This window comes from Variovorax sp. P1_G12 (assembly GCF_056405555.1).
On sequence record NZ_JBFUBW010000010.1, the window covers coordinates 1 to 55,223 of the forward strand.

Below are 55,223 nucleotides of genomic sequence, written 5' to 3' on the forward strand. Positions count from 1 at the left end.
CCGCGCGGACGGTTGTTGTTGTTGCCCGAGGGCGGCGGTGCCGGCGGCTCGCCGTCGGGCCGCTGGGCGGCGGGACGCTCCCCGTTGGACGACGAATCGTCGCCCCGGCCCCAGCGGCCGTCGTTCAGGTTGAACATGGCCGGAAACCGTCTCCACACTGGCTTTGAATTCATTCGATTTAGTTCTTTGGTCAGTGAAGGGGGATTGTGCGCAATCAGTCGGCCGCCCCGTGCAATTCGGCCCGTCCGCCAAGGGGTGGCCGCACTCTTCGATGCATTGACACGCTTACGCGAAATATCCCATCAGGGGTGATCGTACCTTTCCAACGAAATGACCCTCTCGCATACCCGAATTTTCTCATTAGGAATCAATGGCTTACGTCACTCGCCTCGACACAGGGACGCCTCGACACGGGGACATCACCAACCAAGGCCGCGGCAAGCCCGGTCGCATCGGCCCAGGTGGTGGTCTCGTTCGTGGTCGCTGTCGTGCCCAGGATGACGACACTGCCTTGTGCCGGATTGACGGAGGAAAGCGGCCCGCAAATATCCGCGGCCGAATCGACCTGCCGGGCAATGCCGCTCGTGAAGTCCGCGTGGACCAGCCTGTAGCGCAGCCCGCTGACGATGATGCTGCCCGCGCCGACGAGCCTGACCCACGGATCCTCGGAAGGGAAGAGGCGGGTCGCAACGCTCCGTTACCAACTGGACAGCAACATTGGTCGCTGTCTTACAAAGCAAGTGCACATCAATATAAGACAAGAGTACTATGGATGTGACGTTTTCACATCTGCCTTGCTTTGAAGGGGAAAAAGGATGTCAAAGCCTGTCACTCGCAGAAGGAAGTCAGCGTCGCGGAGGAACAAGCGCCCGGCAAGTGCCTTGCGGCGATGCAAGGGCGCGCCGACGCGAGCCCTGCTCGGTCTTCGAAAAACGAGCGCGCAAAGGGCCTGGGCCGCCGCAGGGCGCGTCAGGAAAGCGGTGCAAGACCGCATCGTATGCGCCTTCCGCAAACAGCTTGACGGTTCGGGCCCTGGGCCCGCGGACGCAGAACTGCTGATGTTCGCAAGGCTCGCTGTGGCAGAGCAGCGATTGGGACGCAGCCTCGCACAGGCCAAGGTGGAGTGGTACTTCCGACGTGCGCGCTTCGATGGCCAAGCATCCAACCTTCGCCGAGGAGAGCATTCATGAGCACCGTTTCAGTGACCTTCGTCGAGCCTGCGGATTCCCCTTCGGGGGTCGCTTTTGGGAGCCTCATCGATCTTGCAAGAATGCAAACGGGCACGACCGCAGTCGAGATCTGTGAGGCCTGCAGCACCATCAACCTGGGCTCCGCACGTCTGTGCAAAGGCTGTTCGCACAAGCTGCCGGCGTTCTATGCAAACGAGAGTCCCAGCGAACCCATGCCATCCGCCAAGCAGCCGCGCGTCGGGTCCGAGTGGGCGTGGTCATTGGATTTCGCGTTCTTTGGGCTCGTGATCATTTCGCTGGTGGTCGTCACGAGGTTCATTCCCATCGGGTAGCACACTCCCGGCGGACAGGGCGGAGATGGCGAAATCACGCGTATCCAGCTTGACGGGCTTGGACGGTTCGACGCGATGGCGCAGCAAAGCCTTGGCCTCGATCACATCGAAATGAAGCTGGCAAGCGTGCACCAGGCTGTCGCCGCGCCCGCGTCCGCCGAACAGGTCGCGCAACGCGTCCTCGGATATTTCGGCAAGGATGCGCGGGCCGTCGAGCCCGTCGGGATAGATGGCGAACCGAACGCTCGCCTTGTCGAAGCAATGAATCGCTTCGCATTTCATGATCGGTCTCCTTCCTGCAGCGCCATGGAACTCGAGCCGGCGTGACCGGCGTTCACGCAGTTTCTGTCGGACCCGTCGTCGAATGCTCCCGCCTGGCGGCGAGGCTGGAGCGTCGGCCCTGGATCCGCTGATCACCGTTGAGGGTATGCAGCGGATGAAGCAATCGTGCCATCAGGCTACGGGCTGAGCGCCTGTAGGCGGCGGCGTCGTTCCCGATCATCACTTTCCCCCACGGGTCCCGCGCCGCAGGCGAATGCGTCGGCGTCGTCCTGCATGAAAACGGAGGCCTTTCCGCCATCGCAGGCGCCCGCCGGCTGCCACGCTGCTGCGCATCCGATGGAGAGCTGCAATGCCCGACGATCTTCCTGCCCACGATGCACACAGTTCGATGGTCGATGCCCACAAGGCCGGCGAGGCGCCGTGCAGGTTCGAGCGCCACGGCGCGCAGTGAGCGGCCTCGTGGCTTCCGGCAGCCGCACGCTCTGGAAGGGTGCAATCACCTTCGGCCTGGTCCACATCCCGGTGGGCTTGCACACCGCGAGCATCGAACAGGGCGTCGACTTCGATTGGCTCGACCGGCGCAGCATGGATCCGGTCGGCTACCGGCGCATCAACAAGAAGACCGGCAAGGAAATCGCCCGCGACGACATCGTCAGGGGCGTCGAGTACGAAGACGGCAAGTATGTGGTCCTGTCGAACGAGGACATCGAGGCCGCGTATCCGCGCACCACCCAGACGATCGAGATCCTGCGCTTCGTCGAGGCCGGCGAGATTCCATTCGTCTACCTCGAACGCCCCTATTACCTGGCGCCCGCCCGAGGAAAAGGCGCCCGAAGGCGCCAGGATCATCGACCTGACCGAACTCCTGGCACGCAGCCTCAAGCCGGCCAGGCGACCGGCGAGAAAGGCGGCGCGCAAGAATCCTGCGAAGAAGACCCGCAAGGTCGCCTGAGGCCGGCGGGCCGGTTCTGTTCGGATCATCGACAAGTCGAAGATCGGAGGCATGGGCATTGTGACGTTGCCCCAACTCGCGATTTCGTGACCAGGCAGATGGTGGCTTTGCAGGAGTTGGTCAACAACTCTCGCTCATTCCAAACGCGCTGAGGTCTTGAAATCCGGCCCGGTATCAGGGCAGTAACGTGAACAGCCGACCTGACAGCGGCGCATTGGCCAGCGTGTCGAGCGGCACACTGTGACGCGCCGTGGTGATCACCAGCCTTTCGCCGCCCGTCGCCTCCGGCTTGGGCGAGAAGGCCAAATCGGTGGCACAGGGCACGGGCAGGCCCACGACCCGGACGAGTTGGCCGTCGGGCGAGAACCGCACGACGGACCAGCCATCGCAAAGAGCGGTCCATATGCCCCCCTGCGCATCGAACGCCAATCCGCTGACACGGCCAGAGCCCTTGGGCACCGTGGCGAGCCTGCGCACCGCACCCTGCCCTGGCTTCAGCAGCAAGATCGCGCCCGACACCGGCGCCGTGTGGGCAGCCTTGCCCGGCGTGGCCGACTCGCTGGTCCTGGCCCAGACTCTTCTGCCTCAGAAAATCATGATGGCGCCTGGCCGGGTGTTCAGCGTGGACTCCTCAGCCGTTTCGCCTTGGTCGAGGTTCAACGCGGGCGCGGTGGTCGACCCAAGATTCGCCAAGGCGCTGCGAAACTCACTGCGGCAACTGGGCGCATGAAGCATCCCACCTGCAACGCCCGCTTCCGGTCACGCCGCTGTTCTTCGCTTTGAAATTTCGACCAGCGGGAATGGATCCATCCGTGCCCTTCGCGCCTTGCGGGTCACTTGAGCAATCGGTCTGCATGAGACCTTCACCGCTTTTGGACGACGCCCGCAGTCGCACGCAGGCCAATCGGGGAGTCAGTGCCCGAACAGGCGCGCGATGCCCCCGCGCAGGTGCGCCTCCATGGCCTGCCGCGCGACTGCGGTGTCCTGCTGCTCGATGGCCATCTCCACAGCCGCGTGCTCCTGACACACGCCGGTCCGTCGCTGCCCTTGCGGCCGCCCCGCGAGGCTTCGTGAGAGTCCGATGCTGAAGCGGGTCTGCGGCGCCAGGGCGTTCATCGTCATGCTGAAAAAGCGGTTGCCGCAGGCTTGGGCCACCGCGTCGTGGAAGGCGACGTCTTCTTCCACGGCATCGCTTCCGTCCGCAAGGGCCTGCTCGAAACGCTCGCGACACAGGCGGATGTGGTGCATCTGATCGGTGGTGCGCGTCAGCGCCGCGCGGGCGGCGGCTTCGCCTTCCATGAAGCACCGGAATTCCAGAAAGGCGCGGATGTCTGCGATGTTCTCCAGCGTGCTGAGCGAGATAGGCTTGGCCTGAGGCAGCGCATCTGTGACGAAAGTGCCCGAGCCCTTGCGCGCGTAGATGCGGCCCTCGTCGCGAAGGCGCGCCAGCGCCTGGCGCAGCACCGGGCGCGACACGCCGAGCCGCTGTGACAGCGCCGTTTCACCGGGCAGCCGTGCGCGCGGCTCGAAGCCCGGCGTGCCGAGCAGTTGCATCAGGTCCTCGTAGACCTTGTCGCCCAGCAACCGGTCCGCCCTGTGTGCGTGCGCGGCCAGGTCCGTGGCGTCTGAAACGGGTGCTTGCATATAACAGCTCTTTACAGGGTAATCGGCCAAAAGTGCGAGTGCCTGGGCGCAGACAATTTACTTCAGACCCAATCGCTCGGCAAATCTCCAAATTTCCCCCCTGAAGATATAAAAAGCTGTCAATCATGTCAACCATCCGCTGTCTTCGTACCTACCGGCTGCCGGACCGGCCCAGCCTGATCTGGCTCGAGCTGGAAACGAGCGATGGCCTCGTCGGGCTGGGGGAGACCTTTCGCGGGGCCGCTTCGGTCGAAACCTGCCTGCATGACGAACTCGCTCCCTGGTTGCTGGGGCGCGACGCGCGGCACATCGAAGGCATCTCACGCCACCTGCTCACGCCTTACGTCGGCTACAACAGCTCCGGCGTGGAGGTGCGCTCTGCCAGCGCCGTCGACATCGCGTTGTGGGACCTGGCGGGCCAGCGCCAGGGCGTGCCCATCCACGAGGCGCTGGGCGGCGCGGCACGCCCGAGCGTGCCGGTCTACAACACCTGCGCGGGCTACAGCTTCAACACCACCGGCAAGCGTCGCGACATCGGCGCGCACGACCAGTCTCAGGGGCCTTACGACGACCAGGTGGCCTTCATGCGTGACGCCGGCGCGCTCGCCCGCAGCCTGCTGGACGAAGGGTACAAGGCCATGAAGATCTGGCCCTTCGACATCTACGCGCCCGGAAGCGGCGGCCATCTCATCAGCCTGCCCGACCTGGAAAAGGGCCTGGAGCCGTTCCGGCGCATTCGCGATGCCGTCGGCAACCGCATCGAGGTCATGTGCGAGTTGCACAGCCTCTTCGGTGGCCACTCGGCCTTGCGCATCTGCCAGGCGCTGGAGGACTACAACGTGTTCTGGGTCGAAGACCCGCTGTGCAAGATGGACGACGCCGCCGGCCTCGCCGACCTGCGGCGCCGCACACGCGTGCCGGTGTGCGGAAGTGAAACGCTGGGCGGCCTGCGCCCTTTCCGAGATTTGCTCGCCAACGATGCGCTCGACGTGGTGATGCTGGACCTCGCCTGGTGCGGCGGCTTCACCGAGGGGCGCAAGATCGCAGCGCTCGCCCAAGCCTACAACCGGCCGCTGGCACCGCACGACTGCACCGGCCCGGTCACGTTGATGGCAGGCCTGCAGATGGCATTGCACGCGCCGACGGCCATCTATCAGGAGGTGGTGCGCGCCACGCTGGCCACCTGGTACCGCGACATCGTGACCGACCTGCCGGTGATCCGTGAGGGGATGGCCCAGCCGCCCGTGGCGCCTGGGTTGGGTACGCGCTTGCAGGACAGCCTCAAGCAGCGACCGGACCTCATCGTCCGCGAAAGCCGCTAGCGGGCATTGCCTCGCCGTCTCGACCGCTCCTTCGCAAGACTTCCCATGCATATCCAGATCGTCGGGCTCCATGCACCCAACGCGCCCCGGTTGCGCGCGCTCCTCGGCCCCGGGCACGAGGTCGAGGCGCTTCACGCCTTTCCCGAGGCTGGCGTTATCCCCTCGGACGTCGTCATCAGCAACAGCATCAGCGCCGACGAAGCCGCCCGCCTGCGCTGCCGGCTGGTGCATGTGCCCGGGGCGGGATCGGAACAGATCGCCTGCCCATCGTTGCCCCCGGGAACCACGGTGTGCAATGTGCACGGTCACGAGGTGCCCATCGCCGAGTTCACCCTGCACGCCATCCTGGAGCACTTCCTGCAACTCTGGCAGTACCCGTCGCAGCTGGACGCGAGCGCCTGGGCGCAGGCCTACGCCAACCGCGCCCCACACGACGAGGCCAATGGCAAGACCGTCGCCATCCTGGGATTTGGTCACATCGGGCAGGAGATTGCCCGGCGCGCGCGGGCCTGCGGCATGCACGTGATGGCCGTGACGCGCAGCGGCAAACAGGGCCCGGAGGAACTGGCGCATGAATACGTCGCGGTGTCGGCGCTGGACGAAGTGCTGGCACGGGTTCAAGTCCTGGTGGTCTGTTGCCCGCTGGACGACAGCACCCGCGGCCTGATCGGCGCGCGCCAGCTTGCATCGCTGCCCGCGCACTCTTTGCTGGTCAACGTGGCCCGCGCAGAAGTCGTCGACGAGCAGGCACTTTATGAAGCCCTGCGTGACAAGCAACTGGGACGGGCCGTCCTCGACGTCTGGTACCAGTACCCGAAAAAGGGCGGGGCGCCAGTGAACCCCTCACGCTGGCCGCTGCATGAACTGCCCAACGTCCGCGCCACGCCCCATATCTCGGCCATGACGCCGGCGCTGCTCGAGCGGCGCTACCGCTTCATGGCCCAGAACATCGTGCGACTGCAACAGGGGCAGCCGCTCTTCAACGTGATCTACCAGGCGCCCTGACCACCTTCAACGGAGATACCCATGAAAGCCGAGACTTCAACGACCCCGTCCGCCCTCCCCCTGGCCAGGCGCGCACTGCTCGGCATGGCCGCCGTGGCGATGCTGGCAGGCGCGTCCCTGCCGGTCCATGCGGAGGACGCGGCGAGCTACCCCAGCAGGATGATCCGCATCACCGTGCCCAACCCGGCGGGCGGCACCTCGGACGTGCTGGGGCGCCTGCTGGCCAAGGAGTTGGGCGAGATGTTCAAGCAGCCGGTCATTGTGGAGAACAAGGCTGGAGGCAATGGCAACATCGGTGCGGCGTTCGTGGCCAAGTCCGCGCCGGACGGCTACAACCTGCTGCTGCTGGACATGAGCGTGTTGACCATCGGCCCCAGCGTGGTGGCGCAACTGCCCTACAACCCGCAGAAGGACCTGACGCCGATCGCGATTCCGGCGTATTCACCGCACCTCCTGGTGGTCCGGAACGATCTGCCGGTGAAGAACATCGACGAGCTCGCCGCCTACGCCAAGAAGAGCGGCAAGCCCGTGAGCTTCGGCACGCCGCTGGCCTCCATCAGCCAACTGGCGGGCATCCTGCTCGCGCAGGACCGCGGCTTCGAATTCAACGTCATCGGCTACAAGGGCGGCGCCCAGGCCCTGGCGGACCTCGCGGGGGGTCAGATCGACAGCGCGATGGCGAGCGTGGTCGCCACCAACCAACTGGTGCAGGGCGGCAAGGTCAAGGCCATTGCGGTCACGAGCGCCAAGCCGTTTGCAGCGACCCCGGGTGTGCCGACCGTCGCCTCGCAGATCCCCAACTTCGTGACGGGTTCCTGGCAGGGCTTGCTGGCGCCCGCCAACACACCGCCAGCGGTGCTGGACAAGTTGCAGGAGGCCGTGCAGCGCATCGTGACGCGCCCCGACTTCGCCACCCGTCTGCAGGAACTCGGCTCCGAGCCATCGACCATGAACCGGCAGCAGATCGCGCAATGGATGCAAACCGAGACCCAGCGCTGGGGCAAGGTGGTCAAAGACAACAACATCAAGGCGGAGTAGAGCGCGCGCCATGCGATGGCCGGAATTCGCTCGAGGCTCCCCCTGTCACTCACGCGTGGAATCGGTGCGCCGAGGGCTTCAGGCTTTGCGCTCCAGCACCTGCAAGGTCGGCCGCTCGCCGTTCGCCTTGCCGGTGATCGGCGGCTTCGGCAGCCTGGCCTCGCCCGGCTCGATCACGAAGTGATGGTCGAGCGAATACCACGGCCCGCTGACATCGCCGGCCGGCGCCGGCTCGTCGGCATGCAGCACGTACTGGCCAATCAGAGCTTGCGTCACCCCGAACTGCACATCGGTTTCAAGGCGTGGGTCATCGCTCGAATAGACCTGCGAGAACTGCGTCTTGAAGCCCGGCTTGTGGATCATGAAATGGATGTGGGCCGGGCGCATGTTGTGACGGCCCTGTGCGCGCAACAGCGCGCCGACCGGGCCGCTCAACGGGATCGGGTAGCCAGCCGGCTTGACGCTCCTGAACGCGATACGGCCGCGCACGTCGGTGGCGAACTTGCCGCGCAGGTTCATGTCGGTCTGCCCCGGGTCCTGGTTCTCGTAGAAGCCCTCCGCTGAGGTATGCCACACGTCGACTTCGGCGCCTTCCACCGGCCGGCCCTGGCTGTCGCGCACCCAGGCGTTGACGAAGATCGGCGCGCCGGGCGTGGGCGAGCGAACGATCGAATCACCGTTCGCCGTCGCCGGCGAATCCATGCGCCAGAACGGGCCCATGAGATTGGCGGTCGTGTCCGTCTGTCCGTGATCGCCGTTGTTGAGCAGGCAGACCAGCGACGAGATGCCCAGCGAACCGGCGATGAGCACCACTTCGTTGTGCGATGCAGTGGTCAACTGGCCGAGATTGGCGATCAAGCCGCAAGCCTGGTGGAACTCGGCCTCGGTCAGCCTGGCATCTCGCACGAAGCCGTGCAGGTGTTGCACTGCTGCGGTCATGAGTTCCTTGAAGCGCGGGTTTTCGCTTCGGGCCACCTCGGCCAACACTGCGGCCGTCACGTCTTGTTGGGTCTTGATGATCACAGGGAAGTCTCCTTGCTTCGATGGGGAACGATACTGCGGTCCATCAAGTCAATGCCAGGACTTGCCCTGTTGTCAGCCAGCGACCCGCGCCGCCGATACGGCAGCACGCAAGCCGAGCAGGTAGCTGTCCACCCCGAAGCCGCAGATCTGGCCCTTCACGATCTCCGCAAACACCGAGTGATGGCGGAACCCCTCGCGCGCATGGATGTTGGACATGTGCAGTTCGACCACCGGCACCGTGAGGATCGCCAGCGCATCCCGGATGCCGTAGCTGTAGTGGGTCCAGGCGCCGGCGTTGATCAGCACCGCGTCGACGCCATCGGTGAAGCCCTGGTGGATGCGCTCGCACATGGCGCTTTCGCCGTTGGTCTGGAAGCTCTCGATCTCGGCGCCGAGTTCCTTGCCCAGCGCCTGCAACTGTGCATCGATCTCGGCCAGCGTCGTGGTGCCGTATTGCTTCGGGTCGCGCTTGCCGAACATGTTGTGGTTGATGCCGTGGAGCATGAGGATCTTCATGGGGTGTCTCCTTCTTGTCGCGGGTTCAAACCAACGGGATGGTCATGCGCTCGATGACCGGCCGGGTGTCGGGTCGCACGCCGCGCCACCAGACGAAGGCTTGCGCAGCCTGCTCGACCAGCATACCCACGCCGTCGGCGAGCTTGGGCACGCCGGCGTTCCGTGCCAGACGCAGGAAGGGTGTCAGGCCCTTGCCGTAGGCCAGTTCGTAGGCCAGCTTCGCGTTGCGGAGCGCCTCGGCCGGCACCGGCGGCAACTCGGCCTTCAGGCTGGCCGAGGTGCCGTTGATGACGATGTCGAATCTCTCCCCGGTCAGATCACCATAGCCGCAAGCCCGCACGGGACCCTGCGCGGCGAATTGCGCGGCAAGATCGGCTGCCTTCGACACGCTGCGGTTCGCCAGCACCAATTCGGCCGGCTGCTGCGCAAGGAACGGCAACAAAGCTCCGCGCACCGCGCCGCCGGAACCGAGCACCAGCATGCGCGCGCCCTTGAGCGGGAAGCCCAGGTTGCGCTGGATGTCGTTGGTCAGGCCGACGCCGTCGAAGTTGTCGGCAATGATGCGGTCGCCCTCGAACTTCAATGCGTTGGTGGCACCAGCCAGTTCGGCACGTTCGAGCCGATCCGTTGCCAGCGCAAAGGCTTGCAGCTTGAACGGCGCGGTCACGTTCATGCCCAGGCCGCCTGACTTGCGAAACGCATGCACGTCATCCGCAAAGTGCTCGAGCGAGCCTTCAATCGCGATGTAGTCGATGTCCTGATCGGTCACCTTCGCAAAGCTGCCGTGGATCATCGGCGACTTGGTGTGGCCGATGGGGTTGCCGATGACGGCGTACTTGTCGGTCATGGTGCGTGCCTCCTCATGCGCTGAACAGCACGCCGTCGGCCTGCATGTCGGCGATCTGCGCGGCGTCGAAGCCGAGGCTGGCGGCGATCTCGGCGTTGTGTTCACCAAGGTCCGGCGCCACTTGCGTGATCGAGGTGTCGCAGCCCGACATGCGGAAAGGCAGGTTGGGCAGGCGGATCTTGCCGAGCACGGGATGGTCCTGCTCCACCACCATGCCGCGCGCCCGGATCTGCGGGTCGGCCAGCACTTCGTCGATGCGCTGCACCTTGGCGCAGGGCACGTCGATGCCATCGAGCATTTTCAATACGTCGACGACGGGGCGCGCTGCAACCCAGGGGCGAACGACTTCGAGGATCTCGAGGCGATTCGCATTGCGCCCGGCCGCGGCATGCAGCCGCGTGTCGCTGCCGAAGCCCGCCGGCCCGCCAGTGTGCTCGACCAGGGCGGCGAATCGCTTCCACGCATCGTCCACCTGCGCGGCGATGACCAGATCGCCGTCCTGCGCGCGGAACACGCCGTAGAGCGTCGAGTTGGGCATGTCGTGGCCGGTCTGCACAGGAACTTCCTTGCCGTCCGAGAGCGTATAGCACTGCACCGCGTATTCGTGCATCGACACCAGCGTGTCGTACAGCGCCATGTCGATGTGCTGACCGCGGCCCGACTTCACGCGACCCAGCAGCGCGGCGTTGATCGCAGCGACGGCGTGGATGCCGGTATACATGTCGCCCAGCGAGATGCGCAGCAGCGGCGGCGCCTCGCCGGGGTTGCCGACCATCTGCATGATGCCGCTCTTGGCCTCGGCGATGAGGCCGAATCCGGCGCGATGCGAGTCCGGTCCGGTGTGGCCATAGGCGGAGATCGAGCAGTACACGAGGCCCGGATTCGTCTCGGCCAGTTCCGCATAGCCCAAGCCCAGCTTGTCCAGCGCACCGGGACGGTAGTTCTCGACGAACACGTCGGCGCTGTCGACCAGCTTCTTCATCAAGGCGCGGCCGCGCGGGTCCTTGGTGTTGACCGACAGTCCCTTCTTGCCCATGTTCTGCTGGAGGAAGTAGCCGCTGTGGTCGCCCACGAACCAGGCATGCTGGCGACCCGCGTCACCGGTGCCGGGGCGCTCGACCTTGATGACTTCGGCGCCCAGTGCCGCGAGGCATCGACCGACGTAAGGGCCGGCCAGGAAGTGGCTGTAGTCGATGACGCGGATGCCGGCCAGCGGCAGCGCTTGTTGTCGTGCCGCGTTCATGCCGTCTTCCTCGGCACCATCACGCGGTGCTCGCCCTTTTGCACGACTTCATCGCGCTGGTTGACGAGCTCCGACGGCAGCACCAGGATGCCCCAGCCCGGCTTGCTCTTCGACTCGCGCTTGGTGCCGACATGGAACCTCACCCGCACCGTGTCACCGAGCTTGATGGGGGCGACAAAGCTCCATTCCCAGCCCAGCGACATGCCGGGCATGAAGCGCATGTCGCTCTGGGTCTTGAGGCCATCAGCGACCGACAGGCCGAACAGTCCGTGGGCCACACGGGTGCCGAACGGCGTGGTGCGGGCATAGGCCTCGTCGGTGTGCACTGGCGTGTGGTCGCCGGTGAGGTCGGCATACGCCATCACGCGGGCTTCGGTCACTTCATAGGGCGGGCTGGTGCATTCTTCGCCGACGACGGCATCGTCCCAATACTTGTCTTCGATGGTGAGGGTGGTCATGGTGGGTGTCTCTGGGCAATTGAAAAAATTCAGGCGCGGGGATCGATGGCCAGGGCCTTGGCGACTGCGCCGGGGCTGGCCTGGATGAACTCGACGGCCAGGCCATCGGGCAGGCGCAGCCAGTTGCGGCCTTGCGACATCTCGGTGACGCCGAAGGCCTGCGCGGCGGCGAGTGCGGCTTCCAGGTCTTCGCACATCACGCCCAGATGGCCGAGGCGGCCTTCGGGGCCGGCGTAGTCCGGCTTGGCCATGAACTGCATGCCGCCGAGCGTCCAGTACTGGATGGGCTCCTCGACGGTGCCCTGTACTTCTCGCATGACCATGCCGCAGACGTCGCGGAAAAACTTGATGTGCCAGTGAATGTCGCGGACCCAGATGGCGACGTGTTCGACATAGGCTCTGGGGGGTGTGGCCCCCACGCTCCGCACTTGCGTGTCGTCGCTGCCCCCCGAGGGGGTGCTCGCTTGCTTGGGGCGGCCCGGCGCGGCGCGGCTCATTTCGCCTCCATCCGGCGTTCGATGCCCTTGATCGCGGCCACCAATGTCTGGTTGACCGGCGTCGGCACGTTGTACTTCTGGCCCGCGCGCACGACCGAGCCATTGATGAAGTCGATCTCGGTGATCGAGCCCTTTTCGAGGCTCTGCAGCATCGAGGTCTTGAACTCGTAGGGCAGCCCTTCTGCCGCCATGACCCACGCGTCGCGTGGCGCCTTGATCGACAGCTTGACGCCGCTGGCCTGCGCAACGGCCATCGCCTCTGCGACCGCGGCAATGGCCGTCGCCTCGATCTCCGGCACCGCATGAAGGCTGCCGTAGACCTGCCCTGTGATGCCGCTCAGTGCGCCCGTGGAAACGTTGATGAGGAGCTTGTCCCACATCACGCCCATGATGTTGTCGCTGACCTCGCAGGGCAGCTCGGCTCGTTCGAATTCGGCGGCGATGGCCTTGGCGCGCTCGGTGACGCTGCCGTCGAGTTCGCCAATGACCGTGCGCTTGCCCTGCGTGCCGGCAATGATGTGGCCGGGGCCGAGCATTACGCCGCCGACGTAGGTCTTTCCGGCCAGTACGTGCTCGCGGCCCGCGACATCGGCCAGGATTTCCTCGTGGCCCATGCCGTTCTGCAACGACATCAGCGCAGTGTGCGGCCCGATGATCGACAGGGCGCCTTCGATGGCCGACCGCGTGTGGAAGGACTTGACCAGGACGATCACGAGGTCCGGCGCCTCCAGCCCCTTGCTGTCGATCGCGGCGCGCACCTTGACGACGCGTTCCATGTCACCGACCTTCATGCGCAGGCCGTCGCGGTTGATCGCGTCGACGTGGGCCTGGAAGGAGTCGATCAATGTGACGTCGGACCCCGCCGCCGCGAGGGTCCCGCCAATTGCGCAACCGAGTGAGCCGGCGCCGAGAAAGTAGATCTTCATGTGCGTCTCCGTTTGGAATGACTCAACGATAGATTTCAGCCTTCATGTTGCCTATGGCATGGCCAAAATGGTCTACATTCCGTTTTGAAATGGGGACGGCATATGGACATGGACGAGGACACCGAAGTCGGCACGGCGCTTCTTAGCATCAAGCTCCTGCGTCTCTTCGACCTGCTCTACAGCACGAACAGCGTGACGCGCGCGGGCGAGGCCATGGGCCAGAGCCAGCCGACGGTGAGCAACTGGCTGAGCCGATTGCGCAAGCAACTGAACGATGAGCTTTTTGTGCGGACCGCCGCCGGCATGCAGGCCACGCCGCGCGCGGAGGAGTTGATCGTGCCTGTACGAGAGGCGTTGGCCGCACTGCGTCGCATCGCCGTGCCGGCCGGAGCTTTCGACCCTTCGACCGCGACACGGCGCTTTCGGATCTGCATGACCGATGCGAGCCACATCACGCTGTTGCCGCGCTTGCTGGCGCACGTGCGCGCCTTGGCGCCGGACGTTCGCCTCGAAGCCGCGCGCATCGACGAGCAGACCGCGCAGGCACTGCAATCCGGCCAAGCGGACCTCGCGATCGGCCTGGTACCGTGGCTGGAGTCGGGCTTCTACCAACAGGTCCTGTATCCACAGGACTGGGTATGCCTCGTCAATGCGCGTCATCCACGCATCGGCGCCAAGGGTGTGGGTCTGCGCGACTACAGGGCCGAGGCGCATATCGGCATCATCGGAGGCACCGGAGTGCAGTTGCTGGAGGCGGTATTGGAGCGCCACCGGATCGAGCGGCGCATCCTGTTGGAACTGCCCGGGTTCCTTGGCCTTGCGGCCATCGTGTCAACGACCGACCTGGTCGCGACCGTGCCGCGGCATATCGGCGAGACGCTTGCCAGCTCGAGTGCCGGCGCCTTGACTGTCTACAACTGCCCGGTTCCGGTACCCCCCTTCACCGTCAAGCAGCACTGGCACGCACGCTATCACCAGGACCCGGCCAATCGGTGGCTGCGTGCCTTGTGCGAGGAGCTGTTTGCGGCCAAGCGCCCGATGGCCAAGCCGCGAAAGTAGTTGCGAGTGCGAGCCGCGCTCGAGCCACACGTGGCGGCCTGGGTCCTTGACAAGGAGCGCTTCGGCCGGCGGCGCTTCGCCAACCAGCGCGAACTCGCTGGCTGCCTGGGTCTGGTGCCCACGGCCTATGACAGCGGCGGCCGTTCAGTTTGAACATGCAAGTCAAAATTGGATGGGTGGCGACCTTCGGGGGTCAGAGAAGATTGATCGTTCGTGCCTGCGCTCTGAGTTCTTCGCGGAACGAAGGATGCGCGATGGCGATGAGTTCCAGGGCCCCGCTGTTTGGCCGATTTGCCACGCAGTTGCGCCACGCCGAACTCGGTGACGACATAGTTGACGTCATTCTTGCTGGTGCTGGCGTGGGTGCCTGGACTGAGCGTTGGAACGATGCGCGAGATGGAATCGTTCTTCGCGGTTGCAGGCAATGCAATGAACGACTTGCCCCCCTGCGAACGGTTGGCAAGGCTCAAGGCGATCTTCGGATTCGAGAAGGCGGTGCGAATCAAGGCCCATTTCGCAGTCTATCCGGCGCGTCATGCAAGGCGTCCGCCGGTGGAGGCTTTCCTGACCTGGCTCCACAACGAGGCGTCCAAGACCTGAGCTCAGCACAAGAATCAGACGCTTGAGCGTTTGTTGCGCGACGCCGGTCAGTCTGGAGATGCCATCGTCCGTGAAGTGACTTGAATCCCGCGAAGAAGGCCCGCAAGGTCGCCTGAGGCCAGTGGGCGAGTTCCGTTTGGATCATCGACAAGTCGAAGATCGGAGTAATGTCGGACGCCCTGACGACACCTCTTGCCGTCATTCAAGCCACAGGAGCCCCACATGACCTCCACGAATCCGCAGTCCGGCACCAACATTCAGGAAATCGCCACGGGCATCTTCCGCATCAATACGCCGGTGCCGCTGCCCGACGGCAACCTGTTCAGCTTCAACCAGTACCTCGTGGTCGACGACCAGCCGCTGCTGTTCCACTCCGGGCCGCGCCAGCTCTTTCCGCTGGTGAGCGAAGCCATCGCCCGCGTGATGCCGGTCGATCGCCTGCGCTACATCGGCCTGTCTCATGTCGAGGCCGACGAGTGCGGTGCGTTGAACCTGTTCCTGGCTGCAGCGCCGCAGGCCGTGCCCCTGTGCGGCGGGATCGCGGCCATGGTCTCGATGGCCGACCTGGCCGACCGCCCGCCGCGCGCTCTGGCCGATGGCGAGGAACTCGCGCTCGGCAGCCACACGATGCGCTGGTTCGACACGCCCCATCTGCCGCACGGCTGGGAATGCGGGCTGATGATGGACACGCACACGCGCACGTTCTTCTGCGGCGACCTCTTCACGCAACCCGGCAACAGCGAGAAGGCGCTGACCGACACCGACATCCTGGCCCCCAGCGAAGCGTTCCGGCACCAGATGGACTACTACGCGCATGCACCGCAGACGGCTGCATTGCTGGACCGGCTCGCGCAACAGGCTCCCCGCACGCTCGCCTGCATGCACGGCAGCGCATGGCAGGGCGACGGCGCATCGCTGCTGCGCCAGCTTTCGCAGGCGCTGTCGGCAACCCATTGAATGGCGCGCGTGCCAGGAAGCGGGAGCACCGCCTGCCGTCACATCTTCGGCGGCCAGCTGTGCGTCTCTGCCTGGCAGCTCTTGCACCAGGCATAGAGCGCGTCATACATCACCATGCCGTGCGCGAGCATCTCGTGGTCGTCGGCGAACACCTGGGACAACCCCAGCGACAGCGCGTACAGCCCGGCAGACTGAGGCGTGAGGTCCAGACGGGAAGTGTCTGCGCCTCGGATGATGACGGCCAGCTGCCGCAGGGCCGGGTCGCCAAGCTCGTGCTTCGACAGGAAGGCATCGAAGCTGCACAGCTCTGCGACGTGCGTCATCTCGACGCCGGGGATGTCGTACGGCACCGCGCCGGTCCTTGCCGCAGTATCGAGAACCTGATCGGCGGGAACGTACAGGAACTCCGGCGCATCGTCGATGAAGCGCGCGATGAGCCATGGACATGCGATGCGGTCGATCTTCGGCCGCTCACGGGTCACCCATTTCATGATGGACCTCCTTTGGGTTCCAGGGGCTTGGCGGCGGCCTGCCAGCCATCGATGCCGCCGCGCAGAAAGCGGGCCCGCAGACCGGCCGCCCGAAGGCGCAATGCAGTGGCACGTCCGACCTCGTGTCCGTAGACACAGTAGACGACCAGGTCGCGGTCGGCTGGCAAGTCGCTGGCCCAACGGTCCACGGTGGCAGGGTCCCGCCAGGCGGCACCTGGCAGCCGAGTCTCCGCATCCTTGAAGACCCCGGAGCGACGCACATCGACGACCAGGGCGCCAGCGACCTCGTCCTGCGTGGCCCCGAACGGTTCGGTGGCGCCGTGCACGGCGAGCTGGTAGCGCCCGTACACGCTGGCCCACTCGATGTTCTCCATGAACGCATGAACGTAGTTGCCCGCGGCCGCACCGAAATCCATGTGGTACGCGTGCTCGTACATGTCCAGCGCGAGGATGGGCACGCCGCCCGCCAGGGCGTGCGTATGGTCGGCGGCCCATTGGTTCACGAGCGTCCCGTCCCGCGGCTGGAACACGAGCAGCACCCAGCCAGACCCGCCGCCCAGCGCCGTGCCCATGGCGACGAACTCCTCCCGCCAGCGAGCGAGGCTCCCGAAGCTGGCTTGCAGCGCCAGTTCCATGGCCGGCGTCATCGTCTGCCCGTCTCCACCCAGGCTGCCGAAGTACAGCTCGTGCAAGAGCATGGAATTGTTCGCGACGAGCTCTTCGCGCTTCAAGCCGTTGAGCTCGAAGCCCGGCAGGGTCGCGGGCGACCGCGCGGCCAGCTTCGAGCGGATGGCGTTCAGGCGCTTGACCGCGCCGCCGTAGTTGTTCTGGTGATGACTGCGAATCGACCTCTCGGACAGACCGTGCAGTGCCGCAGCCTCGAAGGGCAAGTCCTGGATTCGGTTTTCCATGGGGAACCTCTCATGCAAGCAGGGGCCGCAGAAACGTCAGCGCCAGTCCCGCCAGCCCGGAGCCCAGGACCACGGGAATGACGCCGACCTTGAATCGGAACAGGGCCACGGCCGCCGCCACGCCGATGAGCGCGGATGTCCATTCGAATCGACCGGCGAGTCCCTCCGGCCAGAGCACGTGGTACGCGAAGAAGACGGCCAGGTTCACGATCACGCCCACCACCGCGGCCGTGATGCCGGTCAGCGGCGCCGTGAACTTGAGATTGCCGTGGGTCGATTCGATGAAGGGTGCGCCCAGCAGGATGAAGAGGAACGAAGGCAGGAAGGTGAAGAAGGTCACCACCGTGGCAGCCACCGCACCCGCCAGGAAGAGCGCGTCCGGGCCGAAGATGGCCTGGGTCCAGCCGCCGACGAATCCGACGAAGGACACCACCATGATGAGCGGGCCCGGTGTCGTTTCGCCGAGCGCCAAGCCATCGATCATCTGCGGCGCCGTGAGCCACTGGTGGTGCTCGACCGCCCCCTGGAACACATAGGGCAGCACGGCATAGGCCCCGCCGAACGTCATCAGGGCCGCCTTGGTGAAGAACCAGCCCATCTGCGTCAGGACCGCGTCCCATCCATAGAGCGCCGTCAGGGTCCCGATGCCGGCGAGCCAGAGCGCCAGGCACACGGCCAGCACGCGGCCGAAGCGCCGCCAGCTGAACAACGCATGCGCTGGCGTCGGCGTGAGGTCGTCGATGAGCGCCGGGCCGAACGACTTGGCGGCCGTGCCATGGCCGCCTCCGGCGGTGAACTTGGCCGGTGCCCAGCGTCCACCGAAGTAACCGATGACGCCGGCGGCCAGCACGATGAGAGGAAAAGGCAATTGCAGCGCGAAGATGGCCAGGAAGGCCGCCACCGCGATGCCCCACAGCCACCCGTTCTTCAGGGCCCGGGAACCCACCCGATAGGCCGCATGCACCACCAGCGCGGTGACGGCGGGCTTGATGCCATGGAAAAGGCCGGCGATGACGGGCACATTGCCGTACGCCATGTAGACCCACGACAGGCCGATCAGGATGAACAGCGACGGCAGCACGAACAGGACGCCCGCGACGATGCCGCCCCAGGTGCGGTGCATCAGCCATCCGATGTACGTCGCGAGTTGCTGCGCCTCGGGCCCGGGCAGCAGCATGCAGTAGTTCAGCGCATGCAGGAACCGGCCCTCGGAGATCCAGCGACGTCGCTCGACAAGGTCCTCATGCATGATGGCGATCTGCCCGGCCGGCCCTCCGAAGCTGATGAAGCCGAGCTTGAGCCAGTAGACGAAGGCCTCGCCGAAGCTGAGGCGCTCAGGCGCCGCGGTGGTTGTGGTCGTGATCACTGGCGTACCTTCATGGCGGCGTAGAGGGTGTCGAACAGGGGCAGGGACGCCGCGAGCAGCGCATCGTCCTTGTCGTGCTGCGCCTGCAGGCCTCTCACGATGGTTTCAATGCCGGCCGCCTCGTCGACAGGGATGCCGCCGACATCGATGTAGTGCACGAGTTGGCCGAGCCGCCGGATGCCCGGGTCCTCTTCCAGGCCGAACGCATGCGCCACGACCTCGAAGCTGACCTTGTCTCCCACGTGAGTGAACGTGGCGCCGTCGAAGTCGAACCCAAGAACCCCCTTGGGGCACTTGCACGGGTCTGCCAGCCAGACGAAGCGCGCGGAGGCATCGACGAAGCGCTGGATCAACCAGCCCGTTGCGAGCCGGTCCACCCAGGGGCGCTTGCGCGTGGCCCATGTCTTGCCCTGGTAGGCCTGCGGCGAGCGTCGTTCGATCGCTCCCGATGCGGCCGTCGGCTCACCCGGCGAAAGCTTGCGTTCGATCTCCGCTCGCAAGGTTTCGAGGCCCGCTGCTGCCGCGGCGGCTGCCTTGCCCGGAAAGAAGTCCATGGCGCGAAGGGTCTGGAACTGCTGGTCCAGGCTGCGTGCCACCTTGCGCAGGTCGGCTTCCGTCGCAGCCTTGAGCGACTCCCGAGTCTCCTTGAGTGACTGCGCAAAGTCGGCGTACTGCTCAGTCCGGTCGAACAGCGCGAGGAAGGTGCTCTCCTGTCCCGCGTCGCGGGCCTGGAGCGTCAGCATGTGAGCCTCGGCGCCACCTTCCTGGATGGCCTTCGCGATCGCCCACAGGTCTTCGGCGGACGCGGCATTCGAGGGCAGGATGTAGACGCCGTCCCGAAGGGTTCCGCAGCCGGTGGCCTTGAGCGAACGCCAGATGCGGACGCGCAAGCCGCTCGGAGAGGTCGGCAGCGAGGCGGTCAAGACAAGCCAGTCAATCATGAAGCAAGTATCACGCAATGTGATGCTTGCTACAAGAACTGGTCGATTGGCGGGATGGCGAAGTGGCTATCCGGGATCGATGCCGCGTGGGCCGAGTGGCGACGCCCTAACCCAGGGCATCGTTCACCTGCTCGTTGAATTCGGCCTGGCTCAGCGCCGTGCCGATCTCCCGCGGCAGCGCATCGCGCACCGAGAAAACCCCCAGGATCTTCGTCCCCGCCACCAACGGGAGATGGCGGAAGCCGCGCTCGAGCATCAGCACGACGGCGTCGGACACCGGGGTTTCGGGCGGCACGCAGATCGGATTGGGCGTCATCACCTCGCGCGCCGTGGTGTGATCGGGGTCGAGCCCCCGGGCCAGCACGCGCGTCATCAGGTCGCGCTCGGTCAGGATGCCCAGCAGGGTGTCCGGCGGTTCCATGATGAGCACGCTGCCGCAACCGGCGCGTGTCATGACGCAGGCGGCATCGCGCGCACTGGCTTGCGGACCCAGGCAGGTCACATGCTTGCGCGAGATGGACTGAAAAACAGTGCGTTCGGCCATGGTCCGCCCTCCGAAAGAAGCGCAATGGTGCCCCGGGCCCTCGTTCAGCGCAAGGAGTCGTTGAGCCGTTCCAGCGCCCGGGCGCCGGGGCAGAGCTGCGCGGCCTCGAGCGTGTTGAGGGGCCGGTCGCAGGTGTTGAGCGCCGTGTGCAGGTCGGTGGCCAGCGGGTCGACGTAGAGCAGGCCCGTCACCACCTCGCCCATTTCCTGGTGCCGCTGCATGTGGGCCATGGCGGCGAAGCGGTCGCCCGGGTTGTAGTCGGCATGCAGGCTGCGCAGCCGCAGCAGGGTGCCGTCGTGCTGGCGCACGTCCAGCACTTCGCCCGGCGCCATGTCGACCACGATTTCGTCGCGGGCGCTGATGAAGTCGATGCGGCTCACCGCCTCGTTGTGCTCGCGCACGTAGTCGTAGCTCTTGGTGCTGCCGGGGTGGTTGTTGAAGGCCACGCAGGGACTGAGCACGTCGATGAAGGCCGCGCCGCCATGGCTGATCGCCCCCTTGATCAGCGGGACCAGCTGCGCCTTGTTGCCCGAGAAGCCGCGCCCCACGTAGCTGGCGCCCAGCTGCAGCGCCATGGCGACCAGGTCGACCGGGCTGTCGGTGTTGACCACGCCCTTCTTGCTCTTGGAGCCCTGGTCGGCCGTGGCCGAGAACTGGCCCTTGGTCAGGCCGTAGACGCCGTTGTTCTCCACGATGTAGGCCATCCGCACGCCGCGCCGCATGGCGTGGGCGAACTGGCCCAGGCCGATCGAGGCCGAATCGCCGTCGCCCGAGACGCCCAGGTACAGCAGGTCGCGGTTGGCCAGGTTGGCGCCGGTCAGCACGCTGGGCATGCGGCCGTGCACCGTGTTGAAGCCGTGCGAGGCGCCCAGGAAGTAATCGGGCGTCTTGGAGCTGCAGCCGATGCCCGAGAGCTTGGCCACCCGGTGCGGCTCGATGTCCAGCTCCCAGCAGGCCTCGATGATGGCGGCGGAGATCGAGTCGTGGCCGCAGCCCGCGCACAGCGTGGAGATCTTGCCCTCGTAGTCGCGCCGCGTGTAGCCGACCTTGTTGATGGCCAGCGTCGGATGCCGCAGCCGGGGCTTGGCAAGGTAGGTCATGCAGGCTCCTTCGTATCGGTGGCGCCGGGCGCGCGGGCAGGCGCCTGCAGATGCGCGCCGATCGCCTGGACGATGAAACGCGCCGTGATGGGTGTGCCGTCGAAATGCAGCACCGGGATCAGCCGGGCCGGATCGATGCCCAGCTCGTTGACCAGCAGGCTGCGCATCTGGGCGTCGCGGTTCTGCTCGACCACGAACACCCGCGGGTGCTGCGCCAGGAACTGCACCACGCTGTCCGGGAAGGGAAAGGCGCGCAGCCGCAGCGCATCCAGGTGGATGCCGCGCTCGTCGAGCGCTTCCAGTGCTTCCTGCATGGCCGGGCTGGTCGAGCCGAAATGGATCACGCCGAGATCGGTTTTCTCGGCGGCCGGCCGCAGCACCGGCTGCGGCACCAGAGTGGCCGCGGTCGCGAACTTCTTCAGCAGCCGCTCCATGTTGTAGATGTAGTCGGGCCCGCGCTCCGAGTACCGGGCGTAGGCGTCGCGCGTCGTGCCGCGGGTGAAGAAGCTGCCCCTGGTCGGGTGCGTGCCGGGCAGCGTGCGCCAGGGGATGCCGTCGCCGTCCACGTCCTTGTAGCGTCCGAAGTCCCGGCCCGCCTCCAGTTCCTCGGCGGTCATGACCTTGCCGCGGTCGTAGGCGCGGCTGTCGTCCCAGGCAAAGGGCGCGCTCAGGCGCTGGTTCATGCCGATGTCGAGATCGGTCATCAGGAACACCGGCGTCTGCAGCCGGTCGGCCAGGTCGAGTGCCGCCGCCGCGTGTTCGAAGCACTCGTGCGGGTCCTCGGGAAACAGCAGCACGTGCTTGGTGTCGCCATGCGAGGCGTAGGCGCACGAGAGGATGTCGGCCTGCTGGGTCCGCGTGGGCATGCCGGTGGAAGGGCCGCCGCGCTGCACGTTGATGAGCGTGACCGGGATCTCGGCGAAGTAGGCCAGCCCGATGAACTCGGTCATCAGCGAAATCCCGGGCCCCGAGGTCGGCGTGAAGGCCCGCGCACCGTTCCAGCCGGCACCGACCACCATGCCGATCGAGGCGAGTTCGTCTTCCGCCTGCACGATGGCGAAGCGGTTCTGGCCGGTGACCGGATCCACCCGGAATTTCGCGCAGTACTTCTGGAAGGCCTCCGCCACCGAGGACGACGGCGTGATCGGATACCAGGCCGCGACCGTGGCGCCGCCATACACGCAGCCCAGCGCCGCGGCGCTGTTGCCGTCGACGAAGATCCGGTCGCCCACCCGGTCGGCGCGGCGGACCTGCAGCCCGACGGGCTCGCGCAGGTTCTCGCGGGCGAAGTCGCATCCCAGGTGTAGGGCCTGCACATTCGAGGCCAGCAGCTTCTCCTTGCCCTTGTACTGCTCGCCGAACAGCTTCTCGACCACTTCGGGCTCGATGCCCAGCAGGATGGCCAGGGCGCCCACGTAAACGATGTTCTTGAACAGCTGGCGCTGGCGCGGGTCGTGGTAGACCGCGTTGCAGATCTCGGTCAGCGGCATGCCGATCACCCGGATGTCGCTGCGGAACTTCGACGGCGGCAGCGGCCGCGTGCTGTCGTAGAACAGGTAGCCGCCGGGCTCGAGCTCGGCCACGTCGGCGTCCCAGGTCTGCGGGTTCATCGCCACCATCATGTCGGTGCCACCGCGCCGCCCCAGGTGGCCTTTCTCGGTCACGCGCACCTCGTACCAGGTCGGCAGCCCCTGGATGTTGCTGGGAAAGATGTTGCGCGGACTCACCGGCACGCCCATGCGCAGGATGGCCTTGGCGAACAGCTCGTTGGCCGAGGCCGAGCCCGAGCCGTTGACGTTGGCGAACTTGATGACGAAATCGTTGACGGCCGCAATCTGGGGAATCACTCCCCCCACGCTCGCCATTTCGTGTGCTTCCGCGCCTTCGGGCGGCCGTACGGCGCTCATGCCGGCACCCCCCTGGCCGGCACCGGATGCACATCGCGGCACGCCGGCCCCGCCGGTGTCATCTCGAGCAGGAACTTCTGCATGTCCCAGGCCCCCGTGGGGCAGCGCTCGGCGCACAGGCCGCAGTGCAGGCAGACGTCCTCGTCCTTGACCATCACCCTGCCCGTCTTGAGCCCGCCGGACACGTACAGGTCCTGCGCCAGGTTCAGCGCCGGTGCCTTCAGCCGGGGCCGCAGTTCCGCCTCCTCGCCGTTGACGGTGAAGCTGATGCAGTCCATCGGGCAGATGTCCACGCAGGCATCGCATTCGATGCACGCGGTCTCGGTGAACACTGTCTGCACATCGCAGTTCAGGCAGCGCTCGGCCTCCTTGAAGGCGGTGGCGGCGTCGAAGCCCAGTTCCACCTCCACGCGGATGCTGGCCAGCGCCGCCTCGGCCTTGGCCCAGGGCACCTTGTAGCGCAGGTCGTTGGAGGTGTCGTTGTCGTAGCTCCATTCGTGGATGCCCATCTTCTGCGACACCAGGTTGGTCATGGGCGCCGGTCGGACATGGATCGGCTCGGCATGCAGGAGCTTGTCGATCGACACGGCAGCCTCGTGCCCATGCGCCACGGCCGTGATGATGTTCTTGGGTCCGAAGGCCGCATCGCCGCCAAAGAAGATCCGCGGCACCGTCGACTGGAAGGTGTCCGCGTCCAGCGTCGGCAGACCCCATTTGTCGAAGGCGATGCCGCAGTCGCGCTCGATCCAGGGGAAGGCGTTTTCCTGCCCCACGGCCACCAGCACCTCGTCGCATTCGAAGAAGGCCTCCGGCTCGCCGGTGGGCACCAGCGAGCGGTTGCCCTCGCCGTCGTACTCGGCCCGGACGATCTCGAAACGCATGCCCAGCAGCTTGCCGCCCTCGTGTACGAAGGCCTTGGGCACATGGAAGTTGATGATCGGAATGCCTTCGTGCTGGGCGTCTTCCTTTTCCCAGGGCGAGGCCTTCATTTCCTCGAAGCCACTGCGCACGATGACCTTCACGTCGATGCCGCCCAGGCGGCGGGCCGACCGGCAGCAGTCCATCGCCGTGTTGCCGCCGCCGAGCACGATCACGCGCTGGCCAATGGCGGTGACGTGGCCGAACGAAACGGAGTTGAGCCAGTCGATGCCGATGTGGATGCTGGCCGCCGCTTCGTGCCGGCCGGGAATCACCAGGTCGCGCCCGCGCGGCGCGCCGCAGCCGACGAAGATCGCGTCCCACCCCTGCGCCATCAGGGCCTTCATCGAGTCGACGCGCTCGCCGCTGCGGAAATCCACGCCGAGGTCGAGGATATAGCCCGTTTCCTCGTCGATCACCGATTCGGGCAGCCGAAAGCGCGGGATCTGCGTGCGGATGAAGCCGCCGGCCTTGGCCTCGGAGTCGAACACCGTGACCTCGTAGCCCAGCGGCGCCAGGTCGCGTGCGACGGTGAGCGAGGCGGGCCCCGCGCCCACGCAGGCGACGCGCTTGCCGTTCTTCGGCTCGAGCTTCGGCATGCGCGACCGCACGTCGTCCTTCATGTCGGCCGCGACGCGCTTGAGCCGGCAGATCGCCACCGGCTCGGGATCCTTGGCGTTGCTTTCCTCGACCCGCCCGCGCCGGCAGGCCGGCTCGCAAGGCCGGTCGCAGGTGCGCCCCAGGATGCCGGGAAAGACGTTGGAGACCCAGTTGACCATGTAGGCGTCGCTGTAGCGGCGCTGCGCGATCAGGCGGATGTATTCAGGGACGGGGGTGTGCGCCGGACAGGCGTACTGGCAATCGACGACCTTGTGGAAATAGGCCGGGTTGGCAATGTTGGTTCGCTGCAAGGCGTGTCTCCTGGCTGCCGCCCGCGGCCTGGTGGGGTCGGCGCGGGTCTGACGCAAGTATGCGCCGCGCCGGGCGGCGTGCTGCCTTGGTGGAATCCCGCAGCATGTCAGGCCAGGCTCAGTGGCGGCGCTCCGTCGGCGACGCACGGCGCGCGGTCAGGATGCGGGCCGCTCCAGCAACCGCTTCAATGCCATCAGGTCCCGCCGGACATGCGCCACATCGGCATCGAAGTCCTGCTGGCTGACGCCCGGCAGCCGAAGCACGACGAAGGTCAGAAGACTTCCTTCGCCGCACGGCGACACGCGCAACGCATTGTGGACGCTGGTGCCGTCCGGGAGCACGACCTTGTGGTCGAGCACGCCGAAGGGGTTGTCCGGGGCCATGGACACCTTGACCTGGCCCATGGGCGACTCGGCGAGCCATTCGCCCCGGTGCCGGGCAATGCCCTGGGCCAGGCCGGACGCCCACAGCGGCAGGTTCTCCATCTGCCGGGCGAAGCGGTAGACGGTGTCGGCGGGGGCATCGACAGCTTGGCTGACGACCTGTGCTTCGTGCGACTTCGGCATCTGACGATCTCCTTGCTTCAACACCATGCAACGGCCTCAGCGACGTCGGGTGGCTCCCGGCCGGACAAGCTCGCGCCGCTCGATGGGGGTCGAAAACACAATCGATGTGCGGGTTTCACCATACACGTTGATGGTGCCGACAAAGCGCTCGAGATCGGCGAGGCTTCAAGAAACCACGGTCATCACGTAGGAGTCCGCTCCGGCGACGTGATGGCACTCCAGCACTTCGGGTGCCTTCTTCAGCTTGTCGAGCAATGCCTTCTGGCCGGGCTGAGGGACGGTGATGCCCACGATCGCCTTGACGCGATAGCCCGCCTTCGAGGTATCGACATCTGCCGTGATGGTGCGGACAAGGCCCGCATCCTGAAGCCGCCATGATGCTGCACGTCACGGCGATCAGTCTGGCCAACGGGGGGGCCGCAGAAGACCGTTGCAGCCATGGGCCATTTGTCGCATATCGACATGCGCAAATGTGAGTTCACGCATCGGACCGCCACGGATAAGGTTGGACCTCTCCCGGCGTGCTCAACCCGCACGCTCCCGTGGCGCTGCTTCGGCTGCCGCCCGCCTTGCATCGCGATCCATGAGTGCCGTCCTCCCCCGCCTGCCTGCAGAGCCATCGCCAACCGCCGCATCGCCCAGTCACACCGCGAGCCGCATCACCGTCATCGCGGATGCCGCGATCGATCCGACGCAGCGGGCTTCGGCGCGCAGCGAGCCGAGTCGCTGGCGACTCTTCGTACCCTGGCTTCTTCCGGTTGCGCTTGTCGCCCTGTGGCAGTACTTCTCGGCCATCGGCCGGCTGCCCGCGGGGATCCTCCCGGCACCGTCCGACGTGCTGCGTGCGGCCTGGGGGCTCGCCGAGCGGGGTGAACTGCAGCGCGACGTGCTGGTGAGCCTGCGCCGCGTCGCGATCGGCTTCGTGACCGGCGCGGCGACCGGCCTGGTGCTGGGCTTCCTGGTCGGCCTGTCGAGCCTGGCGCACGGCTTGCTCGACCGCTCGCTGCAGATGGTTCGCACGATTCCGCATCTGGCGCTCGTGCCGCTGATGATCCTGTGGTTCGGCATCGGCGAAGAGCCGCGCGTGCTGCTGGTGGCAATGGGCTCGCTGTTCCCGGTCTACCTCAACACGATGAGCGGCATCCGCGGCGTGGACCCGAAGCTGATCGAGCTGGGCCGGTCGTATGGCCTGGGGCCCCTCGGCCTGATCGCCGGCGTGGTGCTGCCGGGCGCGCTGCCGCCGATCCTGACCGGCATTCGATACGCCCTCGGCGTGGCCTGGCTCACGCTGGTGGTCGGCGAGACCATCGCCTCGCGCGACGGTATCGGCTACATGGTGCAGAACGCGCGCGAATTGCTGCGCACGGACGTCATCCTGCTGGCGATCGTGCTGTACGCGATCGCCGGGTGGCTGGCCGACTCGATCACCCGGGCCGTCGAACGACGCCTGCTGCGCTGGCACCCCAACTACGCCAAAGGAGCGGCGCGATGACCCATGCATCCTCCAATGGCGACAGGCTGAGCCTGCGCGGCGTCGGCAAGGCCTTCGGCGAACGGATCGTGCTGCACGAGGTCGACCTGGAGATTCCGGCCGGCCAGTTCGTCGCGCTGATCGGCGCCAGCGGTGTCGGCAAGTCGACGCTGCTGCGCATCGTCGCGGGACTGGAGGCACCGACCTCGGGCCGTGTCGAACTGCGCTCGCGCAACCCGTCGCCGGACATCCGCATGATGTTCCAGGAAGACCGCCTGATGCCCTGGCGGACGGTGTTGCGCAACGTGACATTGGGTCTGCGCGCACGCGACGACGATGCCCGCACGCTGCTCGCCGCGGTGGGGCTGGCCGGCCGCGAGAAGGACTATCCGGTCGTGCTGTCGGGCGGACAGCGCCAGCGCGTGGCGCTGGCGCGCGCCCTGATCCACGAACCCGAGCTGCTGCTGCTCGACGAGCCCTTCGGCGCGCTCGATGCGATCACGCGGGCGTCGATGCAACTGCTTCTCGAAGGCCTGCTCGCACGCCGGCCGCGCACCGTGCTGCTCGTGACGCACGACGTCGAAGAGGCGCTGGTCCTGGCCGACCGCGTGCTCCTCATGCGCGAGGGCCGCGTCGCCCGCGATCTGTTCATCGACCGCGAGCGGCCGCGCCATCGCGGCGACCCCGAGCTGGCCGCGCTCAAGGAAGAGCTGCTCGAAGGGCTTGTGTCGGCGCAAGCCGGGCAGGCCGTCCGCTGAACGCAGGCACACAAGCCCTCAATCCCGATTTTTCCAGACCCATCACAGGACTCTCTCCCATGCCGATCGACACCTTCTCTCATTCAGACACCTTGGCCCTGGCCGCACGGCGACGCTTCCTCAGCCTGAGCGGCCTGGCACTGGCGCTGGCCGGGGGCGCGGGCGCGCTGGCACTGGCGGGCTGCGGCAAAGGCGACGCACCGCCAGCAGCGGCCGCTGCCGGTGCAGGCGCCGCCGCATCCGCGGCAACGGCGGCCGAGCCGCCGCAACTCACGATCGCGATCATCGGTGACGGCCGCACAGGCGTTTTCGCGTCGCTGCGCGCGGGCGACGACGGCCGCAAGCTCGAAGACGAGATTGCGGCCAAGGTGGTGTGGCAGCCGGGCTTCACCGCATCGCTGCCGGTCATGGAAGGCATCAAGGCCGGCGGCGTCGACTTCAGCTTCGCGACCGCCACGGCGATCGTCAACGCGGTGGCGGCCGGCGTGCCGATCGTGCCGTTGGCGGCCTATCCATTGCCGGCGACCGAAGTCGACGTGCTGGTGGCGAAGGATTCGCCGATCCGGTCGGCGGCCGATCTCAAGGGCAGGAAGATCGCTCACCAGAACGGCACCACCGGCACCTACAGCCTGGTCAAGTACCTGGAAGCGGCGGGGCTTCGGCTGAACGATGTGCAGGCGGTCAGCCTGAGCGGCGCCGACGCCTACACGGCCTTCGCCCAAGGCAGCGTGGACGCATGGATCCACTGGCAGCCCGCCAGCGCCCTGGCGCTTGCCAAGCTCGGCGACAAGGCGCGCACGCTGCCGGACGTGAAGACCTACGACTACGCCTTCTACGTCGCACGCGCCGAGTTTGCCGACAAGCATCCGCAAGTGGTGGCCAGGCTGGTGCGGCTGATCCGCGAGTCGCAGCAATACGCCCTCGCGCATCCGGACGAAACCGTCGCATCGTGGGCCAGGCTGGGCGGCTTCGAACCCGGCAGCGTGGAAGAGAAGGTGTATCGCCAGCTCATCGTCGACGCCCGGTTGTCCGACTCGGGTGCGGTCGCTCTCAAGCCGATCGACGGCGCCGCCGCCGACTCGACCCAGGATCTGGCCAGCAACTTCCAGTCGCTGGGCGTGCTGCCGAACAAGGTCGACGTGCGCAGCTTCCTGCTGGACACCCGCTTCGACCCCGTCAAGAAACTCGTCGCTGCCGAGCTCGGAGCCTGAACCATGCCGAAGCCCCAAGACAAGAAGATCCACCTCGCCGCCTTCGTCACCGCGGGTCCCGGCCGCCCGGGCGGCTGGCGCTACCCGGCCTCGGAGAGCGGCTGGCTCGATGCCGACTACTACCAGGGCATCGCGCGCACGCTCGAAAAGGGCCTGTTCGACCTCGCCTTCTTCGCCGACATCCTCGCGGTCCCCGACCGCTACCAGGGCAGCAACGACACGCAGCTGCGCCACGGCGCACTCGGTTCGCTGCGGCTCGATCCGGTGGTGGTGCTGTCGATCATGGCGGCCGCGACCCGACACCTCGGGCTGGCGTCGACGCGCTCGACCAGCCACTACGAGCCCTTCGAGGTCGCACGCTCCTTCGCGACGCTGGACCATCTGAGCGCCGGCCGCGCCGCCTGGAACGTGGTCACTTCGTTCCAGGATGCCGAAGCCCGCAACTTCTCGAAGAAGGAACAGGTGCCGCGCAGCAAGCGCTACGACCGCGCCGACGAATTTCTCGAGGTCGTCTTCAAGCTCTGGGACAGCTGGCAGGACGACGCGCTGGTGCAGGACCGCAAGACGCCGCTCTTTGCCGATCCGGCCAAGGTCCACTATGTCGATCACGAGGGCGAGTGGTTCAGCGTCAAGGGGCCGTTGAACGTCGCCCGGCCGCCGCAGGGCTACCCGGTGATCCTGCAGGCCGGCGCTTCGGATCGCGGCCGTGACTTTGCGGCGCAATGGGCGGACGCCATCTTCGTCAGCCACGATTCGCTGGACAGCGCCAAGGCCTTCTACAAGGAGATCAAGGACCGCGTGCGTTCGCACGGCCGCGACCCCGATTCGCTCAAGGTGCTGCCCGCCGCGACGCCGCTGGTCGGCGAGACGCAGGCGATCGCCGAAGAGAAGGACCGCGCGCTGCGTGCGCTGGTCGATCCGCATGCCGGGCTCTCCACGCTGTCCTATCACCTCGACGTCGACCTCTCGAAATACCCGCTCGACTCGGCGCTGCCCGACATCGACGTGCCCGGCGTGCAGGGCCACTACCAGGAAGTGCGCGAAGCCACCGAGCGCGACCAGCTGACGCTGCGCGATCTGGGCAAGCGCTACGGCAGCCGCTACGAAGGGGACCTGATCGGCACGGCCGACAAGGTGGCCGACGGCATGGAGCGCTGGTTCCGCGAAGGCGCCTGCGACGGCTTCATGATCAGCGCGCCCTACCAGCCCGGCGGCTTCGAGGACTTCGTGCGGCTGGTGGTGCCCGAACTGCAGCGGCGCGGACTCTACCGCACGGCGTACGAGGGCGCGACCCTGCGCGAGAACCTGGGACTCGAAAGGCCGGCTGCCGGTGCGTGGAAGGAACGGGCCGCGTCCGGCATCGCCGAAAGAAGGAGGGCAGCATGAGCACCACGGTCGACGAACGACAGGAAGCTCCCGCCGCGGTGGGCGAGATCGTGAGCGTGCGTGCGCGGGCTGTCGAACCCTTCGGGCGCTTCCTTGTGAGTGCACGGCAGCATCACTTCGTGTCGGATACGAAGGCGACGGCTGGCGGCCCTGGAGATGCGGTGCAGGCCGGCGAGCTGCTGCTGGCTTCGCTGGCGTCTTGCGGGCTGGGGCTGGTGCAGAAGACCGCTCGGGAACGAGAGGTGGCGCTGAAGGAGGCCGAGGTGGAGGTCTCGTTCGAGCGCGACCCGGAGGATGGCACGCGCTACGCGGCCATCCGGCTGGGCTTCGTGCTCGAAGGGGTCGACCTGGCGACCGCACGGATGCTGGTCGACGCGTTCACCGGGGCCTGTCCGATCTACAACACGTTGAGGCGGGGCGGGCCGATCGAGGCCGCAGTCGCGGTGCGCCCCTGAGCGTCGGGTGTCAGCGCTGGGGTCACGGGGTCGCAGCGCTGCAGATGCGGGCCCGGCGCACTACAGTGCGAGCATGGCGTTCATCCAGAAGCACCTCCTCGTCCACGGCTACGTTCAAGGCGTGGGCTACCGCGGGTCCATGGCTCAGGCCGCCGAAGCGCTAGGCGTGCACGGTTGGGTGCGCAACCGCCGCAACGGCACGGTGGAGGCCCTTGCCATCGGCGACGCATCGGCCGTCGACGCGCTGGTGGATTGGGCGCGTCGCGGCCCGCCGGAGGCACGCGTCGAGCGGGTGGAGGTCGCGGAGCTGCCTGGGCCCGCTCAGGCAGCTGCAGGGTTTGCGCAACGTGAGACGCTTTAGCGTTTGACCGATGCTTGGATCCGGGGCGCCGTCGGCGCCGGTGCGCAGCCTCTCGACGACGTGGCTAAGACGGCGCGCAGTTGCTGACCGCTTGCCGCCCCAGGAAGCGGTCCTCCGCCCAGGCGGGGAATCGCTTGGCAGCCTCCGGGACGACCGGCTCGTGGTCCAGTCCGGGGAATTCGATGTACTCCACGCTGGACCCTGCCTTGCACATTGCCGTACGCTCCGACGCCGTCAGGCGAACGGGTGTCGTGGTGTCCGCCGAGCCCTGGTAGATCACGACGGGCATGCTTCCCTTCGGTGAGAAGTTGTCCACGGCGGTCATCGCGTTCCACCAACTGCTGCCCGGAATCAGTGCATCGGGCTTGTAGGGAGCGGCCACTGTGGCTGCAGCCGACCAGATGTCGAAGCAGCCGTCCGCCATCGCAGGGAACTGTTCAAGCCCCTCGGTGGTCAGGAAGTCGCCGTACTTGAGTTCAGGGTGCGCGGCCTTGATGCCGGGCAGCGTCGAAATCACGTAGCCCGCCAGTTCGGTGCTCTTCATCGAGTTCAGTGTCAGCTCTCGGATCCGCACTGCCGGCGCAATCAGCGCCGAGCCCAGGCCGGTGAACTCGGGCGCATAGCTGGCGGCGATGGACTCAGTCCACATGGTGGTCTGTCCCCCTTGTGACCAGCCGTACATGACGTAGCGTTTCGACGCCTTCGCCTCGGGGAAGTTCTGCACCGCCCGCAGCACGTCCAGCGACGCACGGGCATTGGGCTGGCCGGCCATGTAAAAGGCAGGCCCCGGCAGGCCCTGTCCGGGATAGTCGCTCATCGCCACGACATAGCCCTTTGCCAGCAGTGCCTGGATACCGGGTACCCGGCTGGCGTCCGACGCCACGAGACTGCGTCGCGAGGGCGCGCATGCGTCCGCCACGCCCGTCGTTTCGTGGTTCCAGAGAACCACATCCCGTTGCTGGCCGCCGGCAGCGGCATTGGGGACATAGATCTCTCCGGAGACGTACTTCCTGACGCCAGGTGCGATCTCTGAAACGTAAATGATGTTCCAGGCCTTGGCGCCGTCCGGCGCGTCGGTGCGCGGCTGCGCCCAGTAGATCTCGCCAGGTTTCGCCTGGGGATCCGGCGTGCCATAGACATCCCAGAAGCTGCTGCCGGAAGGGCCAGCGGTCACGGCGGGCGGGGTGGCGGCATTGGCGTTCCAGCCGCCAAGTGCCACGCCGCTGCGATCGCTGCCTCCGCATCCGCCGAGCAAAACGGACGCGGCAGCAGCAACGGCCGCCAGCTGCATCCTGGCCAATCTGGAAGTCATGGGGGTATGGGTGTCTCTCATGCGTGGTCTCCTTGGTTTTGGAACAGCCCGACAACACGCCGTCGGGCCGGTTTCACTCGGAAGATGGCGCTTTGCCATCGCGAGCAATTGATTATTAAAAATAAATAGTTTCAGTGATAGCCGGGTGAAACTACCAATGGATTCCATCCATGTAGTTATGTCTGGTAACCAAAAGGAAGCGGTGCGGCTCGGGGGAGAATGGAGGGCATGGCAACTCAGAAGAACGCGCCCGAAGATCGAACGCCTTTCGGGCTTCTTCGCGAAGCAGGCATCCATCACGTCGTCGGCTACCAGGTCGCGCAGGCATCCATTGCAACGATGCGAATCTTCGAGAGGCGGGTCGGCAGTGGTTTCAAGCTGCGCCCCGTGGAATTCACGATCCTGGCGTTGGTCGATGAAAACCCGGGTTTGTCCGCCAAACAGTTGTCCGAGGCGCTGGCGATCGCCCCGCCGAACATGGCGGTCTGGATCGAGAAGCTCGAGCGTCGCGGCCTGATCGAACGTGAGCGCAGCACCATGGATCGCCGCGCGCAGCACATACGTGCCACCGCTGCGGGGGAACAACTGTCGCGCGAATCGGTGCGCACCGTCCTTTCGGAGGAGCGCAAGGCGCTGGCAACCCTCAGCCCGGCCGAGTGGGCCATGCTGGTCGAGCTTCTGCACAAGGTCGCTCTCTGCCGTGAGGGCGCCGCCCCCGTCTCGTGAGGGACCTCCCCGATGTCACGGTGCCGCTTCGCGCTTCCGGTCGGCGCTTCTCGCCCCTCCAGCAGGCATTCAGCCTCGGGCGGCTGCGTCCCCCACCGACTCTTCGCGCGGCGTCAGCGCTTCCAGTAGCGAATGCACCAGGGCCGAGGGATCGCCCTCGCGCCAGATGCCGCGCAACTCGGACGGCTGCTCCGATTGGGCCAGCGGCCGGAAGCACAGGTTCGGCAACACCATGGTCTGCAACGACGAGGGCACCAGCGACACGCCGAACTTGCGGGCCACCAGTGCGGCCACCGAGAGCATGTGCCGCACCTCGTGGCGGATGTTGGGCGTGAACCCCGCACGCAGGCACATGGCGACGATCTTGTCGTGGAATTCCGGAGAGAACGGACGCGAGAACAGCACGAAATCCTCGTTCCGGAGTTCCTGCAGACGGATGTCGGCACGGGCCGCCAGCGGATGGTCTGCCGGCAGCACGCACACGAAACTCTGCCTGTCGAGCACGCGCGAGGCGATGCCGCCGGGCAAGGTGCGGGAATGGATGATGCCGAGGTCGATCTTCCGATGCTGGAGCGCGTCCACCTGCTCGAAGCTGTTGAGTTCGTGAATGACCACTTGCACGCCAGGCCGCGCCAAGCCAAAGCTTCGAGTCACCTCGGTCAGCCGCGTCAGCAGGGCCGAGCCGACGAAGCCCACGTGGATCGAGCCGGATTCGCCGCGCGCGATGCGCCCGGCCGAGGCCTGCGCTTCCCGCGTGAGCGAGAGGATCTTGAGCGCCTCCTGGTACATCACCTGACCGGCCGGGGTCAGCGCGACTTCGCGCGTGCTGCGGCGCAGGAGTTCGAAGCCCAGCGAGTCCTCCAGCTTGGCGATATTGAAGCTCAAGGGCGGCTGCGTGATGGACAAGCGCTGCGCTGCACGGCCGAAGTGAAGTTCCTCGGCCACTGCCACGAAATAGCGAAGCTGTCTCAGGTCCATGGGTGCTCGATTTATCCAATCCGTGGATCAATGGGGCGAAAAAATGTATTGGACCAGAAAAATCGGCGCGGCAAGAATTTCGACCAGCGCGCCGATCGGCACTCCCGAAGCATGGCGCGCAGCAGACCCATAAAAGGAGACAAACTTGAAAACCAGGATCGTCGCAGCCTGCGCCGCCCTTGCGGCCTCGGCACTCGCTGCCACTGCAGCGCATGCACAGGACTACCCGAACAAGCCCATCCGCGTCATCGTCCCGTACGCGGCGGGCGGCATGACCGACGTCGTGGCCCGCGTCATCGGCCAGAAGCTGGGCGAGCGACTGGGCCAGCCGGTCGTGGTGGAAAACAAGCCGGGCGCGGCCACCATCATCGGCGCCGAGGCCGTTGCCGGCGCCAAGCCCGATGGCTATACCCTGCTGGCCGCCACCAACACCACGCTCACCATCAACGGATGGCTCTACCCCAACCTGCGCTACGACCCCGTCAAGGCCTTTGCGCCGATCGCGCTGGTGGCTGCGGCGCCGAGCGTGATCGTGGTCCATCCCGGGGTCAAGGCGAAGACGCTCGACGAGCTCGTCAAGCTTGGCGCCACCAAGGCCGGGGACCTGAGCTACGCCTCCTACGGCAATGGCTCGAGCGCCCATCTGGCCGGCGAAATGCTCAGGACGCGAACCCGGATGGAAGTGCTGCACGTGCCCTACAAGGGCAGCGCGCCCGCCAAGGCCGCGGTGATGGCCGGCGAGGTCTCCATGACCTTCGAGCCGGCCTTCACCGGCGTGCCGCAGATCAACGGAGGGCAGCTGCGCGCCCTGGCCGTCATGAGCGGCAAGCGTTCGGCCGCCCTGCCCGAGGTGCCCAGCGTGGCGGAGCTTGGCTATCCGGGCATGGAAATGTCCGCCTGGGTCGGCCTGGTGGCGCCCGCGGGCACGCCGCCCGCCATCGTCGCGAAGCTGGCGACCGAAATCGAGAAGGTGCTCGCGCAGCCCGAAGTGCAAAAGCAATTGCTGAGCAACGGCGCCGAACCCGTCGGCTACTACCAGGATGCCTTCGCGGCCTACATGCGCGAAGAAAGCGCGCGCTACGGCAAGGTGATCGCCGACGCGCACATCAAGGCGGACTGAATGCAGGCACAGACGATCAAGCCGCTGTCGCACGTCCGGGTGCTCGACCTCTCCCGCGTACTCGCCGGCCCCTGGTGCACGCAGAATCTCGCCGACCTCGGCGCCGAGGTCATCAAGGTCGAGCGGCCCGGCGTGGGCGACGAGACGCGCGGCTGGGGACCTCCATGGCTGCCTTCGGGCGACCATCCGGAGCGCCAGGATTCGGCCTACTACGCATCGACGAATCGCGGCAAGAAGTCGATCACGGTCGACCTGGCAAGCCGCGAAGGCCAGGACATCATCCGGCGCCTGGCCGCCACCTGCGACGTGCTGGTGGAGAACTACAAGGTCGGGACACTGGCGCGCTACGGGCTGGCCTATGACGATCTCAGGGAATCCCATCCCGGATTGATCTATTGCTCCGTCACCGGCTTCGGCCAGACCGGCCCCTACAGCCACCGGCCGGGCTACGACTTCGTGTTCCAGGGCATGGGCGGCCTCATGAGCATCACCGGCGAGCGCGACGACCTGCCCGGCGGCGGGCCGCAGAAAGTGGGCATCGCGGTCGCCGACGTCACGACCGGCATGTACGCGAGCCTGGCGATCACGGCTGCGCTGGCCTGGCGCGAACGCAGCGGCCGCGGCCAGCACATCGACATGGCGCTGCTCGACTGCGCGATGGCCTTCAACAGCAACCAGGCCGTGAATTACCTGGTGTCCGGCCGGATGCCGCGACGCTACGGCAACGCCCATCCCAATGCCGTGCCCTACCAGGTGTTCGCCAGCAGCGACGGCCAGATCGTGGTGGCGGTCGGCAACGACGGCCAGTTCGCGTCCTACTGCCACGCCATCGGCCGGCCCGAGCTGAGCGCAGACCCGCGTTTCGCGAAGGTCTCGGGCCGTCTCGTCAACCGCGACCAGCTCCTGCCCCAACTCGGCGACATCATGCGCAGCGACACCACGGCCCACTGGCTGGAACGCCTCGAAGCCGCCGGCGTGCCTTGCGGACCGATCAACGACTTCGGCCAGGCTTTCGAAGACCGGCAGGTGCGCGAGCGCGGCATCCGCGTCGACATCCCGCTGTCCAGCGGCGGCACCTTTCCCGCCGTCGCCAGTCCGATGCGTTTTTCAGAGACCCCGATCGACTACCGCGTCGGCCCGCCCGAACTGGGCGAGCACACCGAGGTGGTGCTCGGCGATGCGTTGGGCCTGTCGACCGATCAGATCGAACGCCTGCGCACCGCCGGCGTGATCTGAGGCCGCGCTCCGCCGGCCGCTCTTCCCTTCCTGATCTCGAGGTGACCATGTCCTTCAAACCGAACTACTCCGAATACGTACGCCCTCGTCCCGCCACGTCGAACCAGAGCTCGCAGCATCTCGCACCGGACTGCGCAGGGCTGGATTTCTACGCGATGGACCGGGGCCTTCAGGACCTGCTGGCGCTGTACCTTCCAGCCGACCAGCGCCGGCAGTTGCAACCGCATTTCGAGCGCATGGGCCAGCTGGCCGGGGGACGCCTGAACGCGCTGGCCACGGTGGCCGACAAGAATCCGCCCGTGCTGCATGCGCGAACGCGCTGGGGCGAGGACGAGGACTGGATCGACTACCACCCGGCCTACCAGGAGATGGAACACATCGCCTTCGGCGATTTCCAGTTCCACGCCATGGGCCATCGCGCCGGCGTGCTCGGCTGCAGCGAGCCGCTGCCTGCGCTGGCCAAGTACGCCTTCCAGTATCTGTTCGTCCAGTCCGAGTTCGGCCAGATGTGCCCCATCAGCGTGACGGACACCTCCATCCACCTGATCCGCAAGTACGGCAGCGCCGAACTCCAGCAAAAACTCCTGCCGCGGATGCTCAGCGACGACATGGAGACGCTGTGGAAGGGCACGCAGTTCATGACCGAGAAGGCAGGCGGCTCCGACGTCGGCGCGGTCGAGACGGTGGCCCGGGAGATCGATGGCCGATGGCACCTGTTCGGCGAGAAATGGTTCTCCTCGCACACCGACGCCGACATCGCCCTCATCCTTGCGCGTCCCGAAGGCGCGCCCGCCGGCACCAAGGGCCTGGCGCTGTTCGCGATGCCGCGACGGCTGGAAGACGGCAGCCGCAATACCTACCGCATCGTGCGGCTCAAGGACAAACTGGGCACCCGTTCGATGGCCAGCGGCGAGCTGCGGCTCGATGGCGCCTTCGCCTACCCCGTCGGCGCGCTCGACCAGGGCCTCAAGCAGATGATGGAGCAGGTCAATCTCTCGCGTCTGTCGCACGCGGTGCGTGCTGCGGCCATGATGCGGCGCTGCCTGAACGAGGCGATGCAGGCCGCCCGCCACCGTTCGGCCTTCGGCAGCCCCGTCATCGCCTATCCGCTGCTGCGCCGGCAACTGCTCAAGCTGATGCTGCCGACCGAAGCAGCGCTGTCGATGGTCATGGCCACCGCCGACGTGATGCACAAGGCCAACCTGGGCGATGCCACGGCGCGCGACGCGCTGCGGCTGCTCACGCCGCTCATCAAGTTCCGCGCCTGTCGCGACAACATCGTGGTGGCGACAGGCGCCATGGAAGTGCGCGGCGGCAACGGCTACATCGAGGATTTCGTCAATGCGCGCCTGGTGCGCGACGCCCATATCGGCGTGCTGTGGGAAGGCACCAGCAACATCAACGCGCTCGACGCCATCCAGCGCGCGGTGCGCAAGAACGGCGCCCAGAACGCGCTCAGGAGCATCCTGGCCGCGCGCCTGGAACAAGGCACGGCCATCCCGGCGCGCCTGCGCCAGACGCTGCAGACCAGCCTGGACCGCGCGATCGCGCTGGCCGAATCGGTGGCGGCGAATGCCCGGCATGAAGGCGACGTGCGCCGCGCCGCGAGCGGCCTGTACTACGCCTGCGCGGCCATCCTGCTGGCCTGGGAAGGTGCACAGCCGGGCGTCGACGCTCGCCGCCTGCTGCTGGCCGATGCCCTCGTGCGCACGCGCCTGGCCCCGCGCGATCCGCTGGCAGGCCCCGATGAGGAGGGCGAGCATGCGGGCGACGCCCTGCTGCTCCAGGCCGACGCGCCCGGGCCGGAGGAGGTGGCCGCGCTCTTCATCTGAAGCCTTTCTGATCGCCAGAAACGGACAAATCCACAGCGCTTCACCGTCGTTTGCGGATATCTGTGCGGGGCGCCCATCCCTAGACTGCCAAGCATCCTCGCCCCTCTTTGGAGAACAGTCATGATGCTCGCCCCCGCCCTCCGCCTCACAATGCTCTGCGGGCTTTTCGCATGCGCGTCGGCCTCGCACTCGGCCGAAAAGATCAAAATCGGATTTCTCACGACACTGTCGGGCCCCGGCGCGGCAGCGGGCCAGGAGGTGCGCGACGGCTTCGCGCTCGGCGTCAAGCTGAACGGCGGCAATCTGGGTGGCTTGCCGGTCGAGATGACGGTGGTCGACGACCAGCAGAACCCGGAAAGCGCCCGCCAGTCCGTCGAGCGCTTCCTCAAGCGCGACAAGGTCGACCTGGTGACCGGCGTTGTCTATTCCAACGTGCTCCTGCCCGTTCTCCCGGGCATTCTGGCCAACGACACGGTCTACCTCAGCACCAACACCGGGCCGGCAGACTACGCGGGCGCCAAGTGCAACCGGAACTTCTTTGCCATCGCCTGGCAGAACGAGGACATTCCCCAAGCGATGGGTCGATTCGCCGCCTCGAAAGGCTACAAGCGCGTCGCCATGATCGCCCCGAACTATCCCGGCGGCCGAGAGTCACTGGGCGGATTCAAGCGCCAGTACAAGGGCGAGATCGTGGAGGAGATCTATACGAAGCTCAACCAACTCGACTACGCCGCCGAGTTGGCGACGCTGAAAGCTTCGAAGCCCGACGCCGTGTTCTTCTTCCTCCCGGGTGGGCAGGGCGTCAACTTCATCAAACAGTTCGACGCCGCAGGCCTGTCGAAGGATGTCGCTCTGCTGGCGCCCGGCTTCTCGGCGGACGAAGACACGATCAAGGGCATCGGCGATCCGATCGTCGGGCTCTTCAACGCGTCGCAATGGGCGGCCGATCTGCCCAACCCGGCCAACCAGAAGTTCGTCGCCGAGTTCCAGAAGGCGTACGGCCGAACCCCCACGATGTACGCTTCGCAGGCCTTCGATACCGCGATGCTCGTCAACAGCGCCGTAAGCGCTGTCAAGGGGAAGATCGAGGACCGCGACGCCTTCAGGGCTGCGCTGCGCAAGGCCGACTTCGCTTCCGTGCGCGGCCCCTTCGCGTTCAACACCAATCAGTATCCGATCCACAACATCTACATGCGAGTGGTGCAGAAGGACGCTGCAGGCAAGATCGGCAACAAGCTGGTGGGCACGGCGCTCACTCAGCACTCAGACCCGTTCGCAGGCGAGTGCTCGATCAAGTGATGGAACCGGGAACGCGCCTGGCAACGAGCAACGGCCTCCCGACGCCGCGCGTACGCCTCTCTGTCGCGATGATCCTCGCGACGGGACCGCGAATGCCAAGGCCTTGACCTGCGACGCTTGACTAGACGTTGCTACTCCACCGAAGGGCCCAACCGCTCGAACCAGACCCGCGGCGAAACGCCACGGTCCGGCCCCAGGATGGAGAAGCCGCCATCCACAGGCACGTCGACGCCCGTCATCCATGAGGCCTCCGCACTGGCGAGAAACGCCACCACGCGGGCGACTTCGACGCCCCGGCCGACGCGACCCAAGGGATGGAAATGTGCGCCGACCGCGTCCGCAGTCTCGATGGAGCCGGCACTCATGCGTTCGACCGACGGCGACCAGGTCCACGCCGGCGACACGGAAAGGACTCGAATTCCGCGCGGCGCCAACGTCACCGCGAAGTTCTTCGTGATCTGGATCAAAGCGGCCTTTGAAGCCGGGTAGATCGCACGGCCGTCGGCGCCGAACTTTCCGCCTGTGCTGGTGATGTTGACCACGGCGCTTCCAGGCGCCATGTGTTCCGCCGCTTTCTGCGTGAAGATCGCGGCCGACACCAGGTTGACGCCGAGCGTGCGATGCCATTGCTCACGGTTCGACGCAAGACCGTCGTCGTCGTAGCTGCAGGCGTTGTTGACCAGCAAGTCGAGACGCCCGAAGCGCGCAAGGACCGCTCCGATGCAACGATCGATTGCCTGGTCGTCCGTGATATCGACTTCCATGAAGATCGCACCATCTCCGATCGAAGTCGCCACGGCCGTGCCGGCCTCCCTGCCGCGCCCGAGCACGTACACGGTAGCGCCGTCCGCGGCAAGTCCCCGCGCAATATCGGCACCCAGGCCCTGTGTGGCGCCGGTCACGATGGCGACCCGACCCTTCAGTCGACCGCTCTCGCAAGCCGCGTTCATGATTGCAGTCCTTGCATGCGACGCTGCCTGATGGAACGCTTGGCGATCAAATGAAAACCTCCAGATTGCCGAACACGGCGTCACAGTTCACGAGGTCAACGCGCTTGAGCACGATCTTCCAGCCGCCTTCGGGCGAGGCAGCCAACTTGTGGAACACCGCACCAGCGAGCTGGCGCTGCTCCAGGCGCCAATCGGTCAACTGGAAGCTCGATCGAACAATGAGGTGGCCATCCGCATCGAGGCCTTCGATCGTCACGCCCCCCACCACATGCGCACTGCGCGTCACCGGCTGTTGCGACCAGTTGCGCGCGTTTTCCAGGCGGCGCACCCTGACTTCGCGCAACATCCGGTCCTCCCAGAAAAGAGAAACGGTCTCGAAGGGGTCGGCCTGTCCGTGGAAGCGCGGCACCCAATAGCGGCCGTCGTCGGTCCACAGACCCAACCATTCCGAAAATTGGCGATCGTCAAGCAGACGGGCCTCGMGAAACACAAAGTCCTCGATGATGCGGCGCGCTTCGACCGACAGGGAAGCTTGCGACACAGGCGCCGTAGAGACATCGAAGCGGCGATCAAGCAGTTGCACAGCCAGCCTCCTTGTCCTGCCGCAGCAGATGAACAGGTTTGGATGGTGTGGTCAGCATGTACTTCTTCCAGGTGGCGAACTGATTTCGCATCGGCAATTCGCTTGTTCCGTTGGTGGAAACCATGCCGTCGTCGGTGGACTTGTCCGTTCCAAGGTAGCGATGCAAGCTGACCCATTCGCCTCCACGCGTCATGTTGCCCTGCTGGCAGCGACGATAGACCTCCACGTCATCAGGCATCACATTGGACGACGGCGAGTTGATCACGTTGGCGTAGGTCAGCGCACGATCGAACACCTCGGGCGGTGCGCCCTTGAGGCGGAAGGTCTGGATCTCGACCATGGTGCGGTTCACGCTGACAGGACGGATCACGCGGAACTGCTGGAACACGGTGTGCGGCGATCCGCTGCCGTAGACGATGGTGTTGTGACGGTTCATGCCGAGGATCTCCCGTGCTCGCTCTTCGCCGTGCACATCCGCAAGCGACTTGAAGTGCGCCCGCGACACAGCGTCTCGCGTGGCGGCCGCAGGGTCGAAGATCGCCTCCATGTAGCCGTGCCCGTTCTCGTAGGCCCGCAACTCGAGCTTTTCCCAAAACTCATAGGGCTCACCGTTGCCGTCCATGATCAGCAGCTCGAAGGGCATCTCACCGAGCGCCTTCGCTTCTTCGCGCGCAGCCACGACGGAAGACTCGTGCGTCACGCGCGCATGCATGGTGTCATGCAGGTTCTCGTAGAACACCTTCCAGTTCGACTCCTGCATCACCCGGAAGGTGCCACCGGCCACTTCCACCTCGCCCACCGGCGAGCGATCGCACAGATTGTCGATCGACGAGATCACCCCGCCGAGAAAGCCGCGCAGATCAGGACCATCGCCCGACTGGCTTGCGAACACGAACCCGCGATAGCTTTCGACACGGGCCAGCGACCGCATCGAGAAGTCCGGATGAGCCGGGTCATAGTTGGTGTTTTCCAGCCCGCTCTTCAGCGGCGCAGACAGATGACTTCCATCCAGCTTGAAAGTCCATGCGTGGTAAGGACAACGGAAGAACTTGCCGGCACAGCCGTCTCCCTCTGCGACCAGCTTCGCGCCCTTGTGAGGGCAGCGGTTGTACAGCACGTGGACCTTCTTGTCCGCAGCGCGCACCATCACCACATCCTGGTCGCCGAGGCGCGTCGTGTGATAGTCGCCCAGGGCGGGAACCTGGCTCTCATGGCCTACGTAGATCCATGCCTGGCCATAGATGCGATCCATCTCGAGTGCAAAGATGCGCGGGTCCGTATAGACGCTCTTGTGCACACTGTCCGGGCGCACAAGCGCTGCGATTTCCTCATGGGTGAGTGTCATTGGGATTTCCTTCAGGAGTCAGATTTCGAGCACAAGGCGGTCCGAGCGGGCCCGCGAAACACAAGCGCAGAACGAGCCACTTTCACGGTCTCGCGGAGACAGGCACATGTCGCGATGATCCGGTTCACCGCCCAGGACCTTGACGACGCAAACGCCGCAATCCCCTCGACGACAATCGAACATCGGATCCAGGCCGGCAGCCTCCATGGCTTCGAGCACGGTCGTGCCCGCCGGCACGTCCAGCGTGCAGCCGCTCACGGCCAGGTCGACACTGAACGCTCGGTCGCCTGCGGCCTCCAGCGAACCAGCGAACAGTTCGCAGTGCAGGGTGGACTCGTCCCACCCAAGCGCCAGCGCCGCTGCGAGCGCAGCCGCAATGAATCCCTTCGGTCCGCACACGTACAAGTGACGGTGTGGAGCAGCCGCCCCAATGGCTTCGCCCAGCGGCAGCCCCTGCTGCGGATCGCCGCCGTCGAACCAGCAGCGAGCGCCTGGCATCGATGCGATCTCTTCACAGTAGGCCGCCTCCTTCGGGCTGCGCGCGGCGTAGTGGAGCGTGAATGGTGCCTGCGCGTGCCGCAGCGCTCGCGCCATGCACAGAATGGGGGTGATGCCGATCCCCGCAGCCAGAAGCAAGTGATCTTGAGCCGACGGCGCGAGTGCAAACAGATTGCGGGGCGTCGACGCCTTGACGCTCGCGCCTTCCTGGAGACCATGCACCCAGCGCGACCCACCGTCGCCCCCGTCCTCGCGCTGCACCGCGATCTCGTAGCGACTGCCGCCATCGGCCGGCGTGACCAGCGAATAGGCGCGATGAAGGCGCACGGTTCCGTCTTCATCCGGCACGTGCAACTCGAGATGCGCGCCAGGCTCGTAGGACGGCACGGCGCTGCCGTCGGCTGTGGCGAGCACCAGGCGGCGGATGCGCGGTGTGATGGCGTCTATCTTCTCGACGCGCAATTCGAGTGTGGGCATGAATCCGGCAGTGACGACAAGAGCATGCATGCGAATCTATTGACTCGTGTCCGACCGCAAAAGCCGAAGCTGGCATCTCTTATCCGCAATCAGCAACCGGCATGGACTTTTGCCGGATTCGGATGGATGGGGTGCATTCGGTTGCCAATTTCGGACAATTCTTCCGGGCGATGGAAATCCCGCGGYGATCCGAGCCGAGGGCGGCGCGGTGAATCAGCAGGTGATGCCCATGGCATCGATCTTGCACTGGGTGCACAAGCGACCTGGTCACTCAACCCCGGGCTGACCCTGATGCCGGCAGTTCCCAGGTGCTTTAGGATTAAATTATGTAGACCTCACGCAGATCGGCCCTGAATGCGGCCGCAAGATGGGGTCAGAAAGGCCCTCATGAATGCCGCTGCCCCAGCGCTGAATCTTGCGCAGATCTACAAGAGCCCCGTGTTCAGTTCACGCTCGGCGGTGGAATCGCACAGCGAGCTCAGTCGCGCAATCGTGAATCACAGCTTGCGCTGGGGGAGAGGCGAGGTGACAACCTCGTTGTACAAGAGGCACCTCGAGCGTATCAGCCTCATGATCCTGAGCTACGGAGCCGAGGTCGAGGTGACTCCCGACGTCTTCGAAGATTTCATTCTGGTGCAGATGCCGCTGCTGGGCGCATCCGAGATCGAAGTCGAAGGTCGGTCGGTGCAGGTGGCGCAAGGCGAGATCGCGGTCATCGCTCCGTTTCAGCGTGTGCGCCTTCTATGGCAGCAGGGCTGCAAGCAGCTCATCCTGAAGATTCCTGGCGACCTGGTGCACGGCACATGGGGCAAGTCAGGCGTCGAGGGCGATTCGATGCCTTGGGTCGACCCCTTGTTCAAGCTGGACGCCAAGCTTGCCGTCCATTGGCACGCGTTGCTGCGCCAATTGCTCGCACTGCTGCCGACCCACGACGCGTCCTCCCTGCACCCGGCATGGCTCGGCCAGTTCGAGCGCACCGCAGCATCATTTCTTCTCACTCACCAACCCTCTGCACGCCGGTCTGAACGACCTGGCGTTGACGGAGATTCAGGCGAAGTTCCAGCAAATGCCTCGGAAAACGCCCGGCTCGATCAGCTGGAACGCTACATTCGCAGCCGCCTGTTCGCACCGATCTCCCTGGCCGACCTGGCCCGTGCGGCTGGCATTTCTCCGCGCAGCCTGAATGCCCTGTGCCATCAGCACCGCGGCGTCGCTCCCATGGTGCTGCTGCGAAACCTGCGCCTCGAGGCCGCGCGCGATCGGCTCGCTACGTCGCCCATCAGCGTGACCGAAGCCGCGATGGCGCACGGCTTTGGCCATCTGGGTCGATTCTCGGCCTACTACCGCGAGCGATTCGGTGAGTTGCCGCGCCAGACCGGCCGTCTGTCCTGAGGCCAGGCCCGCCCAACGCTGCGAAATTCGGATAGTTCCGCACGTCGAAAGGTGCGTAGCGGATAGCCGCGCAACGCCGCTCGCAGCACCATGGGGCCATGTCCTATGCCTCCAATCGCCGCATCGACGCGTTAATCGTCGGCAGCGGCATCAATTCGCTGGTTTGCGCGGCACTGCTGGCGCGCAGCGGCCGCAAGGTTCGTGTTCTCGAGCGCGAAGCCACACTCGGCGGCTGCATCCGTACGGATGAGCTCACCCTGCCCGGCTTTCGACACGACACGCTGTCGACCGCACACCCGCTTTTCCTGGTCGGGCCGGCCTACGCTGCATTGGGTAGCGCACTCCACGATGCAGGTCTGCTTTACGCCAACACCACCTTGCCGACCGGCGCGCTGTTGCCCGACGGACGTCACGTCGTGTTGTCCACCTCGCGCGAGGCGAACCTCGCCCGCTTCGATGCCATCCACTCGGGCGATGGCGCTGCCTACGCTGCCGCAGTGGAGGAGATCACGCAGCAGGCGCCGCTCGTGTTCTCGTTGCTCGGCAATGAGCTCTGGCGCCTCGGCACCGCCAAGACGCTGGCGGCCGCCGCATGGAAGGAAGGCGCGCATGGAATGGCTGGCTTCATTGGCAGCATGATGCCGACCGCGCGCACATGGCTCGAACAAGCCTTCGGTTCCGATCTGCCAGGCGCCCTCCTGGCGCCCTGGGTGCTGCATTGCGGGCTGGGTCCCGACGCACCGTTGTCGGCGCTCATGGCCAAGGTGGTCGCATTCACCGTGGAATCGGTGGGCATGCCGATCGTTCGTGGCGGAAACGCAAATTTCGTCCACGCATTTCAGCGCCTGATCGTCGATGCCGGCGGCGAGTTCGAGACCCACGCCGACGTGGCTCGAATCCTGGTCCAGAACGGGCGCGCTGTCGGCGTGCAGTTGGCTGACGGGCGTGAACATCGCGCTGCCGAGGTCATTTGCAACGTCACGCCGACCCAGCTCTACGGCCGACTCCTGACGTCAGACCAAATTCCTTCCGAGGTGAGGGTCCACGCGCAGAAGTGGCGCTACGGGAAGGGCAACATGCAGATCCATCTCGCTCTTTCAGAAGCGCCGGAATGGTCGAATGACGAACTGGCACGGGTCGGCTACCTGCACCTCACCGGCGGCGCCAACGCCGTGTCGCGGGCCGTCAACGAGGCAGAGCGCGGACTTCTGCCGGCCGAGCCCACCATTTGCATCGCGCAGCCCACGGCCTTCGATCCAAGTCGTGCGCCCCCGGGGCGTCACATCCTGTGGATTCAGCTGCCGGAATGCCCGCGCGAGCCCGTCGGCGATGCCGCTGGCGAGATTGAAGTGGCGCCGGGGGGACAGTGGTCTGTTGCCTTGCGCGAGGCGTATGCAGATCGGATCGTGGCGAGCATCGCCAGGCATGTGCCAAATCTCGAGCGCAGCATTCTCGCCCGCCACGTCATCTCGCCCACTGACCTGGAGCGGCTCAATATCAACCTGGTCGGTGGTGACCCCTACGGCGGCGATTGCGGCCTCGATCAGTCGTTCCTCTGGCGCCAGTCGCGTTCGCTACGCAACCACGAAACACCGATCTCCCGCCTTTGGCATATCGGAGCATCGACGCATCCCGGTCCGGGTCTGGGCGGAGGGTCGGGGTTTCACATGGCCAAGGCGCTGGGAGCCGCCTAGGGCAAGCGACCGGCGCACAACTGAATTCAACAACCCAGGAGAACGAGCACCCAATGACAACCTCTTCGCTTATTGAGTTGGCACAAGGCCTTGCCAGCGGCGCCGTACGCGTCGTCGACCTGACGCACACCCTGTCGCCCGATTTTCCGGCGCTTCAACTGCCCCCGCAGTTCGGCCAGGTGGCAGGTTTCAAGATGGAACGCATCTCGCACTATGACGAGGCCGGCCCAGGCTGGTACTGGAACAATTTCTCCTGCGGCGAGCACACGGGTACTCACTTCGATGCACCTGTTCACTGGGTGACCGGCAAGGACCACGCGAACAACACGGTCGACACGATCGACCCTCATCAGTTCTTCGGACCGGCCTGTGTCGTCGACGCCAGTGCGGAGGTCGCCCGCGACCCCGACTGGCTTCTCACCGTCGAGTTCCTTCAGGCTTGGGAACAGCGTCACGGCCGGATCCAGGCCGGGGCCTGGCTGCTGTTCCGAACCGACTGGAGCAGGCGCATCGTCGACCCCGCGTCCTTCGTCAACATGCGCGAAGACGGCCCGCACACACCAGGCCCCACACCGGAGGCGGTCGAGTGGCTGATACGCGAGCGTGACGTTCGAGGCTTCGGGGTCGAGACCATCAACACCGATGCAGGCCAGTCTCACAGCTGGACGCTCGGCTACCCGTGTCACACCCTCATGCATGGCGCGAACAAATATGGCCTTCAGTGCCTGAGGAACCTGGACCAGTTGCCGCCGCAGGGTGCGCTGATCGTCGCGGCGCCCTTGAAGATCGAAGGCGGTTCAGGGTCACCGTTGCGCGTGCTGGCGCTGGTGCAGTAGCCAGTCCGGGGCCCCGGTCCAAGGCAAACGCCGTGGCTCTCTGGGGCCCTTGGGGTGGCAAAGCCGCGGGCCTCAGACGCTCAGGTACCGCGTCCAGATGGATCTGTCGTTCGCCAACGATTGCGAATCGCCGCGCCAGACCACGCGACCCCGCTCGAGGACAACGTGCTGATCCGCAATGGCGAGCAGGCGGTCGACATACTTGTCAACGACCAACGTCGTCTGTCCCTCTGAGCGCAGAAGCCTCAGGCAGTTCCAGATCTCTTCGCGGATCAAGGGCGCGAGCCCCTCCGTGGCCTCGTCGAGGACCAACAACCGTGGATTGGTCGAAAGCGCTCGGGCGATAGCGAGCATCTGTTGCTCACCTCCCGAGAGTTGATTTCCAAAATTCCGCTGCCGCTCCGCCAGGCGAGGAAAGAGCTTGAACAGCCGCGACGGCGTCCATTGCGGCGCTTCGCGTCCGGCCGCAACCGGCGGGCGGGCAAACGCCATCAGATGCTCGCGGACGGTGAGATTGGGAAAGCACTGACGGCCCTCCGGTACGACGGCGATCCCAAGCCGCGCGATGGCATCAGCGCGCAGGCCGGCAAGCGGGCGATCGGCGAACCAGGTGTCACCCGTGACCGACCGGAGCACGCCAAGCAGACTCTTGATCGTCGTGCTCTTGCCCATGCCGTTGCGCCCGAGAAGCGAGACCACCTGACCCGCGTGAATGTCCAGATCGATGCCGAACAGGACCTGGCTTGCACCGTACTTGGCCGTCAGATTCCTGCAGCTCAGTAGAGACGTTGCGGTCATGACAGCGCCTCGGATCCGAGGTAGGCGGATTGGACGTTGGGATCGTTCCGGATGGTGGCGCCATCCCCGGTCGCGATGACCCGACCCCCCACAAGGACCGAGATCCGGTTGGCGAGCCGGAACACGGCGTCCATGTCATGCTCGATGAGCAGAATGGCCATGTCTCGCCGTAGTTCTTGAATGAGCAGTGTCATGCGCTCCGATTCGTGCGGCCCCATTCCGGCCATGGGCTCGTCCAATACCAGAAGCTTGGGAGCCGATGCCAGGGACAGCGCGATGTCGAGTTGGCGTTGCGCGCCATGAGGCAGCGTCCCGGCGGTCTGCGCGAGCGACTCGAGCAGACCGACCCTTCGTGCAAGCTCGACGGCACGTTCGACCAGTTCGGGCTCCGCATCCCGATGGCCCCATGCTTTCAGCGGATGGGGTGAACTGGCCTGCACTGCCAGACGCAGATTGTCGAGGACACTGTCGTCCCGAAAGATACTGGTGACCTGGAAACACCGCGACATGCCCGCGCGGACCCGTGCATGGGCTGACATGCGCGTCAGGTCCACCCCTGCGAGGCTGATGGATCCACCATCGACGGGAATATGCCCGGAGATGAGATTCACCAAAGTGCTCTTTCCCGCTCCATTGGGACCGATCAACGCATGGATCTCGCGTGGCAGGACATCCAGACTGACGTCATCGGTGGCGACCAGCTTTTGAAAGGATTTGCGCAGACCCACAACCCGAAGAAGAGAAGCCTGGTTCACGATGGAGGCGCCTGGTGGGAGGAGGAGTCGACGTTCGAGCGCCACGAGGCGATCAGGGCGCAAAGCCCGCGCGGCGCCGCCAGAACGATGATGATGAGCAGCACGCCCAAGGGCCAGTGCCAGTACTCGGTCCATTGCCGCAAGACTTCTTCAAGCACCATCCAGACGCAAACGCCCACGACCGCACCCCAGCGCCAGCCCAGCCCACCGAGCACAACGATGACGAGCATGTTGGCGGATTGCGACCAGTGCATGCTGGAGGGGCTCACGAAGCCGTTGTGCGTGACGAGCAGGGCGCCTGCGAGCCCCGCAACCGCGCCGGCAAGGACGAAAGTCAGGAAGCGGATCTTGAAGACGGGATAGCCCAGGGCGGTCATGCGTGTCTCGTTGTCACGCACCGCACACAACGCACGCCCGAAGCGCGAACGCAGGAAACAGGTGGTTCCTGCAAAGCAGGCGGTGACAAGAATCACGACCACCCCATAGAACGTCGCATCGTCCTTGATGTCGAGCCCGGCGCCCAATGACGGCAGGGTCGTCAGGCTGTGGCCGTCGTCGCCACCGTAGATCCGAAGCGAGCTTGCCAGGTAGTAGAGCATCTGGGCGAACGCCAGCGTGCTCATGATGAAATACACGCCCTTGGCGCGCAATGCAACGGATCCGATGGCGGCTGCAGCGAGTGCGGCGATCGCTGCGGACAGCGGCCATATGATCCAGGCCGACACAAGTCCTGCTTCCGTCAACGCAACGACTGCGTAGGCCCCGACGCCCATGAAGCCCGCGTGACCGAGTGCGAACATCCCGCCGTAGCCGACGAGCAGGTTCAGGCTTGTGGCAGCCAGCGCCATGATCATCACTCGACGAAGGAAGCTCAGGTAGTAGTCGAGGTCGAACGCCGCAGTCAGCATGGGCAGTACCAGCAGCAAGGCGACGAGCACCATCGGCAGGACATGGTCGCTCAGCCGGCGCGATGCAGGAGGCGCAAGACTCGGCGCCTCGAACCGAGGCGCGTTTTCGAGGGGGGCATCGAGGCTCATAGGTCGATCCTCTCAGCCACGGGCGGGGAACAGGCCACTGGGACGGTAGCAAAGGACCGCCGCCATCAGCACGTAGGTGAGCATGCTGGCCAGCGCCGGTGCCACGTCGGAGACCAGGGAGGGCTGCATGAACTGACGCAGGAAGGCCGGCGCGAAGGCGCGCCCGACGGTGTCGACCAGGCCGACGATCAACGCCGCGAGAAAGGCGCCTCGAATCGACCCGATCCCGCCGATCACGATGACGATGAGGGCCGGGATCATGATGGATTCGCCCATTCCGACCTGGACGGAAGTGATCGGCCCCATGAGCGCGCCAGCGAGCCCGGCAAGCGCTGCGCCGAGCGCAAAGACTGCGGCGAACACGGCGCTGACGCGGACACCCATCAGTTCAGCCATGCCCCGATTGGATGCGCCGGCCCGCACCAGCATCCCCAACCGGGTGTGATTCACAATGGCGTACAGGAAGAACGCGACGGCAAGGCCAGCGAGAAGTATCAGCACGCGGTAGGCGGGATAGGACCAGCCATCGACGATGTAGAGCGGACCGGTCAGCATGGGCGGCATCTCTGCGAGGATCGGCGCTGCGCCCCAAACGAGTTTCACGGCGTCATCGGCGATCAGGATGATCCCCAGGGTCGCCGTCACCTGAACGAGGTGGCTCTTCGCATAAAGCCGACGCATCAACGTGCACTCCAGCAGGGCAGCGAGTGCGACGGTCGCAACGACGGCGAACAAGACGGCGACGACGAAGGAGCCGGACGCTTGATGCGCGACCGCGCCGAAGTACGCGCCCAGCATGAACAGCGTCCCGTGGGCGAGGTTCATCGTGTCCATGACGCCGAACACGAGGGTCAAGCCCGCAGCCAGGAGAAACAGCATGAGGCCATAGCCGAGCCCATGGAGCAACTGCTCGATGATGACTGCTGCGGTCACGACATGTTCCCTTGGCTGCACTCGATTCGATCGGTGTCGCATGGCGTTCGACACCGACTGCAAGCCGGACAGGGAAGGCGTGTCTGGTCGCACTGGAACATGGGCGTATTCATCGTCAGGATGCGGTGAAGTCTATCGACGAGGCTCGCGCCCGCATATCCAGAATCGGCAGCCACAAAAACCGGCCTATCCGATTTCCGCGACGACGCAAGCGTCCGGCCGAGGGATCACAACGTGCCACCCGCCACCGCCTTCAGCGCACCGTTCACATCGGTGATGCCCGCGATGAGCCCCATGCTGGTCAACGCGCCTTCGTGCACCTGCGGCGCGCCTGCAGCACATGCGTCGGCCGCCACCAGGATCTCGTATCCACGATCCGCCGCGTCCCGCACCGTGTTTTCGACCACGGAGTGCGTTGCAACACCGGCAACGATCAAATGCGTGACGTCAAGCATGCGCAGGGTCTGATCGACAGAGGTGCCGACGAAGGCGCTGATGCGCGTGTGAGTCACCACGAACTCACGATGGCTTTGCTGCGGCGCCAGTGATTTCATGAACTCGGCGCCCCACTCTCCGTCCTTGACCGCACCGAGCTCGACGGTCTTGCGGAAGATCGGCGTGTTCCTGGGGCAGTCCGCATAGTCCGGGCGAAAGGCAATGCGAACATGGATGATCGGCAACTGCATCTTCCGGGCGCCTGCGAGCAACCGCTGCGCGGCGCCGATCACGCGGTCTCGCACCGGGTCGTTTTCTGCCAATCCGACACGGATGCGGCCATCGGGATGAAGCACTTCATTCTGGTAGTGCAATGCGAGAACGGCCGCGCGAGAGGTCATGAGATTCCTTCCTTCAAGAGAATGCCGGGCCTTGTACGCCGACGGCGTGCGAACCGGATCCCCTGGTCGCCCGGCCGCAGACGGGGCGCCCTGTCTTCGTTCTGCTGCACCCGGTCGGGAATCGCAAGTCTGCGCAGTGTCGCGTTGCCTGGCTATCCGAGATGCGCAATCTCGCCCGCCTTTCTGTCCGGTTTTGGAGGCTTCTCGAGAGATTCAGACGCCTCCTCGGCAAAGCCCGGGTGACCGCACCGGTTGAGGCATTGCCGTACGCCTCGCTGCGGCGTATCGTGTCTGGCTGAAGGAGCAGCCCATGCCTTCACGAACACACCTGGTACGCCAAGAAGCGCGCGGCATGCCGCCGATGCCGCTGAGTCCATCGAGCGACCCGGAGGCAATGACGCCGCCGCCGTCGGATGCCGAGTTGTGCGAACACGCCGTGCAAGCCATCTGGCGATGTCTGGATGCACATGATCTTCTGGACGAGCACGGACGAAACGACCTGGCAACGGTCCTCGAGCCGCTGACCGCCCTGGCCTTCGGGGACCGCCCGCGACGCTTGGTCAACATCCTCAGGTTGCCCAACCCGATCGATGCCTCCCAGTTGTACTGGCTCACCCGCCGGCTCATGACCCTGGTGCCCGAACTGCAAGCCGCGGCGATCGCATTCGCCAAGCCAGGCTGCCATCCGACTCCGCCCCTTGCCTGATGGCGTCTAGCCGCTGGGCGAGAATCAGGGAGGAGCCGAATATGCATCTTTCATCTAACGACCTTGGGCGGATCGCCGCCGTGACGCTCGGGCACTACGACCTGCACGCGGAAGAATTCTGGCAAGGCACGCGGGACCACGACGTCAGTCAGAACATCGCGGCGCTCCTGCAGTACATCGAGACGGATCCGCCGTTCAAGATCCTGGATTTCGGCTGCGGGCCCGGGCGCGACCTCATGACATTCCAGCGACTCGGCCACCACGCGACAGGACTGGAGGGGTCCGAGCGGCTCGCCGCGATGGCGCGGGCGTACAGCGGGTGCGAGGTCCTGCAGCAGGATTTCCTCCAGCTGAGTCTGCCGGCCGGCCACTTCGACGGCGTGTTCGCGAATGCGGCGCTGTTCCACGTCCCCGGTCAGGAATTGCCGCGCGTACTGGGCGACCTCCACGCGACGCTCAAGCCGGGCGGCGTGCTGTTCAGCTCGAACCCCCGTGGCGATGGCCAGGAGGGTTGGAACGGCGACCGCTACGGCGCCTTCCACGACCTGGACGCCTGGCGCCGATACATGTCGGCAGCCCGCTTCACCGAACTGGCACACTACTACCGACCGTCCGGCATGCCGCGCGAACAGCAGCCCTGGCTGGCGAGTGTGTGGCGCAAGCCGGCACCCTGAGCGCCGGGGCCCTCACTCACCCCGGTGTTTCTGCCGTCTTGCGCCCCTCCAGCTCGTCGATGACGTCGGCCACCGAGATCCGGCGCCCGAAGTAGCCCACGCTCTCTTCCAGTCCTTCGGCGCGGAGAAGGTCGCGAACCGGGGCATGCGCCGCAACCAACCGCATGCGGATGCCCGCTTCGGCGAGTTCCTGGTGCAGTTTGGCCAGCATCCTCGCCCCGGCCATGTCGACCTGGGGCGAGGTCGACAGGTCGCAGACCACCAGCTTCAGCGTGCCGGGGGCGGAGCGACGCATCTGGCGCACGGCCTCGCGCACGTGCTCGGCGTTGAAATAGAGCAGGGCCGCATCGACGCGGAAGGCGAGCACGCCCGGCACCGCCGTGTTGTCGGGGTTGCGCTCGATGTCGGAGAACTTCCGCGTGCCCGGTATGCGTCCGAGGGTGGCCACATGCGGGGACGCGACGCGGCGGATCAGCAGCACCAGCGACGCCAGCACCGCGACGATGACGCCATTGAGGATGCCCAGCAACAGCACCGCGACGAAGGCGATCATCGACACCGCGAACTCGTAGCGGCTGACCCGCCAGAGTCGCTTCATCTCGCCGATGTCCACCAGCCCCTTGACGGCCACCAGAACGATGGCAGCGAGGACGACGTTGGGCAGGTTCTTCAGCCCGTCGGTCAGGAACATCAGGCACAGGCCGATCGTCACCGAGGCGAACACCAGCGCCAGCGGTGTCTTGGCGCCGGCCTTGTCGTTGACCGACGATTGCGAGAGGCCGCCAGCCACCGGATAGGCCTGGAAAAAAGCCGCGCCGAGATTGGCCGCACCGAGCCCCAGGAATTCCTGGCGCGGATCGATCTCGTATTTGTGGGCTTCGGCCAGGGCGCGTGCGGCCGAGACGCTCTCCACGTAGGAAAGCAGCAGGCAGGCGAACGCGAGCGGAATCACGCCTTCCACGTCGCGCACCCGCAAGCCGGGCAGCTTGAAGTCCGGAAGCCCCTGGGGCAGCGCGCCGACCACCTTGAAGCCCAGGTCGCCCAGCGGAGTCACCGACAGCACGACGATGGAGGCCACCACCACGAACAACGCGGCCGGGCGGCCCGGCAAGTACTTCTCCGCCAGCAACAGCAGAATCAGCGCCACGAGGCCGAAGGCCAGCACGGCGAGGTTGGTCTCGGGGATCTGGCCGCCGAGTATGACGAGGCGCTCGAAGAAGGATTCACCGCCTCCCTTGACGCCGAACAGCTTGGGCAGCTGGGTCAGCGCGATGGTGCAGGCGGCGCCGGCCTTGAAGCCGAGCAGGATGGTCTCGCTGATGAAGTTGACCAGCGAACTCAAGCGCAGCAGCCATGCCAGCGCGCACATGGCCGCGATCAGCAATGCGGTCAGCGCCGCGATGCTGGCCCAGCGATCCGGATCGCCTTGCGCCATGCCGGCCACGGTCACGCCGACCAGCATCGAGATCGCGGAAGTGGGTCCGATCGCCAGTTGGCGCGACGTGCCGAACAGCGCGTAGAACAGGCCGCCGACCAGGTAGCAGTAGATGCCGTACTGCGGCGGCAGGCCGGCCAGCGTGGCATAGGCCAGCGACACCGGGATGCCGTAGGCGGCCAGGGTGACGCCGGCGATGGCGTCGTTGGCCAGCCACTTGGGCTGATAGGACGCCAGCCACTGCGCCGGCGGAAAGGCAGCGCGCCAGCCGCGCACCTGGGCGTCTTCCGCCCGCGCTGGCACAGGTTCTGCTGGTTGAGTCATGGTTGAACTCCGGCCCGGGTGGCCGCCGCGGCATCAGTACGGTGGATTGACCACCACGTATTGGGATCCCTGCGGCTGATACCACTGGCTGCCGCACTGCTGGTACACCATGCCGCTGTAGTTGACCGGGACACAGTTGGCCGGCACGGTATTCACCATCGAGCCCACCACGGCCGAAGTCACGGCCACCGCGGCGCCGACGGCCACCGCGCCGGCGACCGGATGGTAGTCATTGTCCCAGCCGCCGCCGCAGCAGTT

At 65.9% G+C, this 55,223-nt stretch carries 55 protein-coding genes and 3 pseudogenes (1 of these 58 running past the window's edge); 24 read left to right on the forward strand and 34 right to left on the reverse strand.

Annotation, left to right across the window (positions count from 1 at the left end; translation table 11 throughout):
* Positions 1–1,447: 1,447 nt before the first annotated feature.
* Positions 1,448–1,804, reverse strand: coding sequence for a hypothetical protein (locus AC1D2O_RS13210; protein WP_477650325.1), 357 nt, complete (start codon positions 1,802–1,804; stop codon positions 1,448–1,450).
* Positions 1,805–2,263: 459 nt separating this feature from the next.
* Between AC1D2O_RS13210 and AC1D2O_RS13215 the strand changes: the two are divergent.
* Positions 2,264–2,617, forward strand: a pseudogene (locus AC1D2O_RS13215) (Ku protein); the annotation flags it as partial.
* Positions 2,618–2,930: 313 nt separating this feature from the next.
* On the opposite strand, the gene AC1D2O_RS13220 reads toward AC1D2O_RS13215, so the two are convergent.
* Both AC1D2O_RS13220 and AC1D2O_RS13225 read right to left on the reverse strand, forming a co-directional pair.
* Entirely contained in the window at positions 2,931–3,275 is a 345-nt protein-coding gene (locus AC1D2O_RS13220; protein ID WP_478157161.1) for an SMP-30/gluconolactonase/LRE family protein, read from the reverse strand.
* Between the two features lie 393 nt (positions 3,276–3,668).
* Positions 3,669–4,400 carry a FadR/GntR family transcriptional regulator gene (locus AC1D2O_RS13225; RefSeq protein ID WP_477650322.1) on the reverse strand — a complete coding sequence of 244 codons (732 nt, stop codon included), beginning with the start codon at positions 4,398–4,400 and terminating at the stop codon, positions 3,669–3,671.
* A gap of 125 nt (positions 4,401–4,525) precedes the next feature.
* Between AC1D2O_RS13225 and AC1D2O_RS13230 the strand changes: the two genes are divergently transcribed.
* The 3 genes from AC1D2O_RS13230 to AC1D2O_RS13240 are packed head-to-tail and all read left to right on the forward strand — an operon-like array spanning position 4,526 to position 7,765.
* Complete coding sequence (locus tag AC1D2O_RS13230) at positions 4,526–5,722, forward strand: mandelate racemase/muconate lactonizing enzyme family protein (protein WP_478157162.1); 1,197 nt, start codon at positions 4,526–4,528, stop codon at positions 5,720–5,722.
* 45 nt (positions 5,723–5,767) lie between these two features.
* Complete coding sequence (locus AC1D2O_RS13235; protein ID WP_478092665.1) at positions 5,768–6,727, forward strand: 2-hydroxyacid dehydrogenase; 960 nt, start codon at positions 5,768–5,770, stop codon at positions 6,725–6,727.
* A gap of 21 nt (positions 6,728–6,748) precedes the next feature.
* A complete protein-coding gene (locus AC1D2O_RS13240) occupies positions 6,749–7,765 on the forward strand; it encodes a Bug family tripartite tricarboxylate transporter substrate binding protein (RefSeq protein WP_478092663.1) in 1,017 nt (338 codons plus the stop codon).
* Positions 7,766–7,843: 78 nt separating this feature from the next.
* On the opposite strand, the gene AC1D2O_RS13245 is transcribed toward AC1D2O_RS13240, so the two are convergent.
* The 7 genes from AC1D2O_RS13245 to AC1D2O_RS13275 all read right to left on the reverse strand — a co-directional run bounded on the left by AC1D2O_RS13245 (position 7,844) and on the right by AC1D2O_RS13275 (position 13,275).
* Positions 7,844–8,788, reverse strand: a complete 945-nt coding sequence (locus AC1D2O_RS13245) for a dioxygenase family protein (protein WP_478092661.1) — start codon at positions 8,786–8,788, stop codon at positions 7,844–7,846.
* Positions 8,789–8,860: 72 nt separating this feature from the next.
* On the reverse strand, positions 8,861–9,304 hold the full coding sequence (gene aroQ, locus AC1D2O_RS13250; protein WP_478092659.1) for a type II 3-dehydroquinate dehydratase: 444 nt from the start codon (positions 9,302–9,304) through the stop codon (positions 8,861–8,863).
* Positions 9,305–9,329: 25 nt separating this feature from the next.
* Positions 9,330–10,151 carry a shikimate dehydrogenase gene (aroE, locus tag AC1D2O_RS13255; protein WP_478157164.1) on the reverse strand — a complete coding sequence of 274 codons (822 nt, stop codon included), beginning with the start codon at positions 10,149–10,151 and terminating at the stop codon, positions 9,330–9,332.
* 13 nt (positions 10,152–10,164) lie between these two features.
* Positions 10,165–11,394, reverse strand: a complete 1,230-nt coding sequence (locus AC1D2O_RS13260) for a CaiB/BaiF CoA transferase family protein (RefSeq protein WP_478157165.1) — start codon at positions 11,392–11,394, stop codon at positions 10,165–10,167.
* Entirely contained in the window at positions 11,391–11,852 is a 462-nt protein-coding gene (locus AC1D2O_RS13265) for a MaoC family dehydratase (RefSeq protein WP_478095075.1), read from the reverse strand. The genes AC1D2O_RS13260 and AC1D2O_RS13265 overlap by 4 nt, the downstream gene beginning before the upstream one ends.
* A gap of 29 nt (positions 11,853–11,881) precedes the next feature.
* Positions 11,882–12,349, reverse strand: coding sequence for a VOC family protein (locus tag AC1D2O_RS13270; protein WP_478157168.1), 468 nt, complete (start codon positions 12,347–12,349; stop codon positions 11,882–11,884).
* Positions 12,346–13,275: a ketopantoate reductase family protein gene (locus AC1D2O_RS13275; RefSeq protein WP_478157169.1), complete on the reverse strand. Its 930-nt coding sequence runs from the start codon at positions 13,273–13,275 to the stop codon at positions 12,346–12,348. Before AC1D2O_RS13275 ends, AC1D2O_RS13270 begins: the two co-directional genes overlap by 4 nt.
* Before the next feature lie 108 nt (positions 13,276–13,383).
* Here AC1D2O_RS13275 and AC1D2O_RS13280 point away from each other — a divergent pair, with 108 nt between their 5' ends.
* Together AC1D2O_RS13280 and AC1D2O_RS13285 are read left to right on the forward strand one after the other, a co-directional pair.
* Entirely contained in the window at positions 13,384–14,334 is a 951-nt protein-coding gene (locus AC1D2O_RS13280; protein ID WP_478086715.1) for a LysR family transcriptional regulator, read from the forward strand.
* A gap of 6 nt (positions 14,335–14,340) precedes the next feature.
* A complete protein-coding gene (locus AC1D2O_RS13285; RefSeq protein WP_478086716.1) occupies positions 14,341–14,487 on the forward strand; it encodes a hypothetical protein in 147 nt (48 codons plus the stop codon).
* A gap of 40 nt (positions 14,488–14,527) precedes the next feature.
* Here AC1D2O_RS13285 and AC1D2O_RS13290 read toward each other — a convergent pair.
* A pseudogene (locus AC1D2O_RS13290) lies at positions 14,528–14,795 on the reverse strand (acetyl-CoA hydrolase/transferase C-terminal domain-containing protein); the annotation flags it as partial.
* 1 nt (position 14,796) lies between these two features.
* On the opposite strand from AC1D2O_RS13290, the pseudogene AC1D2O_RS13295 reads away from it, so the two are divergent.
* Positions 14,797–14,934 (forward strand): annotated as a pseudogene (locus tag AC1D2O_RS13295) (LysR substrate-binding domain-containing protein); the annotation flags it as partial.
* A gap of 222 nt (positions 14,935–15,156) precedes the next feature.
* Positions 15,157–15,891: an oxygen-binding di-iron domain-containing protein gene (locus AC1D2O_RS13300; protein ID WP_478157171.1), complete on the forward strand. Its 735-nt coding sequence runs from the start codon at positions 15,157–15,159 to the stop codon at positions 15,889–15,891.
* 38 nt (positions 15,892–15,929) lie between these two features.
* On the opposite strand, the gene AC1D2O_RS13305 is transcribed toward AC1D2O_RS13300, so the two are convergent.
* From AC1D2O_RS13305 to AC1D2O_RS13350, 10 genes are all read right to left on the reverse strand, one after another.
* The gene (locus tag AC1D2O_RS13305) at positions 15,930–16,382 is read right to left on the reverse strand and encodes a chromate resistance protein ChrB domain-containing protein (RefSeq protein ID WP_478086720.1); all 453 of its coding nucleotides are present in this window, start codon (positions 16,380–16,382) and stop codon (positions 15,930–15,932) included.
* Entirely contained in the window at positions 16,379–17,293 is a 915-nt protein-coding gene (locus AC1D2O_RS13310; protein WP_478086721.1) for a Fe-Mn family superoxide dismutase, read from the reverse strand. The genes AC1D2O_RS13305 and AC1D2O_RS13310 overlap by 4 nt, the downstream gene beginning before the upstream one ends.
* A gap of 10 nt (positions 17,294–17,303) precedes the next feature.
* Complete coding sequence (gene chrA, locus AC1D2O_RS13315; RefSeq protein WP_478086722.1) at positions 17,304–18,659, reverse strand: chromate efflux transporter; 1,356 nt, start codon at positions 18,657–18,659, stop codon at positions 17,304–17,306.
* Positions 18,656–19,600: a chromate resistance protein ChrB domain-containing protein gene (locus AC1D2O_RS13320; protein ID WP_478086724.1), complete on the reverse strand. Its 945-nt coding sequence runs from the start codon at positions 19,598–19,600 to the stop codon at positions 18,656–18,658. The genes chrA and AC1D2O_RS13320 overlap by 4 nt, the downstream gene beginning before the upstream one ends.
* A 106-nt stretch (positions 19,601–19,706) precedes the next feature.
* Positions 19,707–20,144: a CBS domain-containing protein gene (locus tag AC1D2O_RS13325; RefSeq protein WP_478086725.1), complete on the reverse strand. Its 438-nt coding sequence runs from the start codon at positions 20,142–20,144 to the stop codon at positions 19,707–19,709.
* Positions 20,145–20,188: 44 nt separating this feature from the next.
* On the reverse strand, positions 20,189–21,244 hold the full coding sequence (locus AC1D2O_RS13330) for a 2-oxoacid:ferredoxin oxidoreductase subunit beta (protein ID WP_478086726.1): 1,056 nt from the start codon (positions 21,242–21,244) through the stop codon (positions 20,189–20,191).
* Positions 21,241–23,109 (reverse strand): 2-oxoacid:acceptor oxidoreductase subunit alpha, encoded by a 1,869-nt coding sequence (locus AC1D2O_RS13335; RefSeq protein WP_478157240.1) that lies wholly within the window; start codon positions 23,107–23,109, stop codon positions 21,241–21,243. Before AC1D2O_RS13335 ends, AC1D2O_RS13330 begins: the two co-directional genes overlap by 4 nt.
* Before the next feature lie 38 nt (positions 23,110–23,147).
* Positions 23,148–24,980 (reverse strand): FAD-dependent oxidoreductase, encoded by a 1,833-nt coding sequence (locus tag AC1D2O_RS13340; protein ID WP_478086728.1) that lies wholly within the window; start codon positions 24,978–24,980, stop codon positions 23,148–23,150.
* Positions 24,981–25,136: 156 nt separating this feature from the next.
* The gene (locus AC1D2O_RS13345) at positions 25,137–25,547 is read right to left on the reverse strand and encodes an SRPBCC family protein (protein WP_478086730.1); all 411 of its coding nucleotides are present in this window, start codon (positions 25,545–25,547) and stop codon (positions 25,137–25,139) included.
* Positions 25,548–25,712: 165 nt separating this feature from the next.
* Entirely contained in the window at positions 25,713–25,838 is a 126-nt protein-coding gene (locus AC1D2O_RS13350; protein WP_478086732.1) for an Lrp/AsnC ligand binding domain-containing protein, read from the reverse strand.
* A 292-nt stretch (positions 25,839–26,130) separates the two neighbouring features.
* On the opposite strand from AC1D2O_RS13350, the gene AC1D2O_RS13355 reads away from it, so the two are divergent.
* From AC1D2O_RS13355 to AC1D2O_RS13380, 6 genes are all read left to right on the forward strand, one after another.
* Entirely contained in the window at positions 26,131–27,039 is a 909-nt protein-coding gene (locus AC1D2O_RS13355) for an ABC transporter permease subunit (protein WP_478086734.1), read from the forward strand.
* Entirely contained in the window at positions 27,036–27,776 is a 741-nt protein-coding gene (locus tag AC1D2O_RS13360; protein ID WP_478086736.1) for an ABC transporter ATP-binding protein, read from the forward strand. The genes AC1D2O_RS13355 and AC1D2O_RS13360 overlap by 4 nt, the downstream gene beginning before the upstream one ends.
* Before the next feature lie 59 nt (positions 27,777–27,835).
* Positions 27,836–28,987, forward strand: coding sequence for an ABC transporter substrate-binding protein (locus tag AC1D2O_RS13365; protein ID WP_478086738.1), 1,152 nt, complete (start codon positions 27,836–27,838; stop codon positions 28,985–28,987).
* Between the two features lie 3 nt (positions 28,988–28,990).
* Positions 28,991–30,373 (forward strand): LLM class flavin-dependent oxidoreductase, encoded by a 1,383-nt coding sequence (locus tag AC1D2O_RS13370; RefSeq protein WP_478086740.1) that lies wholly within the window; start codon positions 28,991–28,993, stop codon positions 30,371–30,373.
* Complete coding sequence (locus AC1D2O_RS13375; protein WP_478086742.1) at positions 30,370–30,828, forward strand: OsmC family protein; 459 nt, start codon at positions 30,370–30,372, stop codon at positions 30,826–30,828. The genes AC1D2O_RS13370 and AC1D2O_RS13375 overlap by 4 nt, the downstream gene beginning before the upstream one ends.
* A 73-nt stretch (positions 30,829–30,901) precedes the next feature.
* Positions 30,902–31,189 (forward strand): acylphosphatase, encoded by a 288-nt coding sequence (locus AC1D2O_RS13380; protein WP_478086744.1) that lies wholly within the window; start codon positions 30,902–30,904, stop codon positions 31,187–31,189.
* Between the two features lie 64 nt (positions 31,190–31,253).
* Here the strand turns inward: AC1D2O_RS13380 and AC1D2O_RS13385 are convergent, their stop codons facing one another.
* On the reverse strand, positions 31,254–32,501 hold the full coding sequence (locus tag AC1D2O_RS13385; RefSeq protein WP_478157173.1) for a lipase family protein: 1,248 nt from the start codon (positions 32,499–32,501) through the stop codon (positions 31,254–31,256).
* A 228-nt stretch (positions 32,502–32,729) separates the two neighbouring features.
* Here AC1D2O_RS13385 and AC1D2O_RS13390 point away from each other — a divergent pair, with 228 nt between their 5' ends.
* Positions 32,730–33,227 carry a MarR family winged helix-turn-helix transcriptional regulator gene (locus AC1D2O_RS13390; RefSeq protein WP_478086748.1) on the forward strand — a complete coding sequence of 166 codons (498 nt, stop codon included), beginning with the start codon at positions 32,730–32,732 and terminating at the stop codon, positions 33,225–33,227.
* A gap of 69 nt (positions 33,228–33,296) precedes the next feature.
* Here the strand turns inward: AC1D2O_RS13390 and AC1D2O_RS13395 are convergent, their stop codons facing one another.
* Complete coding sequence (locus AC1D2O_RS13395) at positions 33,297–34,205, reverse strand: LysR family transcriptional regulator (protein WP_478086750.1); 909 nt, start codon at positions 34,203–34,205, stop codon at positions 33,297–33,299.
* A gap of 145 nt (positions 34,206–34,350) precedes the next feature.
* On the opposite strand from AC1D2O_RS13395, the gene AC1D2O_RS13400 reads away from it, so the two are divergent.
* The 4 genes from AC1D2O_RS13400 (at position 34,351) to AC1D2O_RS13415 (ending at position 39,692) form a co-directional block, all read left to right on the forward strand.
* Positions 34,351–35,325, forward strand: coding sequence for a Bug family tripartite tricarboxylate transporter substrate binding protein (locus AC1D2O_RS13400; protein ID WP_478086751.1), 975 nt, complete (start codon positions 34,351–34,353; stop codon positions 35,323–35,325).
* Positions 35,326–36,561: a CaiB/BaiF CoA transferase family protein gene (locus AC1D2O_RS13405; RefSeq protein WP_478157175.1), complete on the forward strand. Its 1,236-nt coding sequence runs from the start codon at positions 35,326–35,328 to the stop codon at positions 36,559–36,561.
* 47 nt (positions 36,562–36,608) lie between these two features.
* On the forward strand, positions 36,609–38,393 hold the full coding sequence (locus AC1D2O_RS13410) for an acyl-CoA dehydrogenase family protein (protein WP_478086755.1): 1,785 nt from the start codon (positions 36,609–36,611) through the stop codon (positions 38,391–38,393).
* A 120-nt stretch (positions 38,394–38,513) separates the two neighbouring features.
* Positions 38,514–39,692, forward strand: coding sequence for an ABC transporter substrate-binding protein (locus AC1D2O_RS13415; protein ID WP_478086757.1), 1,179 nt, complete (start codon positions 38,514–38,516; stop codon positions 39,690–39,692).
* A gap of 131 nt (positions 39,693–39,823) precedes the next feature.
* On the opposite strand, the gene AC1D2O_RS13420 is transcribed toward AC1D2O_RS13415, so the two are convergent.
* The 4 genes from AC1D2O_RS13420 to AC1D2O_RS13435 are packed head-to-tail and all read right to left on the reverse strand — an operon-like array spanning position 39,824 to position 43,575.
* Positions 39,824–40,642: an SDR family oxidoreductase gene (locus tag AC1D2O_RS13420; RefSeq protein WP_478086759.1), complete on the reverse strand. Its 819-nt coding sequence runs from the start codon at positions 40,640–40,642 to the stop codon at positions 39,824–39,826.
* Between the two features lie 46 nt (positions 40,643–40,688).
* Positions 40,689–41,225 carry an aromatic-ring-hydroxylating dioxygenase subunit beta gene (locus AC1D2O_RS13425; RefSeq protein WP_478157177.1) on the reverse strand — a complete coding sequence of 179 codons (537 nt, stop codon included), beginning with the start codon at positions 41,223–41,225 and terminating at the stop codon, positions 40,689–40,691.
* Positions 41,212–42,570: an aromatic ring-hydroxylating dioxygenase subunit alpha gene (locus AC1D2O_RS13430; RefSeq protein ID WP_478157179.1), complete on the reverse strand. Its 1,359-nt coding sequence runs from the start codon at positions 42,568–42,570 to the stop codon at positions 41,212–41,214. The genes AC1D2O_RS13425 and AC1D2O_RS13430 overlap by 14 nt, the downstream gene beginning before the upstream one ends.
* 18 nt (positions 42,571–42,588) lie before the next feature.
* Entirely contained in the window at positions 42,589–43,575 is a 987-nt protein-coding gene (locus AC1D2O_RS13435) for a PDR/VanB family oxidoreductase (RefSeq protein ID WP_478090525.1), read from the reverse strand.
* Between the two features lie 357 nt (positions 43,576–43,932).
* On the opposite strand from AC1D2O_RS13435, the gene AC1D2O_RS13440 reads away from it, so the two are divergent.
* The 3 genes from AC1D2O_RS13440 to AC1D2O_RS13450 all read left to right on the forward strand — a co-directional run bounded on the left by AC1D2O_RS13440 (position 43,933) and on the right by AC1D2O_RS13450 (position 47,467).
* Positions 43,933–44,937: an AraC family transcriptional regulator gene (locus AC1D2O_RS13440; protein WP_478090526.1), complete on the forward strand. Its 1,005-nt coding sequence runs from the start codon at positions 43,933–43,935 to the stop codon at positions 44,935–44,937.
* Between the two features lie 98 nt (positions 44,938–45,035).
* On the forward strand, positions 45,036–46,631 hold the full coding sequence (locus AC1D2O_RS13445; RefSeq protein WP_478090527.1) for a phytoene desaturase family protein: 1,596 nt from the start codon (positions 45,036–45,038) through the stop codon (positions 46,629–46,631).
* Positions 46,632–46,684: 53 nt separating this feature from the next.
* On the forward strand, positions 46,685–47,467 hold the full coding sequence (locus tag AC1D2O_RS13450; RefSeq protein ID WP_478090528.1) for a cyclase family protein: 783 nt from the start codon (positions 46,685–46,687) through the stop codon (positions 47,465–47,467).
* 72 nt (positions 47,468–47,539) lie between these two features.
* On the opposite strand, the gene AC1D2O_RS13455 is transcribed toward AC1D2O_RS13450, so the two are convergent.
* The 5 genes from AC1D2O_RS13455 to AC1D2O_RS13475 all read right to left on the reverse strand — a co-directional run bounded on the left by AC1D2O_RS13455 (position 47,540) and on the right by AC1D2O_RS13475 (position 51,826).
* On the reverse strand, positions 47,540–48,265 hold the full coding sequence (locus AC1D2O_RS13455; RefSeq protein ID WP_478090529.1) for an ABC transporter ATP-binding protein: 726 nt from the start codon (positions 48,263–48,265) through the stop codon (positions 47,540–47,542).
* The gene (locus tag AC1D2O_RS13460) at positions 48,262–49,020 is read right to left on the reverse strand and encodes an ABC transporter ATP-binding protein (protein WP_478090530.1); all 759 of its coding nucleotides are present in this window, start codon (positions 49,018–49,020) and stop codon (positions 48,262–48,264) included. The genes AC1D2O_RS13455 and AC1D2O_RS13460 overlap by 4 nt, the downstream gene beginning before the upstream one ends.
* On the reverse strand, positions 49,017–49,961 hold the full coding sequence (locus tag AC1D2O_RS13465; protein ID WP_478090531.1) for a branched-chain amino acid ABC transporter permease: 945 nt from the start codon (positions 49,959–49,961) through the stop codon (positions 49,017–49,019). Before AC1D2O_RS13465 ends, AC1D2O_RS13460 begins: the two co-directional genes overlap by 4 nt.
* Positions 49,962–50,069: 108 nt before the next feature.
* Positions 50,070–50,990 carry a branched-chain amino acid ABC transporter permease gene (locus AC1D2O_RS13470; protein WP_478090532.1) on the reverse strand — a complete coding sequence of 307 codons (921 nt, stop codon included), beginning with the start codon at positions 50,988–50,990 and terminating at the stop codon, positions 50,070–50,072.
* Positions 50,991–51,217: 227 nt separating this feature from the next.
* The gene (locus AC1D2O_RS13475) at positions 51,218–51,826 is read right to left on the reverse strand and encodes a cysteine hydrolase family protein (RefSeq protein ID WP_478090533.1); all 609 of its coding nucleotides are present in this window, start codon (positions 51,824–51,826) and stop codon (positions 51,218–51,220) included.
* 352 nt (positions 51,827–52,178) lie between these two features.
* Between AC1D2O_RS13475 and AC1D2O_RS13480 the strand changes: the two genes are divergently transcribed.
* On the forward strand, positions 52,179–52,532 hold the full coding sequence (locus AC1D2O_RS13480) for a hypothetical protein (RefSeq protein WP_478157181.1): 354 nt from the start codon (positions 52,179–52,181) through the stop codon (positions 52,530–52,532).
* A gap of 41 nt (positions 52,533–52,573) precedes the next feature.
* The gene (locus AC1D2O_RS13485) at positions 52,574–53,206 is read left to right on the forward strand and encodes a class I SAM-dependent methyltransferase (protein WP_478157183.1); all 633 of its coding nucleotides are present in this window, start codon (positions 52,574–52,576) and stop codon (positions 53,204–53,206) included.
* A 16-nt stretch (positions 53,207–53,222) separates the two neighbouring features.
* On the opposite strand, the gene AC1D2O_RS13490 is transcribed toward AC1D2O_RS13485, so the two are convergent.
* Both AC1D2O_RS13490 and AC1D2O_RS13495 read right to left on the reverse strand, forming a co-directional pair.
* Positions 53,223–54,965, reverse strand: coding sequence for a SulP family inorganic anion transporter (locus AC1D2O_RS13490; protein ID WP_478092429.1), 1,743 nt, complete (start codon positions 54,963–54,965; stop codon positions 53,223–53,225).
* Positions 54,966–54,998: 33 nt separating this feature from the next.
* On the reverse strand, positions 54,999–55,223 hold the 3' portion of the coding sequence (locus AC1D2O_RS13495; protein ID WP_478092431.1) for a hypothetical protein. Its footprint extends 402 nt past the window's final position; the window shows 225 of its 627 coding nt (coding positions 403–627); its start codon lies beyond the right edge, outside the window — the gene reads right to left on this strand; its stop codon occupies positions 54,999–55,001.

Bases quoted from the DNA above. Each gene is read 5' to 3' on its own strand.
- AC1D2O_RS13210 (WP_477650325.1), bottom strand. From the start codon at position 1,804: ATGAAATGCGAAGCGATTCATTGCTTCGACAAGGCGAGCGTTCGGTTC.
- AC1D2O_RS13225 (WP_477650322.1), bottom strand. From the start codon at position 4,400: ATGCAAGCACCCGTTTCAGACGCCACGGACCTGGCCGCGCACGCACAC.
- AC1D2O_RS13230 (WP_478157162.1), top strand. From the start codon at position 4,526: ATGTCAACCATCCGCTGTCTTCGTACCTACCGGCTGCCGGACCGGCCC.
- AC1D2O_RS13235 (WP_478092665.1), top strand. From the start codon at position 5,768: ATGCATATCCAGATCGTCGGGCTCCATGCACCCAACGCGCCCCGGTTG.
- AC1D2O_RS13240 (WP_478092663.1), top strand. From the start codon at position 6,749: ATGAAAGCCGAGACTTCAACGACCCCGTCCGCCCTCCCCCTGGCCAGG.
- aroQ (WP_478092659.1), bottom strand. From the start codon at position 9,304: ATGAAGATCCTCATGCTCCACGGCATCAACCACAACATGTTCGGCAAG.
- aroE (WP_478157164.1), bottom strand. From the start codon at position 10,151: ATGACCGACAAGTACGCCGTCATCGGCAACCCCATCGGCCACACCAAG.
- AC1D2O_RS13260 (WP_478157165.1), bottom strand. From the start codon at position 11,394: ATGAACGCGGCACGACAACAAGCGCTGCCGCTGGCCGGCATCCGCGTC.
- AC1D2O_RS13265 (WP_478095075.1), bottom strand. From the start codon at position 11,852: ATGACCACCCTCACCATCGAAGACAAGTATTGGGACGATGCCGTCGTC.
- AC1D2O_RS13270 (WP_478157168.1), bottom strand. From the start codon at position 12,349: ATGAGCCGCGCCGCGCCGGGCCGCCCCAAGCAAGCGAGCACCCCCTCG.
- AC1D2O_RS13275 (WP_478157169.1), bottom strand. From the start codon at position 13,275: ATGAAGATCTACTTTCTCGGCGCCGGCTCACTCGGTTGCGCAATTGGC.
- AC1D2O_RS13280 (WP_478086715.1), top strand. From the start codon at position 13,384: ATGGACGAGGACACCGAAGTCGGCACGGCGCTTCTTAGCATCAAGCTC.
- AC1D2O_RS13300 (WP_478157171.1), top strand. From the start codon at position 15,157: ATGACCTCCACGAATCCGCAGTCCGGCACCAACATTCAGGAAATCGCC.
- AC1D2O_RS13305 (WP_478086720.1), bottom strand. From the start codon at position 16,382: ATGAAATGGGTGACCCGTGAGCGGCCGAAGATCGACCGCATCGCATGT.
- AC1D2O_RS13310 (WP_478086721.1), bottom strand. From the start codon at position 17,293: ATGGAAAACCGAATCCAGGACTTGCCCTTCGAGGCTGCGGCACTGCAC.
- AC1D2O_RS13320 (WP_478086724.1), bottom strand. From the start codon at position 19,600: ATGATTGACTGGCTTGTCTTGACCGCCTCGCTGCCGACCTCTCCGAGC.
- AC1D2O_RS13325 (WP_478086725.1), bottom strand. From the start codon at position 20,144: ATGGCCGAACGCACTGTTTTTCAGTCCATCTCGCGCAAGCATGTGACC.
- AC1D2O_RS13330 (WP_478086726.1), bottom strand. From the start codon at position 21,244: ATGACCTACCTTGCCAAGCCCCGGCTGCGGCATCCGACGCTGGCCATC.
- AC1D2O_RS13335 (WP_478157240.1), bottom strand. From the start codon at position 23,109: ATGGCGAGCGTGGGGGGAGTGATTCCCCAGATTGCGGCCGTCAACGAT.
- AC1D2O_RS13345 (WP_478086730.1), bottom strand. From the start codon at position 25,547: ATGCCGAAGTCGCACGAAGCACAGGTCGTCAGCCAAGCTGTCGATGCC.
- AC1D2O_RS13355 (WP_478086734.1), top strand. From the start codon at position 26,131: ATGAGTGCCGTCCTCCCCCGCCTGCCTGCAGAGCCATCGCCAACCGCC.
- AC1D2O_RS13360 (WP_478086736.1), top strand. From the start codon at position 27,036: ATGACCCATGCATCCTCCAATGGCGACAGGCTGAGCCTGCGCGGCGTC.
- AC1D2O_RS13365 (WP_478086738.1), top strand. From the start codon at position 27,836: ATGCCGATCGACACCTTCTCTCATTCAGACACCTTGGCCCTGGCCGCA.
- AC1D2O_RS13370 (WP_478086740.1), top strand. From the start codon at position 28,991: ATGCCGAAGCCCCAAGACAAGAAGATCCACCTCGCCGCCTTCGTCACC.
- AC1D2O_RS13375 (WP_478086742.1), top strand. From the start codon at position 30,370: ATGAGCACCACGGTCGACGAACGACAGGAAGCTCCCGCCGCGGTGGGC.
- AC1D2O_RS13380 (WP_478086744.1), top strand. From the start codon at position 30,902: ATGGCGTTCATCCAGAAGCACCTCCTCGTCCACGGCTACGTTCAAGGC.
- AC1D2O_RS13385 (WP_478157173.1), bottom strand. From the start codon at position 32,501: ATGACTTCCAGATTGGCCAGGATGCAGCTGGCGGCCGTTGCTGCTGCC.
- AC1D2O_RS13390 (WP_478086748.1), top strand. From the start codon at position 32,730: ATGGCAACTCAGAAGAACGCGCCCGAAGATCGAACGCCTTTCGGGCTT.
- AC1D2O_RS13395 (WP_478086750.1), bottom strand. From the start codon at position 34,205: ATGGACCTGAGACAGCTTCGCTATTTCGTGGCAGTGGCCGAGGAACTT.
- AC1D2O_RS13405 (WP_478157175.1), top strand. From the start codon at position 35,326: ATGCAGGCACAGACGATCAAGCCGCTGTCGCACGTCCGGGTGCTCGAC.
- AC1D2O_RS13410 (WP_478086755.1), top strand. From the start codon at position 36,609: ATGTCCTTCAAACCGAACTACTCCGAATACGTACGCCCTCGTCCCGCC.
- AC1D2O_RS13415 (WP_478086757.1), top strand. From the start codon at position 38,514: ATGATGCTCGCCCCCGCCCTCCGCCTCACAATGCTCTGCGGGCTTTTC.
- AC1D2O_RS13420 (WP_478086759.1), bottom strand. From the start codon at position 40,642: ATGAACGCGGCTTGCGAGAGCGGTCGACTGAAGGGTCGGGTCGCCATC.
- AC1D2O_RS13430 (WP_478157179.1), bottom strand. From the start codon at position 42,570: ATGACACTCACCCATGAGGAAATCGCAGCGCTTGTGCGCCCGGACAGT.
- AC1D2O_RS13435 (WP_478090525.1), bottom strand. From the start codon at position 43,575: ATGCATGCTCTTGTCGTCACTGCCGGATTCATGCCCACACTCGAATTG.
- AC1D2O_RS13440 (WP_478090526.1), top strand. From the start codon at position 43,933: ATGAATGCCGCTGCCCCAGCGCTGAATCTTGCGCAGATCTACAAGAGC.
- AC1D2O_RS13445 (WP_478090527.1), top strand. From the start codon at position 45,036: ATGTCCTATGCCTCCAATCGCCGCATCGACGCGTTAATCGTCGGCAGC.
- AC1D2O_RS13450 (WP_478090528.1), top strand. From the start codon at position 46,685: ATGACAACCTCTTCGCTTATTGAGTTGGCACAAGGCCTTGCCAGCGGC.
- AC1D2O_RS13455 (WP_478090529.1), bottom strand. From the start codon at position 48,265: ATGACCGCAACGTCTCTACTGAGCTGCAGGAATCTGACGGCCAAGTAC.
- AC1D2O_RS13465 (WP_478090531.1), bottom strand. From the start codon at position 49,961: ATGGTGCTCGTCGCCTTGCTGCTGGTACTGCCCATGCTGACTGCGGCG.
- AC1D2O_RS13475 (WP_478090533.1), bottom strand. From the start codon at position 51,826: ATGACCTCTCGCGCGGCCGTTCTCGCATTGCACTACCAGAATGAAGTG.
- AC1D2O_RS13480 (WP_478157181.1), top strand. From the start codon at position 52,179: ATGCCGCCGATGCCGCTGAGTCCATCGAGCGACCCGGAGGCAATGACG.
- AC1D2O_RS13485 (WP_478157183.1), top strand. From the start codon at position 52,574: ATGCATCTTTCATCTAACGACCTTGGGCGGATCGCCGCCGTGACGCTC.
- AC1D2O_RS13490 (WP_478092429.1), bottom strand. From the start codon at position 54,965: ATGACTCAACCAGCAGAACCTGTGCCAGCGCGGGCGGAAGACGCCCAG.